This window comes from Serratia sp. CY74737, from assembly GCF_052166775.1.
Lineage (GTDB): Bacteria > Pseudomonadota > Gammaproteobacteria > Enterobacterales > Enterobacteriaceae > Serratia > Serratia ureilytica.
Window position 1 is genome coordinate 1 of record NZ_JBJNOF010000005.1, and the last position, 57,270, is coordinate 57,270.

Sequence of the window (57,270 nt, forward strand, 5' to 3'; positions counted from 1 at the left end):
AAAGCCATCCGCAACCGTGCCGCCCCGGCGTTAACGCCGGGGCGGCCGTTGTGAGCGAACCAGGCGGCCGCTGGCTTTTCACCGATACGCGGAGGAGCGCTGAGCGCCGCGTTCAAGCGCGTATTTTCGAAGCACTTCAACCCCCTATCGCATCTGGGGTTGAGGCAAATCTGCATGAAGAGACGGCGGAGTGGTGAGGGAAAGCCCGGCCAGCAAGGCGGCGATAATGACAAACAGGTGCCCTTCGGACGAGTCCAGCAGGAATGAATTGAACAGATGGCAGGCCATGTAGCTGCTGAGCACCGCAACGAACAGATTTCGGCGCGCCGGCGGCAAGCGCCAGGCGACGCGGTAGCAACTCCACATCCAGGTGAGGAACACCATCAATCCCAGCAAACCGCTCTGCACCGTTTCCAACAGGTATTCATTGTGCGGATTATGCACGCCATAGCCGGTGGATGGATTGCCGTACCAAAAGCTGCCGGCGCCGTTGCCCAGCAGCGGGGATTGCTTTATCAGTCGCAGGGCTTCGCGGGCGAAGGCGGTGCGTTGCCCCATGGAGTTGTCGCAGGCCGCATAAGCCGTTTGGGCCGGGGCGAAAACGCACCCCTGAATTTGCTGGACGCCCAGCGTCAGGCGCTCCATGGCGCGATTGGGGGTCATGACCAGCATCACGACAGCCAGTATGCCGCAGGCGAGCACGGCCACTTGCTGCTTGCGCCGGAGGGTAAGCAATAACCAGATACCCATGCCAACGGCCAATGCCACATACCCGGTACGCCCCTGCACCATCAGCAGAACATTAACCGTCGCCAGCAACACCAGTCCCGCATACCCCCAGCGCCGTTTTCCGCTACAGGCAAAAGCACGCGACAACCAGACCAGCGCCGCCAGCGCCATAAACACGTTTTGGGTGATTTGCAGCTTAAACACCGTAGGGTTGTCGGGGTTCAGCCCGCCCAATGTGACATGGCCAAGCCCGCTCATGAAGCTGATGGCCAATATCGCGGCATTGGCCCACAAAAAGCCGCGGACAAATTGCGTCATCAGCCGCGAGTCGGCCAGAAAGAACAGCGCCAGCGGCAGGACATACAGCAATTTTGGGTATTTGCCGACCATTTTGGGGCCGTAGGCGTGAGCATGCGTCAGCAATGACAACGCCAGCAGCGCAAACATCAGCGCTGGCAACCAGACCAGGGGATGACAAGCCAGTGCAGCCCACTGCCGGATATCGCGCAGCCAGAGCAGACAGACGACAACCAGCCCCAGTGAGATATTCATCAGGGGATTGGAGGTCGGGAGGGAGGCTCCCAGCAAAAAGGCGGTAAACGCAAACAACCGTTGCTGAAGGGGCGTCTGTATCGACGAGGAAACTGCTGAGTTGAATAGCATCGTGGCGTACTCATTGATAAGAGAAAAAACACGGTGGAAGGCCGCGCAGGGTTAACGCTGCGCAGACCCGACGAGGGATGCCAGTTGCCTGTTAACCGCCTGTATCACATCGCCGGCCGGGATGGCCGCGAGGTAACGCTCGCGGGTATTGGTGTCAACGGCGTCCGGGGCGGGCAGCGGACGATAGTCTCCGGCCCACAGCAACGTGTGGGGCGCCTGCCACGGGGACCATCGCGCGAGGTCGCTGGGCCCGAACAGCACCACCGAGGGCGTATTCAGCGCGGCGGCCATGTGCATCGGCACCGAATCGACCCCGATAAACAGCCGCGCCCGGTCAATCAACACCGCGAGCTCCGGCAGCTCCAGACGCCCGGCCAGATTAATTACCCGCCGCGGTAACAGGCAGCGGGCCATAATGGCGCTTATCATGGCGGCTTCATCTTGCGTGCGTCCGCCGGTGAGCACCACCGTTCTGCCCTGGGCGGTCAGGTGGTTAATCACGGCGCTGAATCCGTCCACCGTCCAGGTCTTGAAAGCCCAGCGTGCGGTCGGCTGTATCAGCACAAAATCGGTCAGGTGATGGCGTCGACTGAGCCGGTCAACGTCATCCACATCAGATTGCCGCCAGGCCTGCGTCACCTGCGTGATTGTCGTGGGCAAGGCCAGTGGCGCCAGAATGCTGAGATTATTCAGCACGGTGTGCTGCGCCGGGCCGGCAACGTCGACCAGTAGCGAATGGCAGGCCCGCCAGAGTCGATTGTCGCGTTTGGGGTAGCGAAACCCCAGACTGAAGGTCGGTTTGAGAAAACGGCAATACAACGCCGCCCGCCACTGATCGGAGAGGTTGATCACCAGATCGTAATGGCCGGTCCGCAGGCTGTTCCATAACGCATATTCGCCGCGGTATTGCGCTTTCAGCCCTTGGCGCTTGAGCTCTCGATCCACGGTAAAGGCCAGATAAACATCCTGATTGCCGGCCAGCATCGCCTCGGTGCCGTCATAGACCAGCACATCGATCAGCGCATTGGGGTAGTTGACGCGCAATGTGCTGAGCACCGGCGTCATCAGCAGGACGTCGCCAAAGTGGCGCAGCTTGATGACGAGAATGCGTTGCACGCTATCCCGGTGCAAAAGCGCATTGGGCACCCGGCGATCGGGGAGTGTGGCCAGCGGGGATGCGGGGCGTTTGCCGGTGGTGCGATGGGCATTCATGGTTCGTCGCCTCAGAAAAATACAAAAGGCCGCTGCAGGGCCGAAAGAGTCCGTGAGGATAAAAATAGCGCTGCGCCACGGTTCGAAAACCCGAGAAGGCTGCAGGGAGAAAACGCCGTTCTCTCTGCCGTGCTCCCTGAACCGTCAATCTCGTTATCGCGGGAAAGCGGGCGATTAGCAGACGTTCTCGTCATGGCTGAGTACGGGGGTTTTATCCTGATAAATTGTCGAGCGCTACGTGGTATTCACCGGATGAATAAAGAGTTACCGCCGAATAATATCCTGCCCGATCTTAACGGCGACCGTGTAGCAAAGATAATTGGTTGTGCAGATCAATAAGATCTTACCGATCGTTGAAAACGATCAATCCTTTACAAATTGCAGGGTTACCGAGAAAATTCCTAACCTATTGAGGTTATTAATGTCTTTTATTGCTGCACCGTGCGGCGCGCGCTGAACTCACTCCCCGACCGGAGAGCCCGGTGCGGGAAGTGAACCATCGTTAGCGAATAAACGTGGGAGGGAGAAATAGGAGTTTTCACCGGAGGAACAGCGGCGCCGCGGCCGGATACCTAATCACTCGCCAAGCGCAGAAATTGCACGACCGTCGAAAAGCTGAGCTTTGGAGAATAGACCGGCTGGGTGAGCATAGAAATGGTACAGCGATACGCTCACCTTACACCGAACCATCTCACTGAGCATGCGAGGCAAATTGATGCGATTTTCGGAGGTTTAGTCCCAAATCTGTCCCATGATGAAATTGGAAAGACGGGATGAAAGGCATAACTCATTGATACTTAATGGCACGCCCTATAGGATTCGAACCTATGACCTACGGCTTAGAAGGCCGTTGCTCTATCCAACTGAGCTAAGGGCGCATTGAGATGCGGCAACCTGTGGTTGCGGGTTGCGATTATACGGTCAGAGGTTAGCGAGTCAATGCCTTTTCATGACGTTACGGCGGCGACGGTGCTTTATGGCGTTTTTTCCGCCAGCGCCCGTGCGGCGGCCCGCGCTATGCTGCGTTGCGCCAGGCCGACAGCGGTATCGCCTGGCGTGCGTTCGGCCCCTTGCCGCCCATCGCCCCGCCGCAGGCAAAGGCGCGCGGACTGAACGACCGCCGTAATGTCGCCCCAATCGGCATGCTCAACCACCTGCATGTTGCAGGTCGCCTCCCCTCTTTTCCCCAGAGCGGAGTCAGGGCGTGCGCTGTTTAAAGAAGCCTGGCTCCACGGCGCCCAAGCCAGCAATAGCGCGCACCCTACCCATGCGCAGCCGTTCATGCGCGCAGCTTCCGCCACAGGGCGCTCAGGCGCGCCCGCCACGACGGCGTCGCCTGGTGCTGACAAAGCTGATGCAGCGCGGTGAGTTGCTCACTGTCCGCCGGATGCAGCGAAGAATCGAACACCGTCTCGCCAACGTGCTTAGGCTGCGCCGGTTGCCGATCAGGCTGATGATGCAACGGATAAAGCCGGGTTATCGCTCTCATGATCCTGCCCTCTTTCGCCCTGTGTATGGCCCCAGCGTATGCAAATGCCGGTAAAAATGGCGTAGAGGTTCCTGAAGCCGGCATAAAAAAAGCGTAAATCGGCCTCGCCGACGGCGGCGAGGGTGATTCTGCGCCTGACAGCGCGCTCAGCTTCTGACAGAATAGCGGCATCCCCGCTTTTCTTAATTGATGGATTTCCACACTGATGTCAGCAAAGATTATTGATGGTAAAACGATTGCGCAGCAGGTTAGAAACGAAGTGGCTGAGCAAGTGAAACAACGTCTGGCGGCCGGTAAGCGCGCGCCAGGGCTGGCGGTTGTGCTGGTCGGCGAGAATCCGGCTTCGCAAATTTACGTCGCCAGCAAGCGCCGCGCCTGCGATGAAGTCGGCTTCCTCTCCCGCTCCTACGACCTGCCCGCTGCCACCAGTGAAGCCGAGCTGCTGGCGTTGATCGACCAGCTGAACGCCGATGAGGAAATCGACGGCATTCTGGTGCAGCTGCCGTTGCCGGCCGGCATCGATAACGTCAAAGTGCTGGAACGCATCCATCCGGACAAAGACGTCGACGGCTTCCACCCGTACAACGTCGGCCGCCTGTGCCAGCGCGCGCCCAAGCTGCGCCCATGCACGCCGCGCGGCATCGTCACCCTGCTGGAGCGTTATAACATCGATACCTACGGCCTGAACGCCGTGGTGGTCGGCGCGTCCAACATCGTCGGCCGCCCGATGAGCATGGAGCTGCTGCTGGCCGGCTGCACCACCACCGTCACCCACCGCTTCACCAAGAATCTGCGTCATCACGTCGAGAACGCCGATCTGCTGGTGGTGGCGGTCGGCAAACCGGGCTTCATTCCGGGCGACTGGATCAAACCGGGCGCCATCGTAGTGGACGTCGGCATCAACCGCCTGGAAAGCGGTAAAGTGGTGGGCGATGTCGATTTCGACGCCGCCAGCGAGCGCGCCGCCTACATCACCCCGGTGCCGGGTGGCGTTGGCCCGATGACCGTGGCTACACTGATCCAAAATACCTTGCAGGCCTGCGAGGAATATCACGACGTTCAACCTAAATAAGTAAGGCAGTATGGAAATTTTCAATCTGGACAATCATCCCCATGTCGAACTGTGCGATCTGCTGAAGTTCCAGGGCTGGTGTGAAAGCGGCGGCGCCGCCAAAGAAGTCATCGCCGAAGGGCAGGTGAAAGTCGACGGTAAGGTCGAAACCCGCAAGCGCTGCAAGATCGTCGCCGATCAGGTGGTGGAGTTCGGCGGCGGCAAGGTCATGGTTAAACCCTAACCCGCAGCCATAGAAAAAGGCGCTGAATTCAGCGCCTTTTTTGTTTCCTTCTGCCGGATTACTTACGGCGCCAGGTGGTGCCCTGCGGGCCGTCTTCCAGCACGATGTTCATCTCGTTCAAGCGATCACGCGCGGCATCCGCCAGCGCCCAGTCCTTGGCGGCGCGCGCTTCGTTACGCTGTTTGATCAGCGCTTCGATCTCCGCCACTTCGCCGTCGTCAACCTGTGCGCCCCCTTGCAGAAACTGCTCCGGCTCCTGCTGCAGCAGGCCAAGCACGTTCGCCAGCTTGCGCAGTTCCGCCGCCATGCCGCTGGCCGCCGCCATGTCTTCCCCCTTCAGGCGGTTAACCTCGCGCGCCAGATCGAACAGCGCCGAGTAGGCTTCCGGGGTGTTGAAGTCGTCGTCCATCGCTTCGCGGAAGCGGGCTTCGAACGCCTCGCCGCCGGCCGGCGCGGCATTGGCGTCGGTGCCGCGCAGCGCGGTATAGAGGCGCTCCAGCGCGGTGCGCGCCTGCTTGAGATTCTCTTCACTGTAGTTCAGTTGGCTGCGATAGTGGCCGGACATCAGGAAGTAACGCACCGTCTCCGCATCGTAATGGCCGAGCACGTCGCGAATGGTGAAGAAGTTATCCAGCGATTTGGACATCTTCTCTTTGTCGATCATCACCATGCCGGAGTGCATCCAATAATTGACGTACGGGCCGTCGTGGGCGCAGCTCGACTGCGCGATCTCGTTCTCGTGGTGCGGGAACATCAGATCGGAACCGCCGCCGTGGATGTCGAAGTGGGTACCCAGCTGTTTGCAGTTCATGGCGGAGCATTCGATGTGCCAGCCCGGACGGCCCGGCCCCCACGGCGACTGCCAGCTCGGCTCGCCCGGCTTGGACATTTTCCACAGCACGAAGTCCATCGGGTTGCGCTTAACGTCGTCGATCTCTACGCGCGCGCCGGCCTGCAGCTGCTCCAGATCCTGGCGCGACAGCAGGCCGTATTGCGGATCGCTGTCGATGGAGAACATCACGTCGCCGTTGCTGGCCACATAGGCGTGATCGCGATCGATCAGGCGCTGGGTGATCTCGATGATCTCGGCGATGTGTTGGGTCGCGCGCGGTTCGCTGTCCGGGCGATCGATCAGCAACGCGTCGAAGTCGGCATGCATTTCCGCCAGCATGCGTTCGGTCAGCTGGTCGCAGGTCTCATTATTTTCCGCCGCGCGGCGGATGATTTTGTCGTCCACGTCGGTGACGTTGCGCACGTAGTTCAGCGAATAGCCGAGATAGCGCAGGTAACGCGCCACCACGTCGAAAGCGACAAAGGTACGACCGTGGCCGATGTGACACAGGTCATAGATGGTTACCCCGCACACGTACATGCCCACTTTCCCGGCATGAATGGGTTTGAATTCCTCTTTTTGACGACTCAGGGTATTAAAAATCTTTAGCATCGGGAGATTCCGTGGTGTGCGTGATAACAAAAAAGATAACCGGGCTTCAGGTTTAACGCCCGGTAGCGTATTGAAACCTGAAGCCTGATCTATTGCAAGGTTAAGGCCATGCTTTGCTGACTTCACGCGAAGAAAAAGCGCAAAATTCGCCGGCCGGCGCAATTGTTATAATATAACACAAATGCAATTACCACAGACAGTCCGCGGTTGACCCGCTGCTGACTCGCTGGGGCGGATATGTTATAAGGGCGGTCTGAATGTTCACTCGCTTTACGTGACGTCTCACTTCACCTTGTTAGGATTAAAACTATGGTTACTTTCCACACCAATCACGGCGATATCGTTATCAAGACCTTTGCTGACAAAGCGCCGGTTACCGTTGAAAACTTCCTGAACTACTGCCGCGCCGGTTTCTACGACAACACCATCTTCCACCGTGTGATCAACGGCTTCATGATCCAGGGCGGCGGTTTCGAGCCGGGCATGAACCAGAAAGCGACCAACGCGGCCATCAAGAACGAAGCCAACAACGGTTTGAAAAACACCATCGGCACCCTGGCAATGGCGCGCACCAACGATCCGCACTCCGCCACCGCACAGTTCTTCATCAACGTGGCTGACAACGACTTCCTGAACTTCCGCGGCGAAAACGTGCAGGGCTGGGGCTACTGCGTGTTTGCTGAAGTGGTTGAAGGCATGGACGTGGTCAACAAGATCAAAGGCGTGAAAACCGGCCGCAGCGGCATGCACCAGGACGTACCGGTAGAAGACGTGGTGATCAACAGCGTGACCGTCAGCGAGTAATCGCGGCTGCATGAGTACGCTGTTCATCGCAGATCTGCACTTGTGCGCACAGGAACCGGCAATCACTGCCGGTTTTCTGCGTTTTTTACGGCGCGAAGCGGTGCACGCCGACGCGCTGTACATCCTCGGCGACCTGTTTGAAGCCTGGATCGGCGACGACGATCCCGAGCCGCTGCACGCGGAGATCGCCGCGGCGCTGAAAGCGCTGCAACAGGCCGGCGTGCCCTGCTATTTCATCCACGGCAACCGCGATTTTCTGCTCGGCAAGCGCTTCGCCCGCGCCAGCGGCATGCAGCTGCTGCCGGAAGAAAAAGTGCTGGAGCTGTACGGCCGCAGGATCCTGATCCTGCACGGCGACACCCTGTGCACCGACGATCAAGCCTATCAGCAATTCCGCCGTAAAGTGCACAACCCGCTGATTCAAAAACTGTTCCTCGCGCTGCCGCTGCGCTGGCGACTGAAGATCGCCGCCAAGATGCGCGCCCGCAGCCAGCAATCCAACCAGTACAAGTCGGAAGCCATCATGGACGTCAACCCGCAGGCGGTCGAGCAAACGATGCTGCGCCACGACGTGCACTGGATGATCCACGGCCATACCCATCGCCCGGCGGTGCATCGGCTGGCGTTGAGCAACGGCGAAGCCCATCGCGCGGTGCTGGGTGCCTGGCACGTCGAAGGATCGATGATCAAAGTCAGCGCCGACGCCGTCGAGCTGATCCAATTCCCGTTCTGAGTTCCGCACTGGCGCGCGGGTGAAAATTCGCGCTTTCGCCGGTGAAAACCGGCGACGCAACCGTTTTCCTCGCCGTGCGCTCATGGTATGCTCTACGCCCTCATTCGGCCCTCAGCCGACGCCAGACAAATCACAGGAGCCTTACACCCATGGGAGCCAACGCCGCTTCAGCCGCCAATGCCGGGGCTAAAATCGCAATTGTAATGGGATCGAAAAGTGACTGGGCCACCATGCAGTTCGCCGCCGAAGTCCTGACCCAGCTCGATGTCCCCTTCCATGTCGAAGTCGTTTCCGCTCACCGCACGCCGGACAAGCTATTCAGCTTCGCCGAGCAGGCTGCCGCCAACGGCTTTGACGTGATCATCGCCGGCGCCGGCGGTGCCGCGCATCTGCCGGGCATGCTGGCGGCGAAAACGCTGGTGCCGGTGCTGGGTGTTCCGGTGCAAAGCGCCGCGCTGAGCGGCGTGGACAGCCTCTACTCCATCGTGCAGATGCCGCGCGGCATTCCGGTGGGGACGCTGGCGATCGGCAAAGCCGGCGCCGCCAACGCCGGGCTGCTGGCGATGCAGATCCTGGCACTGCACGACGCCGCCCTGGCGCAGCGTTTGGCGGACTGGCGTCAGGCGCAGACTGAAGACGTTTTGAACCACCCCGATCCACGGGAGGACGCATGAAGCCGGTTTGCGTATTGGGCAACGGTCAGCTGGGGCGCATGCTGCGCCAGGCCGGCGAACCGCTGGGCATCGCCGTCTACCCTGTCGGCATCGATGCCGAACCCGAGGCGGTGCCGTATCAGAACAGCGTCATTACCGCCGAGATTGAACGCTGGCCGGAAACCGCGCTGACGCGCGAACTGGCGACTCACAGCGCCTTCGTCAACCGCGACATTTTCCCGCGTCTGGCCGATCGCCTGACGCAAAAGCAGCTGCTCGATCAGCTCGGCCTGGCGACCGCGCCGTGGCAGCTGCTGGCGAGCGCCGCCGAATGGCCGCAGGTGTTCGCTGCGCTGGGCGAGCTGGCGATCGTCAAACGCCGGGTCGGCGGCTATGACGGCCGCGGCCAGTGGCGCCTGCGTCCGGGGCAGGAAGCCGAACTGCCGGCCGATGCCTATGGCGAGTGCATCGTCGAGCAAGGCATCAATTTCTCCGGCGAAGTGTCGCTGGTGGGCGCGCGCGGCCACGACGGCCGTTCGGTCTTCTACCCGCTGACCCACAACCTGCATGAAGACGGCATCCTGCGCGCCAGCGTGGCGCTGCCGCAGCCCAATCCGGCCCTGCAGCAACAGGCCGAGCAGATGCTGGCGGCGATCCTGAACGAGCTGAACTACGTCGGCGTGATGGCGATGGAGTGCTTTATCGTCGGCGATCGACTGTTGATCAACGAACTGGCGCCGCGCGTGCACAACAGCGGCCACTGGACGCAAAACGGTGCATCCATCAGCCAGTTCGAGCTGCACCTGCGCGCCATCCTCGGCCTGCCGCTGCCGCAGCCGGTGGTGAGCACGCCGTCGGTGATGGTCAACCTGATCGGCACCGCCGTCAACGAACAGTGGCTGTCGCTGCCGCTGGTGCATCTGCACTGGTATGAGAAAGAGGTGCGCCCGGGCCGCAAGGTCGGCCACCTCAATCTGAACGACCCGAGCGCCGCCGATCTGCGTCAAGCGCTGCAGGCGCTGGCGCCGCTGCTGCCGGGCGAATACCAAAGCGGGCTGGCCTGGGCACAGCAGAAGCTGGCTTAACGGTTTACACCGCCGAAAAGAAGAAGGTTCAGCCCAGGCTGAACCTTTTTTATTGCCGAAAAGATCAACGCGAGCCGATATTACGCAACGGTTTGCCGGCCATCAGATTGCGCTCAATGTGTTCCAGTGAAATATTTTTGGTTTCCGGGATCAGCGCCAGCGTGATGAAAACAAACAGCACGTTAAGCCCCGCGTAAACCCAAAAGGTGTGAGCGCTGCCCAACGAATTCAGCATGGTCAGGAACGTCGCCCCCACGATCATATTGGCTATCCAGTTAGTGGCGGTGGAACAGGTGATGCCGAAATCGCGGCCTTTCAATGGCTGGATCTCTGAGCACAGCACCCAAATCAGCGGGCCGGCGCTCATGGCAAAGCCGACGATAAACATCAGCAGCATGACGATGGCGAAATATTGCTCCGCCGCCGAGTTCATGCCGATGTTCATCATGGTGCCCAGCGCCCCCATGCCGACGGCCATCACGATAAACCCAAGGATCAAAGTGGGCTTGCGGCCCCAGCGGTCAACCAGCCCAATAGCGATAAAGGTGGCCAGCACGTTGACCAGACCGACGATCACCGTGCCCCACATCTGCTGTTCCGTACTGGCGAAGCCCGCCAGACCGAAAATCTTCGGCGCGTAATACATGGTGACGTTCATCCCGGTGAACTGCTGCATCACCTGGAGAAGAATGCCAAGGAAAACCGCGCGGCGGAAATTTTTATTGCCTTTGAACAACGCCCAACCGCTTTGCTTCAGTTTGAGGCTTTCACGAATTTCATTCAGCTCATACTGCGCCTGGGCACTGCTGTCGCGCAGCTTCTCCAACACCTGACGCGCTTGCTCATGGCGATTACGCGAGGCCAACCACCGCGGGCTGTCAGGCAAAAAGAACACGCCGACCAACAACAGCCCGGCCGGGATGGTGATGACGCCCAACATCCAGCGCCAGGCGCCGGTATAGCTGAATGCCGTATCAGACAGGTAAGCGGCCAGAATGCCGATGGTGATCATCAATTGATACATCGAGATCATGCTGCCGCGGATTTTCTCCGGCGCGATTTCAGAAAGATAAATCGGCGCGGTATAAGAAGCGATCCCCACCGCCAATCCCAGCAGAATACGTGAAACGATCAACACCTCCACGTTGGGAGCGAACGCAGAACACAGCGATCCCGCCACGAAGAGGATTGCGCCGATCATCAAACTGTATTTGCGCCCCAGCCGGAAGTTCATCCAGCCGCTGCCGATGGCGCCGACGGCGGCGCCAAACATCATTGAGCTGACCACCCACTCCTGCTGAGAGCTGGTGATCTGAAAAGTGTCGGTAATAAACGGCAGGGCGCCGGCGATCACGCCGATATCAAGACCGAACAGCAGGCCGGCCAAGGCGGCTAAAAAACAGACGAAAAAAGTCATGCCGACATGAGTCTGGCTTTTCTCCGCCGGTGTCACTTTGACGGTATCGCTCATACAGCCTCCAGGAGAAAACGGTCATCAGTGTGCGACATGATAGGAGGCAATGCGACGGAGATAAGTGAGTGCGATCACATTAGTGAAAACGGTTACATTCCATTTAATCTTTTTAGGCCGTTTTTTATGACGGATGAATTAACTTAATCCATGCGTAACCCTCTAAATCAATGAGTAAAATAGGCGAAGTCGGCCAACTATCCGCTACACCGATGACCAATGGCAAACGTATCGATATGACATAAATGTAATCGATTTCACAATGAATGGGCATGAAGAGGAATTGCGCCAGTGACGCGCGAAAGAAAATCGGCAGGCCCGGCCACGCTTGGCGGCAACGGGCCTGCGATCGCCAGATCAGCCATCATAACTGCGGAACAGCGCCCGGCCGCGCAGCAAGCGCACGCCCAGCCAGCCGCCGCACAGCGACAGCAACAGCGCGCTGGCCAGCGGCAGCGCCCACCACAGCACCGGCGTCGGCGTCCACGGGAAGTCGAACACCCGGCTTTGCAGCAGCCACAGCGCCGCCTCGGCCCCCACCGCCGCCGCGATGCCCGCCACCAGCCCCAGCAGGGCAAACTCGCACCACAGCGTGCGGCGCAGCAGCCGTTTACCGGCGCCCAGCGTGCGATAGACCACCAGCTCCTGCCGCCGCTGACGCATGCCGACCTGCACCTGCGCCAGCAGCAGCAGGCCACCGCACAGCACCACCAGCACCACCATCACCTCCAGCGCGCGGCTGACCTGCTGCAGCACGCCACCGACCTGTTTCAGGATCGCGCCGATGTCCAGCAGGCTGAGCGTCGGAAACTGACGGTTGAGCTGGGTCAGCATCTGGCCGTCGCCGTCGTAGCGGAAGCTGGTGAGCCAGGTCTGCGGCTGGCCGTCCAGCGCGCCCGGCGGGAAGATAAAGTAAAAGTTCGGCTTCAGGCTTTCCCAATCCACCTGGCGCAGGCTGGTGACTTTGGCGCTGAACGCCTGGGTATCGCCGCTGAAGGTCAGCGTGTCGCCCAGCTTGATCTTCAGTCGCCCGGCGATGCCTTCATCCATCGAGACTTCGCCGCTTTTCGGCGGCCAATTACCCGCCACCAGCGGATTGTGATCCGGCAGTTCGGCCAGCCAGGTCAGGTTCAGCTCACGGTTCACCGCCTCGCCGCCCGGATCGTCTTCATGCACCCGTTCGGTCGCCACCTGCTGGTTTATCTCGGTCAGGCGCACCCGGACGATCGGGTAATAGGTTTCCGGTTTGATCTGGTGCTGCTGCAGGAAAGTTTTCACCTGCGGCACCTGCGCCTCGGTCATGTTGAGCAGGAAATAGTTCGGGCTGTCCGGCGGCAGCTGTTGCTGCCAGCGTTCGAGCAGATCGCCGCGCAGCACCAACAGCAGCGCCAGCAGCATGAACGACAGCGAGAACGCCGCCAACTGGCTGATGGTCACCCACGGTTGATGCAGCAGGCGGTTGACCGCCAGCCGCAGCGCCAGGCTCTTGAGCGTGATGCGGCGTAGCAGCAGCAGGCTGCCCCACCCTATACCGCCCAGCAGCAGCGCCAGCACCGCCATGCCCGCCAGGATCGCCCACAGCAACGTGCTGGCTCCCATCAGCAACACCAACAACGCGACCACGATCGCCGCCGTCACCGGCAGGAAGTAGCGCAGCGGCCAGACGTTGGCCGCCACATCACGACGCAGCACCCGCAGCGGCTGGGTGGCCAGCAGCTGGCGATACGGCCGCAACCCGACCAGCAGCGAAATCAGCACCAGCGCACCGAGCGCCCACAGCCACGGCCAGACGCCGGCGGCGGGCAACGCGGCCGGCAACACCGGCTTCAGCAGGCGAATCAACAGCGCCTCGAACGCCAGCCCGATCGCCCCGCCGCACACCGCCGCCAGCGCCATCACCGCCAGCCACTGGCCGACGATCAATTTGCGCAGCGCGCCGCGCCCGGCGCCAAGGGTTTTCAGCACCGCGATCAGATCGTAGCGGCTGCGGCAATAGTGGCTCATCGCCACCGCCACGGCGGCGATCGACAACAGCAGCGTCAGCAGGGCCGACAACAGCAGGAACTGTTGGGAGCGCTGCAGCGACTTGCCCAGCGCGCTGCCAGATTCCTGCAGCCCGAACCAGCGCTGATCCGGCGTCAACTGCGGCGTCAGCCGTTCTTCGTAACGCTGAATATCCGGCTCGGCGCCGGCGAACATGTAACGATAGGTCAGGCGGCTGCCCGGCTGCACTGCACCGGTCTTATCGACGTCCGCCAGGTTGATCATGATGCGCGGCGCGGTCTGGAATGGATTGAAACCGGCGTCCGGCTCCTGAATGATTTCACCGGCGATGCGCAGCGTGGTGTCGCCCACCTCCAGCGAATCCCCCACTTTCACGTTCAGCAGCGCCAGCAAACGCGGCGCCACCAGCACGCTGCCCGGTTCGGGCTGGATGTTGACCGGGCGCGTTTCCAGCTTGCCGTACAGCGGATAGGCCAAATCGGTGGCTTTCACGTCCGCCAGCTGCGGCCGATCGCCGGCATAGGTCATGGTGGTGAACGACAGCTGACGGCTCACCTTCAGCCCTTGTTGCTGCGCGTCCAGCAGCCAGCCTTCCGGCACCGGATGCGCGCTGCGCAGCACCCGATCGCCGGCGATAAAATCGCGGCTCTGCTGGCTGAGCCCTTTGTCCATGCGATCGCTGATGCTGCCCAGCGCCAGCACGCAGGCGACGGAGAGCGTCAGCGCCAGCCACACGATCAGCAGCGACGGCGAGCGCCATTCGCGCCAAAACCAGCGCCAGATCATGCTTCCTCCCACAGCTTGCCTTCGCGCAGCCGCAGCCGCCGCTGGCAGCGCGCCGCCAGGGTTTCGTCATGGGTCACCAGGATCAGGGTGGTGTCAAAATCGCGGTTGAGGGAAAACAGCAGATCGGCGATGCGATCGCCGGTCTGACGATCGAGGTTGCCGGTCGGTTCATCGGCGAACAGCACCCGCGGCCGGCCGCTGAAGGCGCGCGCCAGCGCCACGCGCTGCTGCTCGCCGCCGGACAGCTGCGCCGGCAGGTGATCGAGCCGTTTCCCCAGCCCCAACTGCTCGAGCAGCTGCACCGCCTGCTCGCGGCTCTGTCTGTCGCTCTCGCCGCGCAACAGCGCCGGCAGCTGCACGTTCTCCAGCGCGTTCAGCGTCGGCACCAACATGAACGACTGAAACACGAAGCCGACATTCCTGGCGCGCAGCGCGGCGCGCCCCTCTTCGTCCAGCGCGGTCAGCGACTCGCCGAGCAAGCGCACCTCGCCTTCGCTGCCGTCATCCAGCCCGGCCAAAATGCCCAGCAAGGTCGATTTCCCCGATCCGGATTCGCCGATCAGGGCGATCGTCTGCGCGGGTTTGACAAGCAGCTCGACTCCGGTAAGGATGGTGAGCTGATGCTCACCCTGACCAACGTGTTTACTAAGATGATGAACTTCAAGAACGTTTTCCGCTGGCATCTTCCCTTCCTTTTGCTGTTGGGATTATTCAGTTTACGCGCTGCCGCCGCCGATACCTTGTTGATTTTAGGCGACAGTTTAAGCGCCGGTTACCGCCTGCCGATCGAGCGGGCGTGGCCGACGCTGTTGGCCGAACAGTGGCAGAAAAAACCGGGTGCGCCGCAGCTGGTCAACGCCAGCATCAGCGGCGACACCGCCGCGCAAGGGCTGGCGCGTCTGCCTGCGCTGCTGAAACAGCATCAGCCGCGCTGGGTGCTGATCGAGCTGGGCGCCAACGACGGCCTGCGCGGCTTCCCGGCGCAGGACGTACAGCGCGATCTCGGCCAAATCATCACGTTGGTGCAGCAGGCTGGCGCGCAGCCGCTGCTGATGCAGATCCGCATCCCGCCGAACTACGGCCGCCGCTATACTGAAGCGTTCGGCGCCGTCTACCCGGCGCTGGCCAAGCAGTTCAACATTCCGCTGCTGCCGTTCTATATGGAACAGGTGGTGGTGAAGCCGGAATGGATGCAGGATGACGGATTGCACCCCAATGGGGACGCCCAGCCGTTTATCGCCACCTGGATGGCGGAGCGCCTGGAGCCTCTAGTAAAGCATGAGTCTCACTAAATTAGGGTCGTACACTAGGTAAAGTTATGCAAAAAGCGGTATTGATAACCGGCTGTTCCAGCGGGATTGGCTTGATTGCGGCGCAGGATCTGCGCAACCGCGGCTACCGGGTGCTGGCCGCCTGCCGCAAGCCGCAGGACGTGGAAAACATGCGCCAGCTCGGGCTGGAAGGCATCGAGCTGGATCTGGACGACAGCGCCAGCGTCGAGCGCGCCGCCGCCGAGGTGATCGCGCTGACCGACGGCCGACTGTACGGTCTGTTCAATAACGGCGGTTTCGGCGTTTACGGCCCGCTCAGCCGCATTTCGCGCAGCCAGCTGGAGCGGCAATTCGCCACCAACCTGTTCGGCACCCACCAACTGACCCAGCTGTTGTTGCCGGCGATGCTGCCGCACGGCGAAGGGCGCATTATTCAGACCAGTTCGGTGATGGGCCTGGTCTCCAGCGCCGGGCGCGGCGCCTACGCCGCCAGCAAGTTCGCGCTGGAAGCCTGGTCGGACGCGCTGCGCATGGAGCTGCACGGCAGCGGCATTCAGGTCAGCCTGATCGAACCGGGGCCGATCTCCACCCACTTTAGCCAGAACGTCAACCAGGCGCAGAGCGACAAACCGGTGCACAATCCCGGCATCGCCAAGCGCCTGACGCTGCCGCCGGAGGCCATTCTGCCCAAACTGCGCCACGCGCTGGAAAGCCCGCGCGCCAAACTGCGCTATCCGGTCACCCTGCTGGCGCACGCGATGAGCGTGCTGCGCCGCATTTTGCCGGGCCGCTGTCTGGATTGGCTGCTGCGCAGCAACGCTTAATTCGCCCGACGGGGTTGAAGAATGGCGGCGCGCCCCCATCTACACCCCATGGCTCCGCACGATCAGAGAGAAAAAAGATGCTAGCTCAAGCTGTTGTTGATATTAACGAAACTAACCTGCACCAGACGCTGGAACAATCGATGTCCACACCGGTGCTGTTCTACTTCTGGTCCGAGCGCAGCCAACACTGCCTGCAGCTCACGCCGGTGCTGGACAAGCTGGCGGCGGAATACGCCGGTCAGTTCATTCTGGCCAAGGTGGACTGCGACGCCGAACAGATGATCGCCTCGCAATTCGGGCTGCGTTCCATTCCGACGGTCTACCTGTTCAAAGACGGTCAGCCGGTCGACGGCTTCCAGGGCCCGCAGCCGGAAGAAGCGATCCGCGATTTGCTGCAGCGCTTCCTGCCGAAGGAAGAAGATCTGAAACTGGCACAGGCGCAGGAGCTGCTGGCCGCCGGCAACGCCGCCGAAGCGCTGCCGCTGCTGAAAGACGCCTGGCAGAGCAGCCAACAGCGCAGCGACATCGGCCTGACGCTGGCCGAAACTCAGATCGCGCTCAGCCGCAGCGAAGACGCTGAAGCGGTGCTGGCGACCATCCCGCTGCAGGATCGCGATACCCGCTATCAAGGTCTGGTGGCGCAGATTGAATTGTTGAAGCAGGCGGCGGACACGCCGGAAATCCAACAGCTGCAACAGCAGGTGCAGCAGCAGCCGGACAACGTCGAACTGGCGGTGCAGCTGGCGCTGCAACTGCATCAGGTCGGGCGTAACGAAGAAGCGCTGGAACTGCTGATGGGGCATCTGAAGAAAGATCTGGCCGCCGCCAACGGCAGCGCGCGCAAAACCCTGATGGACATTCTGGCCGCGCTCGGCACCGGCGACGCGCTGGCCGCTAAATATCGCCGCCAGCTGTACTCCCTGCTGTACTGATATACCCTTCGTCTTTCCAGCCGCATCGTTGTTGGCTGCACGTTCGAACCCCAGTCACTTAGTTATCTAAGCTCCTGGGGTTTCTCACGTTTGCCGCCTAGACGCAACTGGAAATCCAATGGGTATATGTGTTGTCCCAAAGTAAATATTGAAGGGTATCCCCTAAATAGTTCGAGTTGCATCAAGGCGGCAAGTTTGTAAGTCCCCGGGAACTTACTCAAGTAAGCGACCGGGGCGCGCAAACGCAGCCAACACAGATGCAGCTTGAAATATAACGGGGATATCAGCGATAGACCCGCACCCCGCCCTCCACGCCCGCCGGGCTGAACAACACCTGCCACAGCTGAATGTTGCGCGAACGGAACGCGCCGGCGCAGGCGTTCAGGTAATAGGTGAACATGCGTTCGAAGCGCTCGGAATAACCGCCCATCAGATCCGGCCACGCCCGTTTGAAATTCTCCAGCCAGGCCATCAGCGTGCGATCGTAATCGGCGCCAAAGTTGTGCCAATCCTCCATCACGAAACGCCCTTCGCTGGCCTCGGCGATATGCCGCACCGAAGGCAGGCAGCCGTTGGGGAAGATGTATTTGTCTATCCAGGCATCGACGTTGAGATCGGTCTGATTGGAACCGATAGTGTGCAGCAGGAACAGCCCGTCGGGCTTCAGGTTGCGCGCCGCGACGCTGAAGTAGGTCTCATAGTTTTTCGGCCCGACGTGCTCGAACATGCCGACCGACACGATGCGATCGAACTGACGATCCAGATCGCGGTAATCCTGCAGCAAGATCTCGACGTCCAGCCCGGCGCAGCGTTCCTGCGCCAGCTTCTGCTGCTCGGCCGAAATGGTCACGCCGTGCACCGAGACGCCGTAGTTTTGCGCCGCAAACTGCGCCAATCCGCCCCAGCCGCAGCCGATATCCAGCAGCGTCATGCCCGGTTTCAACTGCAGTTTTTCGCAGATCATCCTGAGCTTGGCCTGCTGCGCCTGCTCCAGCGTCTGCGCCTCTTTCCAGTAGCCGCAGGAGTATTGCATATAAGGATCGAGCATCGCCCGGAACAGGTCGTTGCCGATGTCGTAGTGTTCTTTGCCCACCTGCCAGGCGCGCTTGCGCGATTGGCGATTGAACAGCCGGGCATAGGCGATGCGCGCGATGTCGCTCAGGCTTTTCGGCAGCCGTTCATCGACGCCGGCCTGCAGAATGCGGGTGAACAGCATGTCCAACCGTTCGCACTCCCACCAGCCGTCCATATAGCTTTCGCCGAAGCCGAGCGAGCCTTCCTGCAAAATGCGTTTGAACAGCGCCGGGTTATGCACCCGGATATCCCAGGCGCGCGGGCCGTTGATGGCGACGCCGGCTTCCGCCAACATCTCCTCCACTATGCGATACCAGCGATCGTTCTTCTGGGCGAGTTCATCAACACTGAGCGAATCCATAACAATCCTTGGCCGAAATGTCATTTCAAAAAGCATAGTCGCAAATGAAAATGACAAATTTTTGACGGTAAACACGGGGGTGTTTTTACTCTAGCCAAGGCGAGCAACATCATGAAATGAATAAAAATTATTGAAATCATGCCATTTAGGCATACTTATTTTTCAGCTGTGCCACACTTGTCGTGACAACACTCTGTTCCAGACGCGGGATCCACCGCTCGCGGGTTGCGTCAGCGCCCTGGATTAAGTCGCGGTATCAGTAGGCATTTTTCCGGCGCTGACGTAATATCTGTTTACATATGTCTGACAGGAGGTTTGCATGCTTACTTTTATTCCCATCGTGATCGTCGTCGCGCTGATTGTGGTGTTCGCCGGCGTCAAAATTGTGCCGCAGGGGTTCCAATGGACGGTAGAACGCTTCGGCCGCTATACCAAGACGCTGATGCCGGGCCTGAACCTGGTGGTGCCGTTCATGGACCGCATCGGCCGCAAAATCAACATGATGGAGCAGGTGCTGGACATCCCTTCCCAAGAGGTGATTTCCCGCGATAACGCCAACGTCGCCATCGACGCGGTGTGCTTTATCCAGGTGGTCGATCCGGCGCGCGCCGCCTACGAGGTCAGCAACCTCGAACAGGCGATCGTCAACCTGACCATGACCAACTTCCGCACCGTGCTCGGCTCGATGGAGCTGGACGAAATGTTGTCGCAGCGCGACAGCATCAACAGTCGCCTGCTGCACATCGTCGATGAAGCGACCAATCCGTGGGGGGTGAAAATCACCCGTATCGAGATCCGCGACGTGCGGCCACCGGCGGAACTGATCGCCTCGATGAACGCCCAGATGAAGGCCGAGCGCACCAAGCGCGCCGACATCCTCGAGGCGGAAGGGGTGCGTCAGGCGGCCATTCTGCGCGCCGAGGGGGAGAAACAATCGCAGATCCTGAAGGCCGAGGGCGAACGTCAGTCGGCGTTCCTGCAGGCGGAAGCGCGTGAACGCGCCGCCGAGGCCGAGGCGCGCGCCACCCAGCTGGTGTCCGACGCCATCGCCAGCGGCAACATTCAGGCGGTGAACTACTTCGTGGCGCAGAAATACACCGATGCGCTGCAGAAGATCGGTTCCTCCAACAACAGCAAGGTGGTGATGATGCCGCTGGACGCCAGCAGCCTGCTCGGCTCGATCGGCGGCATTACCGAACTGCTGAAAGAAAGCAAAGGCAAATAATCATGCTCGAACTGATCGCGGCGAATCCGCTGTGGTTCTGGCTCTCTCTCGGGGGCGTGTTGCTGGCGGCGGAAATGCTCGGCGCCGGCGGCTACCTGCTGTGGAGCGGCGTGGCGGCGCTGTTGGTCGGCGCCTTGATCTGGCTGCTGCCACCGCTTTCCTGGGAATGGCAAGGCGTGATCTTCGCCGTCCTGACCGTCGTCGTCGCCTATCTGTGGTGGTACTGGCTGCGTCGCCGCCCGGCGGCCGCATCCGGCGGTTCGCCGGTGCTCAACCAGCGCAACCGTCAGCTGATCGGCACCCGCGCCACGCTGACGGAGCCGATGCACAACGGCATGGGGCGCATCAATATCGGCGACAGCAGCTGGCGCGCGCAGGCGGCGGAAGATCTGCCCGCCGGCACCGAAGTGGAAGTGGTGGCGGTGGAAGGGGTCACGCTGGTGATCCGTGCCATCAGCCGTTAATTAGAACGACAACACCCCGCCAGGTTATTGATGATGGGGCACTCCGCCCCCTCGTCGCCCGGGCATTGTTCCGCCAGCGTCAACAGGCGCTGGCGCATGTTCCCCAGCTCGCTGATGTGCTTTTCGATCTCCGCCACCTTCTGCAGCGTGCGCGCCTTCACGTCGGCGCTGTGGCGGGCCGGATCGTTGAACAACGCTACCAGTTCGCGGCACTCGTCCAGGTTGAAGCCCACCTGCCGCGCCTGGCGCAGCAGCGTCAGCTCTTCGACATGCTTGGCGGAATAGTGGCGGTAACCGTTGTCGCTGCGAATCGGGGCGGTAATCAACGCTTTCTCTTCGTAAAAACGAATCGTCTTGCTGGTTAAACCGGTTTTTTTAGCGACGTCGCTAATATTCATTTTCCCTCCTTGACCTTACCCTTGCTGGAAGGTTTAAGCTCCATTCTTAGTGAAAACAGGTCAGGCGGTCAACCTTTAAACACCGCCTCTACGCAAGGAGTTCAATCATGTCACACACCACTATGCTGGCATTGCAGGGGTTGTCCTGCATGAACTGCGCGCAGCGGGTGAAAAAAGCCCTGGAAAGCCGCAGCGATGTCGAACAGGCGGAGGTTAACGTCCATTACGCCAAAGTGACCGGCGAAGCGCCGGACAGCGCATTGATCGACAGCGTGATCGCCGCCGGCTATCAGGCAGAAGTCGCGCCGCGCGCCGACACCGAATTACAGCTGAGCGGCCTGAGCTGCATGCACTGCGTCGGCAGCACCCGCAAGGCGCTGGAAGCGGTGCCGGGCGTGTTCGCCGCCAACGTCGAGATCGACAACGCGAAAGTGTACGGCGATGCCGATCCGCAGGCGCTGATCGCCGCGGTGGAACATGCCGGTTATCACGCCAGCGTGGCGGGCGCCGTCGTCCCAAAAACTGAGCCGTTGACTGACGCAACACCTTCGTTGCCGGACGTTCAGCCAGCGGCGCAGCCTTCTCTTCCGGCAACCGACAGCGCGGACGACAGCGTACAGCTGCTGCTCAGCGGCATGACCTGCGCCAGCTGCGTCAATAAGGTGCAGCAGGCGCTGCAAAGCGTTCCCGGCGTGGAGCACGCGCGCGTCAACCTGGCGGAGCGCAGCGCGCTGGTGACCGGCGCCGCCGATGCGCAGGCGCTGGTGGCGGCGGTGGAAAAAGCCGGCTACGGCGCCGAGATGATTCAGGACGAAACCGAACGCCGCGAACGTCAGCAACAGACCGCACGCGCCAACATGAAGCGCTTTAGCTGGCAGGCGGCGCTGGGGCTGGCGTTGGGTATCCCACTGATGGCCTGGGGGCTGTTCGGCGGCAGCATGACGCTGACGCCGGAAACCCAGCGCCCCTGGCTGCTGGTCGGCGTCATTACCCTGGCGGTGATGGTGTTCGCCGGCGGGCACTTCTACCGCAACGCCTGGCGCGCATTGATGAACGGCAGCGCCACCATGGATACCCTGGTGGCGCTCGGCACCGGCGCCGCCTGGCTCTATTCGATCGCCGTCAACATTTGGCCCGATTTCTTCCCGATGGAGGCGCGTCACCTCTATTACGAGGCCAGCGCGATGATCATCGGTTTGATCAACCTCGGCCATGCGCTGGAACAGCGCGCCCGCCAGCGTTCTTCGCAGGCGCTGGAGCGGCTGCTCGATCTGACGCCGCCCACCGCGCGGCTGGTGACTGACGACGGCGAGCGCGATATTCCGCTGGCGGAGGTGCAGCTCGGCATGACGCTGCGGCTGACCACCGGCGATCGCGTACCGGTCGACGGTGAAATCGTGCAGGGCGAAGTCTGGCTCGATGAAGCGATGCTGACCGGCGAAGCGGTGCCGCAGCAAAAAGGCCCCGGCGACACAGTGCATGCCGGGACGGTAGTCGACGACGGCAGCGTGCTGTTCCGCGCCGCCGCCATCGGCAGCCAAACCACGCTGGCGCGCATCATCAAACTGGTGCGTCAGGCGCAGAGCAGTAAACCGGCGATTGGCCAACTGGCCGACCGCGTCTCGGCGGTGTTCGTGCCGGCGGTGGTGGCGATCGCCCTGTTCAGCGCAGCGGTGTGGTACTTCTTTGGTCCGCAGCCGCAACTGGTCTATACGCTGGTGATCGCCACCACGGTGCTGATCATCGCCTGTCCATGTGCGTTGGGATTGGCGACGCCGATGTCGATCATCTCCGGCGTGGGCCGCGCGGCGGAATTCGGCGTGCTGGTGCGCGACGCCGACGCCCTGCAGCAGGCCAGCCAGTTGGATACCCTGGTGTTCGATAAAACCGGCACCCTGACGGAAGGGAAACCGCAGGTGGTGGAGATCCTGACCTTCAATCAGGTCAGCGAACAGCAGGCGCTCGGCTGGGCCGCCGCGCTGGAACAAGGCTCCAATCACCCGCTGGCGCGCGCCATCATGGAACGCGCCGCCGGGCAAACGCTGCCGCAGGTGGCGCAGTTCCGCACCCTGCGCGGCGCCGGCGTCAGCGGGGAGATCGACGGCGTGCAGGTGCTGCTGGGCAACGCCGCGCTGCTGAAACAACATCAGGTCGCGGCCGACGAACTGGAGGCGCCGATGCGCGCCCAGGCCGAACGCGGCGTGACGCCGGTGCTGCTGGCCGTTGACGGTAAACCGGCCGCGCTGTTCGCCATTCGCGATCCGCTGCGCGAGGACAGCGTAGCGGCGCTGCAGCGCCTGCACCAGCAGGGATATCAGCTGGTGATGCTGACCGGCGACAACCCGGTGACCGCCAATGCCATCGCCAAAGAGGCCGGTATCGATCGGGTGATTGCCGGCGTGCTGCCGGACGGCAAAGCGGCGGCGATCAAACAGCTGCAGGCGCAGGGCCAACGCGTGGCGATGATCGGCGACGGCATCAACGACGCCCCGGCGCTGGCGCAGGCCGACGTGGGCATTGCTATGGGCGGCGGCAGCGACATCGCCATCGAGACCGCCGCCATCACCCTGATGCGTCACAGCCTGCACGGGGTGGCGGATGCGGTGGAACTGTCGAAGGCCACGCTGCGCAACATGAAGCAGAACCTGTTCGGCGCCTTTATCTACAATACGCTGGGCATTCCGATCGCCGCCGGCGTGCTCTACCCGCTGACCGGCACGCTGCTCAGCCCGGTGGTGGCGGGCGCGGCGATGGCGCTGTCGTCCATTACCGTGGTCAGCAACGCCAACCGGCTGCTGCGTTTTAAACCCAGGAAGTAAGCTCCGGGGCGCCGTCAAGGCGCCCCGCTGTTTTCCGGGCTTCCCTGCGCGGCGGATAGCGTTTAGCATGAATGACGATTTTCCCTCGCCTTGCACGCAAAAACGCGCACCCGTTATTCAGGAGCCACGCCGTATGGGTCAACTGTTACGCCGCCTCGCCGCCTTTCTCGGCCTGATCTCGCCCAAAAGTTACGCTTATCCGGCGCTGGACATCACTCTGCCGGGCGAGCGTCGGCTCCATCTGGTGGGCAGCATCCATATGGGCACCGTCGATATGTCGCCGCTGCCGCCCCGGCTGGCCGCCCGGCTGCAACAGGCCGACGCGCTGATCGTCGAAGCCGATATCACCGGCGCCGCCTCCCCTTTCGACCACGCAGAGCAACAGCCCGAGCTGGAACAGCGCCTGTCCGCCGAAGAATATCAACAGCTGCTGGCGCTGTGCCACGAACTGGGCGCCGATCCGCACGCCTTCGCCACCCTGCCCGGCTGGCAGGTGGCGCTGATGATGCAGGCGCGGCAGGCTCAGCGTCTCGGGCTGCGCGCAGAGTACGGCGTAGATTATCAGCTGCTGCAGGCCGCCAGAGCGCAGGACAAACCGGTGATCGAACTCGAGGGGGCGCAGCAGCAGTTGGCGCTGCTGGAACAGCTGCCGGAAGGCGGCATCGCGCTGCTGCGCGATACGCTGGAGCATTGGCATACCAACGCGCGGCTGCTGCAAACCATGGTGAGCTGGTGGCTGGACGCCAAACCGCGCGGTACGCTGGACACGCTGCCGGCCACCTTCAGCGCCGGGCTTTACGACGTGCTGATGCATCAGCGCAATCGCGACTGGCGGCGTCAGCTGGAGGCGCTGCCGGCCGGAGACTATGTGGTGGCGGTTGGCGCATTGCACCTGTATGGCGAGGATAACCTGCCAGCGATGCTGCAGCCGCAGGGGTAAAAAAGTGGCCAATATCGCTATTGGCCAGTCAAAGAGGAATTTCTTGTATTCTAGTTATACGCATAGCAACCGTGTTAACGGTTACAGTAAACAGGGTAGCAACCCGGTGAATATCTTGGCAACCCGCTTTATGTAACAGCCGCTCAGGTTGTCGGGCTGGTTGGATTTTTGTATTTTTAAGGCTGGTTATCACCCTTTCCCCGCTGGGGACATTTTGGACAACACATCATGACGCCCGCAGTCGTTCTGCTTGAGAAACAAAAGGTCGCCTTCACCCTCCATCCTTATCACCACGACAGCGACGAAACCAACTTCGGCGATGAGGCGGTGAGAAAGCTGGGGCTGGATGCCGATCGGGTTTACAAAACCTTGCTGGTGGCGCTGAACGGCGACGCCAAACACCTGGCAGTGGCGGTCACGCCGGTCGCAACCCAGTTGGATCTGAAAAAGGTTGCCCGCGCCCTCGGCGCCAAAAAGGCCGAGATGGCCGATCCGCAGCTGGCGCAGCGCGTCACCGGGTATCTGGTGGGCGGCATCAGCCCGCTGGGGCAGAAAAAACGGCTGCCGACGGTGATCGACAGCCCGGCGCAAGCGTTCGCTACCATTTACGTTTCCGGCGGCAAACGCGGGCTGGATATTGAGCTGGCCGCCGCCGATCTGTGCCGCCTGCTGGCCGGCAGCTTCGCCGACATTGCCAAACGCGACTGACGCCGCGTACTCAGCGGCACACCACCGTAGCGTCACAGGCCGCCAGCGTTTCCACCAGGCGGTCCTCCAGCGCCTTCACCTGCGCGCCGGGCACCAGATAGTTATTGCTGATGATGGCGAACGCCAGCGGCCGCCCGGTCGCCGAATCAACATAGCCGCTGAGCGACGATACGCCGGTCATGGAACCGCTCTTGGCGTGAGCGCGCCCCGCCGCCGCGCTTTTCACCATGCGGTTACGCAGCGTGCCGCCCACCAGCAACCCCGGCTCGCCCGCAACGGGCAAGGCGCGATACCAGTCGGCGAACCACGGCTGTTTTCTGGCCGCCAGCAGCAGTGTCGTCAGCTGTTGCGGCGTGATCTGGTTCATGCGCGACAGCCCTGAACCGTCCACCTGGCGATACGCGTCGGCCGCGATACCCTGGCTTTGCACAAATCCGTTTATCGCCTGAAGGCCAGCGGCCCAATCCCCTTTGCCCTGCGTCTTGCGGCCCATCGCCTTGGTCAATATCTCGCCGTAGCCGTTATTGGACACTTTCAGGAAGGTGACGACCAGGCGGGAGAGCGGCGGCGAGGTTTTTTGCGCCAGCAGCTGTGCGCCGGCCGGTGTCACGCCCTCTTCAGCGTTGCCGCGCAGGGTGATGCCGTGCGCGCGCAGAGCATGTTGCAATAAAGCGCCGACGACGAGGGCCGGTTGATCGACGGTAATCAATCGCGAGCTGGCCTCCGCCTGTGCGGCGATGGTGCCGCTGACCACGATCCAGTTGCTGCCCGGCCGGCGCTCGTACGTCAGCGCGGTGTCACTGCCGGTGGTGGTGCGATTGACCAGCGTCACCGCGTCATTGGCGGGATAGAAGCTCGCCCGTCCCGGCGCGCCGGCGCGAGCGCCCGGCCGCACATCCACCTGCACCACGTTGATATCGCCGCCGGGGGTAAAAGCGTAGTTCAGCGCCGAGATCGGCGCAGCGAAGGCGAAGGGTTCATCGTCCCAGCTCCAGCCGGCACCGAATGGCGTTTGATCGAAGGCGCCGACGTCCAGCAACAACCGCCCCTGTATATGACGGATGCCGCGCTGCGCCAGCGCCGCGGCGAAGGTGTCGAGATCGTCCGGATGCAGCGTCGGATCGCCGCTGCCCTGCAGATAGAGATCTCCCCGCAACGTGTCGCCGCTCTGCTCGCCGGCGGTCAGCAGCCGGGTTTCAAACCGGTAATCAGCCCCCAGCACGCCGAACGCCGCCAAAGAAGTGAAGATCTTCATGTTGGAAGCCGGCGCCAAACGCTGCTCCGCGTGCGCCTGATACAGCACCTTGCCGCTGTCGGCATCGCGCACCATCACGCCGTTCGATGCCCCGGCCAACGCCTTGTCCTGGCCGAGGGCCGCCAGCGCCTGGCTGAGGGTTTGTCCATGACGTTCGCCGGATGACGAACACCCCGCCAGCGCCACGATGGCGGGCAGCAGCCAGCCTGCGGTTTTCAACATGTCATCTTCCTGTTTGCGTTATCAAAACCAAATTGTCGCTCAGGCTATCATTGGAAGGCGGCGACGTCCTGTTTTCCATTCACTAAACAACGATTTTTGCCTATTGATATTATAAAACAAGCAATAATAAGAATTGCTAAACAATCCAGGCAATAAAGTTTGAATATGAACTATATTATGTGAAATAACCTTTAATATAATGTTAATGTTTTTAATGTGTCGTGTTGACAATAAACAAAGCCAAAGCTATCGTTACTCCCCATTAAAACTCACAACCTATTATTAATAACAATTTACTTATATGAATTTTAAAATGTGATCTCACTCACTGACTTCCATAGGGAATAACACGCCATGTCTGAAAACACAGGGCCCGATGGTCATCAAGTTATTTTTGATGGCGCGGGCATCGGTGACTTTTGTCCTGAAACGTCGCTGCTTGAAAACTTTGAAAGATTAAATATCGACATTCCCAACCTATGCCGAAAGGGGAGGTGCGGCTGTTGCAAATTACTTCTAATCAGCGGAAATATACGCCATGAAAAACAGAGTGCCTTATGCGAAGAGGAGTTAGAAGATAATATTATTCTGGCCTGCTGCGCCTATTCACAATCGGATATTGAAATAGAACTCTATTAATAAGGATTAACCGATGAGCCTCATTGAAACCACGTTGAAAAAATGGGATCGCGCCGCGATTGTCCGCTCCCGCCCGCGTCGCCTTCTCAACGAACAGGACAGCCAATCAACCCTTTTCTTCCCCCTCGAACGTCTGCCTCTGTGCCTCCATCCGCGCGTTGCCGCGCTCGGTGAACAAGCCTTGCGCTATATTCAGGTACAAACCCTCTACCATTACCTGAATGGCATCGCCAACATCGAGTTGGATATCATCAATGATTCCAGTTACAAGCTCTACAAAAACGCGGTCGGCGTAGACTTTCCGCTTGAAATGCGCTTAGACGCGCTGACCGTGGTCGTGGATGAGTCCTATCACGCCCTGGTGGCGCTGGATCTGATCAATCAGGTAGAGCAGATGACATCCATTGCGCCGCTGCCGATGCCAAAAGATACCGAGGCCTCCTATGCCCTGGCGCAATCGTTGGCAATGGGCGACGAACGACTGCGCGAACTGCTGCGACTGGTTTGCGTGTCCCTGTCGGAGCAGGCGCTGACGACCGATCTGATCGATGTGATCAACAACGAAGATATCTTCCCGACCTTCTATCTGGTGATGAAAGATCACGTTGCGGATGAAGGCCGCCATGCCCGCTTCTCACAGCAGGTGCTGAGCCATATCTGGCGCCACAGCGACGCGGCGACCAAGCAAGCGTTGCAACAACCGATTTTGGCTTTCCTGGAAGGCTACGCAACCGACGCTATCGCCAAAGATTTCAGCGCCTGCATGTTGCGCCAACTCGGACTGACAGAAGCGGAAATTATCGACATCATCGCAGACACTTATCCAGCAACGCATGTTAAACCGTGGGAAACCAATAATATCGTCACGGAGCAAATGTTGGTGGCGCTGAATAAATCGGGCATTCTGGCTGATTTGCCTATCGCCGATGCGCTGCATGCAAAAATCTAATTAACCGGTATAAAAATCCACCACCTTTGATATTCCGCAAGGGAAACCATTATTCTCAGGAAGCAAAAATGGAATTACTTCATATTGGCTATTTCGGTGACAGCGCCTGCGGTAAATTATTAACCGACGAAATCCAGGAATACGGCCATCAGGTTAGCCTTATCAGTCTCGAACACCGCCCAACCGAAAAGCTCGACCTTATTATCACCACTGAAAATAACGCTGAAACAATACGACGACTGCAACAGCAGGGAAAAAACCTGCTGACGCTCGCAACCAATAAAAAAAATATTAACGACATTGATACCCTGCAAAACCAAGAACACTTTTCTCTGTACTTTAGCTCCGCTGGCCAGGCCGCTTATCTGTGCGATGCGCTGTCGGATATGGCCGCTGACGCCCAACTTCCCCTGCTGCAGGAAAGGCTTGTCGACATTGTGGTCGAGCTGTCGCGTGGTGGTATACCGCCGGTACAAGAACTTCCCTACCGCTTGGCGCGTAAATACTATGCTGAATCACCGACGCGCATGCGCGAATTGACCGCATTGCTGATGGAACGTCTTGGCGATCAGATGCAGGGACGTTGCGGCAGCGATCTCTGCCATCTCACCTGGCAACCCGGCGCCGACTTCCATACGGTGCCGGTAGCGGACATCACGTCCCCCGCACAGCTGCAACATTTCTTCTTTAATGAAACCGGCGCGCTCAAACAGGGACGCTATGCCCAGCCACGAGTGATGGTCGACGTAGCGGCTTGCGGTGACGGCACTCAGCTTACCCTGTATGGCGACGACATGCGTTTCAACGCGTTCACCGACTATCTTGACGCGCTATTGGCAGATCCGGTCGATCCCATCGCCGCGCCCATTGTTACTCAACCTCACACGTTACATCGCCTGAGCCAATTCAACGCAACCGACGATGCCGAGCTCCTGGCGCACGACGTCATCGCTTTGTTCCGCCACGCCGCCGCCGCTCATCCGCAACAGGCCGCGCTGCATGCCGATGGCCAGACATACAGCTATGGCGAAATCGATCGCGCCTCGGATCAGTTTGCCTGTTGGCTGCTTGAACACAGCGGCGCCGCCAGTTCGGTCGTCGCCGTCTCGATGGACAAGTCAGCGACGCTGCTGATCGTGCTGTTGGGGATACTGAAAAGCAATAAAACCTATGTACTGCTCGACCCGCAGGCGCCAGCGGCACGCAATCAAAGCATTCTTGACGACGTACAGCCCGCGCTGATTTTGGCCGACTCGCCGTTGCACTCCGGCGACGCGCCATGCATTGCGCCATCAAGCATTGATTACCGTTCGCTGAACATCCATGCGGAGCAACTCCCTCAATCGCGAGACGCTCTGGCCTACGTCTGCTATACCTCCGGGACGACAGGCAAGCCCAAAGGCGTCATGATCGGGCGTGAAGGCCTGAGCAACGTGGCGCAAAACCACCGCGATTTCATTGGACTGGCGCAAGGCAGCCGCGTGCTGGCCATCGCCTCGCTGGGTTTCGACGCCTTCGGCTGGGACGTCTATGGCGCGTTAGTCAGCGGCGCGACGCTTTATCTTGCGCCCTCGGAGCTGCATACCGATGTCGGCGCGCTGCACGACTATCTGACTCAACACGATATCGGCCATATCACTATTACGCCGGCAATTCTGGAATTGTTGCCCCGCGAAATGTGGCCGGGACTGCGGACGATGATCGTCATGGGAGACGCCCCGCCTGCAGACGTCGTCGCCTGGTGGGCCGAGCGCACCCGATTGTGCAACGGTTACGGGCCGACCGAGGCTTCCATTGCCACTTCGCTGTGCGAGTATCGTCCCGGCGTTCCCTGGAACTGCATTGGCAAACCGCTGAAAAACTACCGTTGCCACATCCTTGATCTCCACCATAATCCACTGCCGGTCGGTTTTGAGGGCGAACTGTGCATCGCCGGCAGCGGCCTGGCGCACGGTTACCTGCATCAAGAGGCGCTGAGCGCAGAGAAGTTCATTATCTGTCGGCTGCCGTATATGGCGGCCGAAGAGCGTCTTTATCGAACCGGCGACATCGCCAAATGGGACGAACAGGGCAACATTATTTTCGTCGGCCGCCGTGATCACCAGGTGAAGATACGCGGAGTGCGCATCGAGATGGGAGAAGTGGAAAGCGCCGTCCGCAGTCATCCACTGGTTGAAAGCGCCTGCGTGGTCGCTCGCAGCCAGCCCTCGGGCAAAATTCTCGCCGCCTTCGTGCAACCCGCTTCGCCTGAGCTGACGATCGACGCGCTGCGCCACGCGTTAGTCACACTGCTCCACCCCGCCGCGATCCCCAGCGTCTTTATTTTCTTGCCGGCGCTGCCGCTGACCATCAATGGTAAGATCGCCCGCCAACAGTTGGAAAACTGGCCACTGGATGAGCGGAATGAGCGCCTGACGCCGCCGGAAACCGAAACGGAGGCCATTCTCGAGCGCATCGTGGCCAACGCGATCGGCTGTCCGCAAGCCGACGTCACCCAGGAGTTCATCAACCTGGGCGCGCACTCGCTGACCATGAGCAAAATCGTCGCGCTCGTCGCACGCGATCTTTGCTGCCACCTGAGCATCGCCGATCTGTTCCGCCACAATACGGTACGCAAACTGGCCGAATATATCGAGAATAAGGCCGTTGCCGCGGAGCGCGCCATCGCGATCTGCGACGAACGCCGCGCGCCGCTCAGCCCACAGCAGAACCTGCTTTGGTACCTAAGCGCATTGAATCCTGACGACTGCAGTTACAACCTGCCGCTGGCGATAGACATCCAGGGCCCGCTTGATCTGGGGCGCTTTGAGCAGGCGATCAATTTTATTTATGAAAAACATGAAAGCCTGCGCACTCGTTTCATCGAAACCGACGGTGTCGCCTATCAGTTGGCAGAACCACATACCCCGATTCGCCTTGCCGATCACTGGGTGGACGGCCAAACGCTGTCGGCAGAAAAGTGGGTGCGCCAACTGTGTGCCACGCCTTTCGACATCACCGCTCGCCCGCCGCTGGTGCTTCGGCTGGTCCAGTATCATCAGCAGCACCATGTTTTGATTTGGGTAAAACACAACATTATTACCGATGCCTGGAGCGAACAACTGATCCTTAACGATCTGTGGCAGCGCTATAACGAGCTCGACGATCACCACGGCTTAGACGCACCGCAACCGCAGATTCAAACTATCGATATCGTCAATAGCGGCATCGCGTCACCTGCGCCGGCGGATGTTGCTTATTGGCAACAGCAACTGCAAGACTGCCGCGAACTGGACTTCCCGCTGGATAAACCGCGCCCGCTAATGCCGACGCGCGCCGGAGAGCGCATCCATTATCAGCTGCAGCCTGACGTAGTCGGTCTGCTGGCGTCACGGGGCAAAGCGCTGGGCGCCACGCCTTTCGCCTTGCTCTGCGCGGCATTAAGTTTGCTGCTCAGCCGTTATACCCAGCAGCAGGATATCGTCATCGGCACCGCCATCGCAGCGCGGGATAACCTGGATCAGGCGCAGGTCAGCGGCTTCCACGTCAATACCGTACCGCTGCGTATCCGACTGAGCGAACAGGACACTCTGGCCGGACTGATCGGTAACATGATGGAAACCTGCATCGGCGCCTACCAGCATCAGCAGCTCTCCTTCGACCGGATCTTGCACCAGATCGAATACGAACGGATGTCGAATAAAAATCCGTTATTCCAGATCATGGCTATCCTGCAGAATGCCGGTGACGTATGCCAACAAAACCTGCGCGATTGCACGCTGCATCGCTTGCCGCTTTCGTCCGGCTTCTCGATGTTCGATATGACCTGGAACTTCAGTGTGGAACAGGACGCCGTCACCATCGAGCTCGATTACGCCAGCGAACTGTTTTATCCCGCCAGCATGCAAATGCTGTTGGACAACTATCAGCAAACGCTGCGGCAACTGCTCACCCTGCCGGCCAATACGGCGCAGCTTGCCCTCAACCCGCTATGCGAACGGGAACAACATTGGCTGCAACAGTTGGCCGTCAACGCCGACGCAGGTTCACGTGACTCGCTGCTGATGCACATTGGCCGGTTGGCGCATACTCAGCCTGACAGCCTCGCCGTCAGCTGCGAACGGCAACAGTACAGCTACCGTCAGCTGTGGGCGCAGTCTGAGCGCGTTGCGCATGCATTGCTGCGCATCGACAGCCGGCCTTTCTCGGTCGGCGTCATGATGGAGAAAAGTTGCCACGTCGCCGTGCTCCTGCTCGGCGTGCTGAGAGCCGGCAAACACTACGTGCCGATTGACGTACACTACCCGGCCGACCGCGTGAGCTACATGATCGAGAACGCGCAAGCCCGGTTGCTGGTGACCGATGGTGAGCCAGAGCAAGGTTGGGCCAGTCCCGCCGTCGGTTTCGACTCGCTGGTTTCTCATCCTGCAGCGGCCGACGCGTTGCCGATCCCAGCCGACGATACGCTGGCCTACATCATGTACACCTCAGGCTCAACCGGTAACCCCAAAGGGGTGATGATCACGCATGGCAACCTGAACAATTTCACCAACGACTTCGTCGGGCGGCTGGCGCTGAGCGCGCGCGATAAGGTGCTCAGCCTGACCAGCATCAGTTTCGATATTTTTGGGTTGGAACTGTTCTGCTCGCTGGCCGGCGGCGCGCACGTCACGCTATGTCCACGAGAAACCGCCATGGATCCGGTCAAGCTGTATCACTTTATCGAGCGACAGCAGCCCAGCGTGATTCAAGCAACACCTACCGTCTGGAGTACCATCGTCCACCACCTGCCGGCGGCGAGCCAACGCCCCCTGACCGTGCTATGCGGCGGCGAGAAAATGCCGGCGGCCCTGTTGACGCAATTGCGACGCATCGCGACACGGGTGCTACAGGTGTATGGCCCGACGGAAACCACCATCTGGTCGACCTGCGCCGATCTGACTCACGAAGGCGCAAGCGACTGTATCGGCACGCCGATCCAGGCGACTGAGGTTCTGGTCATGGATCAGGCCGGCAACCCGCTGCCAAGCGGCGCATTTGGTGAGCTGTGGCTGGGCGGCGCAGGGGTATCGCCGGGGTATTGGCGCAACCCGACGCTGAGCGATAAGGTCTTTCTACGGCGTCAGGCGTTCGGCGCCGAGCGCTATATGTACCGCACCGGCGACATTGTGCGTTTTAATCGACAGGGGCAGCTGGAGTATCTCGGCCGGAACGATCACCAGGTCAAAATTCGCGGACACCGTATTGAGTTGAGCGAAATCGATTTCAGTCTATCGTCCCTCGACAATATCGAGCGGTCACTCAGTTTAATTGTCGGTGAAGGCCAGCAGGCCCGCATCGTCAGCTACCTGCAGTTAACGCCAGGCGAAGAGCTGAATGAAAAAGCGGTACGCACGGCGCTGAAAGCCCGTTTGCCGAATATCATGATCCCGTCCGGTTTTGTGGTGCTGTCGGCCTTCCCGCTCACCAACAACAACAAAATCGACATCCGTCGGCTACCGGCACCGGAAACCCGCTACTCGGCTTCCGAAGCGGACTACACGCCCGCGGCCAACGAGGCGGAAAGCGCCATGCAGCATATCTGGCAACAAGTATTGTCACAGACGCAGATCAGCGTCTGCGACAGCTTCTTCAGCCTGGGTGGAAATTCACTGCAGATCCCGCAGCTGCTGCACGCCATTCGTCAACAGATGGGCGTCTCGCTGACTATCCGTGAATTCATCATGCACAGCCAGATCCGCGAACTTACCGCGCTGGCCTTGAGCAAAACTGCCGAGGTCGCCGATGAAACGCATTGAGGTGTACCACCAAGGGCGTTGTCATCACCTTGACCACCGAGAGCCGCTGCGGCTCTCGGCCAGGCTGGACTTCGCCGATAACCCAACCAACCTTTATGGTGTGGCCCCCGCCGACTCGGCGCCGCTGAGTTACGGCGATACCGTCGCCAGCGTGCGTCATGGCGGGGTCTGCAACGCCGAGCGCATCAGCCTGGTGCCGCACTGCCATGGTACGCACACCGAATGCATCGGCCATATTCTTCCTGAAACGCGCAACGTGGCTGACTTGCCGCTTGAACCGTTCATTGCCGCCACCCTGATTCGCGTCAGGCCGCAGCGAGCGGACGCGACCGCGGAGAGCTATAACGCCAGCGCTGCCTGTGAAGATTGGCTGATTACCCGGGCGGCGCTCGATGACGCGTTGGCGCCGTTGTCGGGCGACTACCTGCAGGCTTTGGTGATTGCGGTCGAGGCGCCGAGCGAATTCCGCGCCGCGTCCTGCGCGCCCTACTTCAGCCATCAAGCCTTGGCGCGCATCGTCGAACTCGGCGTCCAGCATCTGTTGGTGGACATTCCGTCGATCGACCGTCTATACGACGGCGGACGCATGGACAACCATCGCCGTTTTTGGGGGCTTGAGGCCCCCGAAAGGCCGCAAGAAGGGCGCAAATACGCCTCCGTGACCGAGCTGATTCAGGTTCCCGCGCAGGCCATGGCGGGACACTATTTTCTGACCATTCAACTGCCGGATCTGAGCGGGGATGCCCTTCCCAGCCGGCCCATCTTATTTTCGTTTTCTACAGGGAAAGTGACATCATGAATTACGCCAGCTATCTGCAGCTAAACCAGCTGCTGTCGCTGCAACAGCCAGCCTCGCCGTCTGCGGAACACCGCAATGAAAACTTGTTTATCATCACTCATCAAACCTACGAGCTCTGGTTCAAGCAGCTGATCGATGAACTTCATCTGGCGATCGCGCAGATCGAAGAAGGAGATATACCCGCGGCGATCGAAACGATGACGCGCGTCAATGCCATTACCCAAACCGTGGTGAATCAGATCGCCGTGATTTGCACGCTGAAGTTTCACGAATTCCAGCGTTTTCGCAGCTATCTCGGCACCGCCAGCGGTTTTCAATCCTACCAGTTCGCCGGCATAGAAGCGCTGCTCGGCAAGGAAAATCCGAAAAAACTACAGCAGTATCAGGGTGATGAAGAGGCACAGCGCCGATTGGCGGCTATCATCCAACCGGTTTCACTATGGCAGGCAATACGCGGCCATCTGATGCGTCTCAATGACCAGCCCAATCAGGCGGCGCAAGGCTTCGACGACATCATCAGGCAATCGCTGACGCGTTCGAGCTGCGAGTCGCTGCTGCTCAATCAACTGCTGGATTTGGATTCACTGCTGCAGGAGTGGCGTTACCGCCATGTGAAACTGGTGGAACGTACTATCGGGCAGCGGAAAGGTACCGGCGGTTCATCGGGTTCAGACTATCTGAAATCTACGCTGTTCACGCCGATCTTCGATGAATTGTGGAACGCCATCAACTGAATGCGTTTCTTAACGCCAAGGAAGCTCAGGCTTCCTTGGCCCCCTGAAAATACGGATTTCGCCATGCATTGCACCCACTTCCCCAACGCCCCACGCAGCTTGAAACCGCTGACGCCAGGGCGCCAGGGCAGCCTGCGGCTGATCGCTTTTCCTCATGCCGGCGCCGGCGCCACTGCCTTTCAGGGGTGGAGCCCCTCGTTGCATCAGGATATCGAACTCTATGCCGTGCAATACCCCGGTCGAGAGGAGCGGGCAAACGAAGCGCCGCTCTGTCACCCCCAATCACTCATCAATCAACTGATGCCGGCACTGCAGCCACTGCAGGACAAACCGCTGATCTTTTTCGGCCACAGTCTTGGCGGACGGGTTGCGCTGGCATTAGCGACGGCGCTGTCTCAGCCGCCGCTGCAGTTGATCATTTCCGCCAGTTCATCGCCCTTCCTGGCACGCCACAGTTCGTTGCTGAGAATGCCGCGTGCCGCTTTGTTGAACGCGCTATGTACCGGCGAGGGTCTGGATGCGTCGCTCATCGGCGACAGCACGCTGCTCGATTACTATCTGCCGCTGATCCGTGCCGATCTGATGCTGTCCAGCCAATTGCTTTTCCCTGAGCAACCGGGTTACCCCGCCCCGCTGGCGATGTTTTATGGTGAAAACGACGAGCTGATCGATCGACAGGATTTGCTCGACTGGCGCCGGATCGCGCAAGGCGATTTTCAGCAGCGCACTTTTGCCGGCGGGCATATGTATATCACCACGCAGCGCGATGCCGTGATAGCCGGCATTCACCAGTTGCTGGCAGGCCACCTGAGTGAACCGGCCAGCATATAGCCGTCAGGCGTTTTCACTCTCAGGCATCGCCAAACGACGCTCGTTGTGCACCACCCGCCACGCCAACAGCAGCACGCAGAGGCTGCAGAGCGACAGCACGGCGCCCAGGTGCTGCGACAGCCCCGCCAGCACCAAGCCACCGCCGAGCATCAGGTAATACATCAGGCCAAGGATGGCGCCGGCGGTGCCCATGCAGTCTTTATAATGGCGCAGCGCGCGCGCCAGAATATTGGGAATGGCGATGCCGTACGCCATCACCACCAGCATCATCGGCAGAACGAACCACAAGCTCCCTTCCAGCAGCAGTACCAGCAGGCCGCCGGTCAGCGATAATCCGCAGGCCAGCATCAACAGCGCGGGGAACAGCCAGTGCTTGCCGATCAAAAACTTGTTGATCGCCGCGCCGATACCCACCCCGGCCGCCAACACCAAACCGGTATAACCGAACCACTGTGCCGGCAGCGCCAACGCCGAGAAGTGGAATGGCGCCAGCTGGTAATAGCTGAACATGCAAATATTGAACAACGCCACCAACAGCGCGCTGAGCCAAATATCCCCGTCCTTGACCATCCGTCCCAGCGTGCCGAAAAATGAATTCTTCACCACCTGCTGCGGACGCGTCTCCGGCAGTTGCCAACCGGCATAGCCCAGCAACAGCGCCGCCAACAGCGCCAAACCGCCGAACACCCCCTGATAGCCCCAATAGTGAGTCAGCACTGCGCCGCTCAACACGCCAACCGCCGGGCTGATCGCCATGGCGATCCCCATCACCGAGAACACCCGTGCCAATTCATAACCGTCGAAGCGATCGCGAATCGCCGTTTGCGTCCCGACTGAACCGACCGCCGCGCCAAAGGCAGCCAGTACACGCGCCGCCAGCAGCACGCTGAAGCTGCCGCTGAACAGCGCGATGATAGAAGCCAGCAGATAGAGCGTCAGCCCGGCCAAAATGGTGGGACGGCGTCCGATAACGTCGCACATCCGTCCCCATACCACCACGCCGAGCGCAAAGGCGAAAAAGTAACAAGAGAGCGTTTGCGCCGCCATTTCCGCACTGACACGGAAACCGTGCGCAATATGCGTCAATGCAGGGCTGTAGATGGTCTCCACCACCTGGGGAAACATCATCATCGACGTCGCCAACGTCAGCGTCAGTTTACGTTGCATAACAGATCCTGTAGCCAAGAATAGGCTGCACAAGGTAGCATCTGGTCTCAGCGCCGATTACAATATAAAAGACAATAAATTTACAAAATCGGACAGACTATGGCGTGGCTTCAGGCGCAGGACAGTTTTAATCCGGATACGCTCGACAACGGGGTGCTCGGGATCGCCGCCGAACTGGCGCAGCACGACTCGGGCACGCATTGGCATGACAGGGGGCAGTTGCTGTTCTGTCAGCAAGGCAGCATGCGCATCACGCTCAACCAAAGCATCTGCATGCTGCCGCCGGGCAGAGTCGCCTGGATCCCGCCGCAGGTAGCTCACCGCGTTCAGGTCAACGGCGTCGTCGGTTACCGTTCGCTTTATCTCGACGCCGATCGCTATGCCTGTCTGCCTGCGCAGCTTGCCGTACTGACAGCCTCGCCGCTGCTGCGCGAGGTGTTGGAACGCATCGCGTTCGCCGCCTTCGACACCGACTGGCAGCATGGGCCTTACGCCAATATTCTGGCGGTCTGCCTGGACGAGATCGCCGCCGCGCCGCGCGAACTGACGCTGCTGCCGCTGCCCAGCGACCGCCGCCTGCGCCATCTGGCCAATCTGGACATGCTTCCGCCGCTGCACGAGCTATCGCGCTATAGCGGCGCTTCCGAGAAAACCATTAGCCGGATTTTCCGCCGTGAAACCGGGCTCGGTTATCAACAATGGCGTCAGCAATGGCGCCTGATCAAAGCGATAGAGATGCTGGCCGCAGGGATGAGCCAATCCGACGTCGCCGGTCGGCTGGCGTTTTCCAGCGACAGCGCCTTCGCCACTTTTTTCAAGAATATGGCGGGCTGCCCGCCGAGGGCGTATATGGAGAGAAGAAAGTAAGACGCCGTTTAAAACGGCAACGCTGACAAAAGGCGTTGATGCAGAGGAGAAAAGCGAGGGGGGAACGGCGCCCCCGCGACAAGCGAGAGCGCCGTTCCGCGACGCCCCTAGCGATAGACGATTTCGCCCTTCGGCTCGTAGGCCGCCGCATCCAGCGGCGAGTGTTTCTCGATGTACTGCTTCAGCACTTCGGCATCGATAAAGCCGGTGTTGACGTAGCTCGGCAGCCCGTCCAGCTTCGGATAGCCGTCGCCGCCCAGCGCGTTGAAGTTCAGCGTCGCCATGCGGTATGTTTTATCCGCCTGCAGCGGCTGGCCGTTGATCTTCACCTCGCTGACGCCCTTGCCGTCCGCCACCAGGCTGACGTTGGCGAACTGGGCATAGGCGCCGGAATCCGGCTTCATGTTGGCCACCACCGCCAGATACTGTTCAACCTCGCGGCCTTTCATATCGACATGCACCAGCGTGTTGCCGAACGGCTGCACCTTGAGCACGTTCTTGTAGGTGATATCGCCGCTTTCAATCGAATCGCGCACCCCGCCGCCGCTCATCACGGCGAAGTCGGCGTCGGCGCGCTCCCTCTGCGCCGCCAGCATCACCCGCGCCAGGTTGGTCTGCACGAAGCGCACCTTGCTGCGATCGCCTTCAAGCTTGCCGTTGACGCTGCCGATCTTCACGCCCAGCTGCGCCTTGCCCTTATCCTGGAACGGCGTCAGCAGCTTCATCATGGTCGGATCTTCCGCAATCTGCTGGGTGTAGTACACGCGCTCGCTGGTGCCGTCGGCTTTCTCCACCTTCTTCTTCAGGTTCACCGGGATCAGCTGATAATGCACCAGCTTCAGCTCGCCGTTGCGGAATTCGAAATCGGCGCGCCCGACGTATTTGCCCCACTCGTGCGCCTGCACGATCCAGGTGCCGTTCTGACGATCCGGCGAGCATGGCGTGCCCGGTACGTAATCCGCCTGTTTGCGGTTGTCGCCGGCCATGCACACCGGATCCTGCGAGTGGCCGCCGACGATCATGTCGAGATATCCTGCCGGCAGGCTGCGCGCCATCTCCACGTCGCCCGGCGCGTTAGAGCCATGCTCGCCGTTGTCGTAGTGCCCCATATGGGTGGCGGCGATGATCACGTCCGGCTTCTCGTCCTTGCGCAGTTGCTCCACCACCTGCTTCGCTTCCTGCGCCGGCACGCGGAACTCCATGTCGGTGAAGTACTCCGGATTGCCTATCTTGGCGGTGTCGTCGGTCGTCAGGCCGATCACGGCAATCTTGATACCCTGTTTGTCGAACAAGGCGTAAGGCTTGAACAGGCGCTGGCCTGTGCTTTTCTGGTAGATGTTGGCAGACAAGAGCGGGAAGGTCGCCCACTTCTCCTGCTGGCGCAGCACGCTCAGCGGGTTGTCGAATTCGTGGTTGCCGATCGCCATCGCGTCGTAACCCACCAGGTTCATGCCGCGGAAGTCCGGCTCGGCGTCCTGCAGATCCGATTCCGGCACGCCGGTGTTGATATCGCCGCCAGACAGCAACAGCAGGCTGCCGCCCTGCGCCGCCACTTCGCGGCGAATGCCGTCCACCAGGGTTTTCTGCGCGCCCAGACCGTATTCGCCGTGATCGTTCTGCCAGAAGTGACCGTGATGATCGTTGGTGTGCAGAATGGTGATGGCGTAGGTCTTATCCTTTTCCCAGGCACTGGCGACCCCCGACAGCAACGTCAGGGAAACGGCCAGCGCGCATGCGGTGGTTTTGAGCGAAAAACGCATGGCGGATCTCCGTGTATTCAATAGCTTTTATGATGAGGGCGGAATTGTAGCGCGAATTAATGACAGCTGATTTCAAATTTTTGCGATGTGAGTCTGATTATTTCAGATATGGTAAAAATTGGGCGCCCTGCCTAAGATGTCATCTCTGTGCTCAACAACTTCTCAGGCTAATAATAATATGACCGACAGTAGCCAAAGCGCGATGCCGCCCGCCAAGGGCAGTGCGGTGAAAGGCACCGCCTTCTCCATCCTCGGCGCCATCAGCGTGTCTCACCTGCTCAACGATATGATCCAGTCGCTGATCCTGGCGATTTACCCGATCCTGCAAGCCGATTTCCACCTCAGCTTCGTGCAGATCGGTATGATCACCCTGACCTATCAGCTAACGGCTTCCCTGCTGCAACCGCTGATCGGCTATTACACCGATAAACACCCGCAGCCTTACTCGCTGCCTATCGGCATGGGCTTTACCCTGTCCGGTCTGCTGCTGCTGTCGGTGGCGAACACCTTCCCGCTGGTGCTGCTGGCGGCGGCGCTGGTGGGCACCGGCTCATCGGTGTTCCACCCGGAATCCTCGCGCGTGGCGCGCATGGCCTCCGGCGGGCGGCACGGCCTGGCGCAGTCGCTGTTCCAGGTCGGCGGCAACTTCGGCAGCTCGCTCGGCCCACTGCTGGCCGCGCTGATCATCGCGCCTTACGGCAAGGGCAACGTCGCCTGGTTCACGCTGGCGGCGCTGCTGGCGATCGTGGTATTGCTGCAGGTCAGCAAGTGGTACCAACATCAGCATCGGGCGGCGAAAGGGCAGCCGAAAAGCCCCGCAATGCTGAAACCGCTGCCAAAACGTACCGTGGCCTACTCGCTGGGCATTCTGCTGGTGCTGATTTTCTCTAAATACTTCTATCTGGCCAGCATCAGCAGCTATTACACCTTTTATCTGATACATAAGTTCGGCGTTTCGGTGCAGAATGCGCAAATTCACCTGTTCGCCTTCCTGTTCGCGGTGGCCGCTGGAACCATCATCGGCGGGCCTCTTGGCGACAAGATAGGGAGAAAATACGTTATTTGGGGCTCAATCCTTGGTGCAGCGCCATTTACGCTTATTTTACCCCATGCATCCCTGTACTGGACCGGCATTTTGACGGTGATCATCGGGGTTATTCTCGCCTCGGCGTTCTCCGCCATCCTGGTCTACGCACAGGAGCTGATCCCCGGAAAAGTCGGCATGGTTTCCGGTTTATTCTTCGGTTTTGCTTTCGGTATGGGCGGGTTAGGCGCGGCAGTTCTTGGCTATGTCGCGGATTTGACCAGTATCGAGCTGGTCTACCAAATCTGTGCTTTCCTGCCGCTGATCGGCATTATCACCGCGCTACTGCCCAATATGGAGCATAAAGCGCAATAACCCCGCTGAATGCCCGGATGAAATTATTTATTCATCCGGGTTATCCCACGGATAAACCAATGTTATTTGGCTTATCTGACACAAAATCGCCTCATTGCCTCGCCTTAAGTGAAATCCTCTGCTTTTTTACAAAAAAGGCCAAATTAGCCAAGCAAGCCGCGAACAAATGCAATAAACTAAATGTATCTTTTCGTAACTTTGTTGCGTTTCTCCCGTGCCGCGATGCATAGCCAGAAGGAGTATGGATGCATAATTCAACACCGCTCATTACCACCATCGTCGGAGGGTTAGTACTCGCCTTCCTCCTCGGTATGCTGGCGAACCGCCTGCGCATCTCCCCTCTGGTGGGGTATCTGGCCGCAGGGGTGCTCGCCGGCCCGTTCACCCCCGGTTTCGTCGCCGATACCTCACTGGCGCCGGAACTGGCGGAAATCGGCGTTATCCTGTTGATGTTCGGTGTTGGCCTGCACTTCTCTTTGAAAGACCTCCTCGCAGTAAAATCTATCGCCATACCCGGCGCCGTAGCGCAGATAGCCGTCGCTACCCTGCTCGGCATGGGGCTGTCCAAGCTGCTCGGCTGGGATCTGATCTCCGGCCTGGTGTTCGGCCTCTGTCTCTCCACCGCCAGCACCGTGGTGCTGCTGCGCGCGCTGGAGGAACGGCAACTGATCGACAGCCAGCGCGGGCAAATCGCCATCGGCTGGCTGATCGTCGAAGATTTGGCGATGGTGCTGACGCTGGTATTACTGCCCGCCTTCGGCAATATGCTGGGCAACGACAACGCCAGCAGCAGCCAGCTGCTGATGGAGCTGGCGCTGACCATCGGTAAGGTCATCGCCTTCATTGCGTTGATGATCGTGGTCGGCCGCCGCCTGGTGCCGTGGATCCTGTCGAAAACCGCCAGCACCGGCTCGCGCGAGCTGTTCACCCTGGCGGTATTGGCGCTGGCGCTCGGCATCGCCTACGGCGCGGTGAAGCTGTTCGACGTCTCCTTCGCGCTGGGCGCCTTCTTCGCCGGCATGGTGCTGAACGAGTCCGAGCTGAGCCACCGCGCGGCGCACGACACCCTGCCGCTGCGCGACGCGTTCGCCGTGCTGTTCTTCGTCTCGGTTGGCATGCTGTTCGATCCGATGATCGTGATTAACGAACCGCTGGCGGTGCTGGCGACGCTGGCGATCATCGTGTTCGGCAAATCCGCCGCCGCGTTCCTGCTGGTGAAAATGTTCGGCCACTCCAAGCGCACCGCGCTGACCATCTCCGCCAGCCTGGCGCAGATCGGCGAGTTCGCCTTTATTCTGGCGGGCCTCGGCATCGCGCTGGGCATGATGTCGGAACACGGGCGCAATCTGGTGCTGGCCGGCGCCATTCTGTCCATCATGCTCAACCCGCTGCTGTTCACCCTGCTGGAGCGCTATCTGGCCAAAACCGAAACCATCGAAGAGCAAATTCTCGAAGAGGCGGTGGAAGAAGAGAAGCAGATCCCGGTGGACATGTGCAACCATGCGCTGGTGGTCGGCTACGGCCGCGTCGGCAGCCTGCTGGGCGGCAAACTGGCCGAGGCGGGCATTCCGCTGGTGGTGATCGAGAACTCCCGCCCGCGGGTGGAAGCGCTGCGCGAGCAGGGTATCAAGACGGTGCTGGGCAACGCCGCCAATCCGGAAGTGATGGATCTGGCGCGGCTCGACTGCGCGCGCTGGCTGCTGCTGACCATCCCGAACGGCTATGAGGCCGGCGAGATCGTCGCCTCGGCGCGCGCTAAGCGGCCGAACATCGAGATCATCGCCCGCGCCCACTACGACGACGAGGTGGCCTACATCACCGATCGCGGCGCCAATCAGGTGGTGATGGGCGAACGGGAGATCGCCAACAGCATGCTGAACATCCTGCAGTTGGATACCCTGAGCGAAGAAGAAAAAATGGGGGGCTGCCCGATCTGAGGCACCGCGCACAAAAAAAGGTCCGGCATGCCGGACCTTTTCTTTTTCAGCGGGTTAACGCTCCCAATAGGACTCTTCCAGGCTGTCTTCGCGCTCCGGCAGGCCACGAGTGAGACGCGGCGAATGCTGGTTCAACACCTGGTAGCTGACGCGGTTGGCGTATTTGCACACCTGCGCCAACGAAGAGTATGTCAGGTAACTGCGCACGTGCTTGCTCGAGTTTGGCACGTTGTGGCGGTGATAACCGTTGGCGGCGATATCGTGCAGCAACGCCGACAGCGCGCCGTCGCCGGCGCCGTTGGTGTTCATGATCTTCTCCGGCCCGCCCATATACGGCGCGATGTGCGAGTAAACGCGCAGCGGATGCTCACAGTGTTCGCGGCGCATGGCGCGGCTGAACTCGTAGCGGTTGAACTCGGCGATATGCCCCGGCAACAGCGGGTGCTGGGTCTGACGCTTGTTGGCCTCTTCGGTGTAGCCCGCCATATACAGGCCGTTCGGCCCGGCGGTGCACAGCACCAGATCCACCCACTCCAGCGCCATGTCCGAGGCGGTCAGCGGATCGCTCAGCCCGGTCAGCTCCAGCGCTTCGTCTTCGTTCATCGCCAGAATGGTCACATTTTCCTTCAGGAAGTCGCGCCACCACTGCGGGTTGTCGGCGATCACGTACTTGGTGCCCAGGGTCAGCACCACCGGCACATCGTGCTTTTTGGCGTATTCGATCGCCTGCAGGGTAGCCTCCTTTATCGGCTCCCCTTCCTTGCAGCGCACCAGATAAGAGCTCAGCACCAGCGCCGACGCGCCGGCGATCACCTCTTCAGGGATGCTTTCCGGGCGCAGCTGGTTCATCTGGCCGGGGTTGATGGCGAAGGTGCGCTCGCCGCTTTCGCCGATCAGCGTGAAACAGCGGCCGATGGCGCCGTCAACGCCCTGCAGATAGTTAAGATCGGTGCGGCTGGAGGTATTGCACAGATAACGGTAGGCGTAGCTGCCGATTTTCACGTTGCTGCACATCACGCCGAGCAGCACCGAGCGGTCATCCGCCAGCACCGAATAGTTGTGCATGGTGTTGCCGATGGTGCCGCCGGCGAACTGATGGGTGACCAGGTTGTTTTCATTCAATTCCTGATACAGCGCCTCGGCGACGTCATCTTCGATCACCAGAGAGTGGCCCAGGCTCAGGCCGTAGCGCTGGACAAAAGCGTCGTCCACTTTCGCCTCGATATCCACCAGCGTCTGGTCGATGCCGACGATATACGAGGTGCTGATTTCACTTTCGGGCTGGGCCTGCTGCAGAAGCGGATCGCGGGCGCTCACCGGGAAATAGTGTTTGGACTTGCGTTTACCAGGAAATTTCATGTGATTGGTGGTGGTGGCGGTTTAACAAGCGGAGAATGTTAACACATCCCCGCCCGATCACGATGCATCTAATAGACAGATTATGGATGATTACAGACGCTGCGCCACCAGTTGCTGCATCATGTCAATATGCGCCGGCTCGTCGTTCAACGCAGAGATGTATTCAAACTTCTCGCCGCCGGCCTTAAGGAAGATCTCGCGGTTCTGCTCTTTAATTTCTTCCAGCGTTTCCAGGCAGTCCGCCGAGAAACCAGGGCAGATCAGCTGAATGTGCTTCACGCCCTGCGCCGGCAGCCCCTTCAGGGTCTCATCGGTATACGGCGTCAGCCAAGGCTCGCGGCCGAAGCGCGATTGGTACGTCATCATCACCCGCTCCGGCGCCAGCGGCAGCGTGGCGCTCAGCGCACGCAGCGTATCCTCGCAGCGCTGCGGGTAGTCATCGCCCAGCCGCGCATAACGTTTGGGGATGCCGTGGAACGACAGCACCAGCCGATCCGGCTGGCCGTGTTCGGCGAACGAACGCTCCACGCTTTGTTGCAGCGCGGCGATATAGGCCGGGTGTTCGGCGTAATCGCGAATGAAGGCCACAGAAGGCAAGCGGCGATAGCCTTTCAGCACCCGGGCTACGCCGTCCCATACCGCCGCGCTGGTGGAACAGGAATATTGCGGATAGAGCGGCAGCACCACCAGGTTGGTCACGCCCTGCGCCAGCAGCTTGTCGATGGCTTCCGCCAGGCTCGGCGAACCGTAGCTCATGCCCAGCTCCACCGGCGTATTCGGCATGCGCGCCGCCAGCGCCCGCTGTTGGCGACGGCTGTACACCAGCAGCGGCGACCCCTCTTCCATCCACACCGACTGATAGAGTTTAGCCACGCGCGGCGAACGGATCGGCAAGATCGCGCCGTTGAGGATCGGCCACCAGATCAGAGGCGCCGTGTCGACCACGCGATCGTCACTGAGGAATTCCTTCAGATAGCGTTTGACCGCCGACGAGGTCGGCGCATCTGGCGTGCCCAGGTTCACCAGCAATACGCCGTGTTTCTCTTGCTTCATCTCAGTTCCCCTCATTTCCTTTCCGGCCGGCATTCCGTTCTGGGTCGGGATGTCAGCAGCCATTAATGCCGGCTATTGTAACGGAAAAGTCCTGCATCGAAACCGATAACAGCAACAGGCTATGCCTGTGGGCTTCTTCCCTGCGCCAGCTGCCATACCGCCGCCACGTTGCGCGCCGTCACCTGCAGATTGCGATCGGCGTCCGTCAGCGCTTCTTCCAGCGTCACAATGCGATCGAGCACCGAAAACGCCGCATCGATGCCGTGCTGATGCACCACCGAATAATCCGGCGTCAGGCTGCCGGCGATGGCGATCACCGGCACGCCGTGGCGCTTGGCCACCCGCGCCACGCCGATCGGCGTTTTGCCGTGAATCGACTGGCTGTCCAGCCGCCCTTCGCCGGTGATCACCAGATCGGCATCGCGCACCGCCTCATCCAGACGCAGAGTTTCAGTGACGATTTCGATGCCCGGCCGCAAGCGCGCGTTGAGCATGCCGAGCAGCGCCGCCCCCATGCCACCCGCCGCCCCCGCGCCCGGCTGGGTGAGCACGGCGCGGCCGGTTTCCCGTTCCAGCAGATCGCCGTAGTGGTGCAGCGCCGCATCGAGCTGCGCCACCATCTCCGGCGTCGCCCCCTTCTGCGGCCCGAACACCGCCGAGGCGCCCTTTTCGCCGCACAGCGGGTTATCGACGTCGCAGGCGGCGGTCACGCTCACCCGTTGCCAGCGCGCGTCCAGCCCGGCGAGATCGAGGTGCGCCAGCTGCGCCAGCGCCGCGCCGCCCACCGGCAGCGGGCGACGATCCTTATCCAGCAACTTCACGCCCAGCGCCTGCATCATCCCGGCGCCGCCGTCGTTGGTGGCGCTGCCGCCGATGCCGAGAATGATCGCCTTCACGCCGCGTTCCAGCGCCGCCAACATCAGTTCGCCGGTGCCGTAACTGGTGGTGATGCGCGGATCGCGCCGATTAGGCGGCGCCAGATGCAGCCCGGAGGCGGCGGCCATTTCAATCACCGCGGTTTCACCGTCGCCCAGCAGGCCATAAAATCCCTGCACCGGCTCCCCCAGCGGGCCGGTGACCGTCACCTGAACGATTTCACCGCCGGTGGCCGCCACCATCGACTCCACCGTGCCTTCACCACCGTCCGCCATCGGCAGCTTCACGTAGTGCGCCTGCGGGTAAATCTGACGGAATCCCCGCTCAATGGCGTCGGCGACGCCGAGCGCGCTCAGGCTCTCTTTGAAAGAATCCGGGGCAATAACCACTTTTTTCAGCGTTTTCATCACTGTTCCTTATCCCGCCAGGTTAAATACGCCAAACATCAGCGCCGAGATTGCCGCGATGGTGAACCCCACCAGCGTTTCATACGGCAACAGCTTGAGCCGCTCGTGCACCGCCATATTGACGCTGCCGCCGGTGGCGTGGAAGAAGCTGCCGTGCGGCAGGTGATCCAGCACCGTGGCGCCCGCATGGATCATCGCCGCGCCGGCCAATCCGCTCACCCCCAGCTCAAGCAGCGTGGAGCTGAACACCCCGGAAGCCACGGCGGTGCCGGCGGTGGTCGAGGCGGTCGCCATCGACATCAGCGCGCCGGACAGCGGCGCCAGCAGCCAGGCCGGCAGCCCGGTGTGCGTCAAACCGGTAATCAAGACATCCTTCAGCGCCGAGTTGGCGATAATGCCCGCCAGCGTGCCGGTGCCGAGCAGCATGATCGCCACCGGCGCCATGCGCGACAGGCCGGAGACCATAAACTGATTGCACTGACGAATGCGCCCCATCAGCAGCGCGCCCGCCAAACCGCCGGCCGGCAGCGCGATCAGCGGATCAACGGCGATACCGGCGATCGGCCGCAGCGACAGCAGCAGGATCGCCACCAGCGGCGCGCTGATCGCCGCAGCGAAGCCCGGCCGCGCCCCTTCGGCATGCTGAGTCAGCTCTTCAGCCATCACCCTGCCGCCTTTATCGCTCAGGCGACGCGCCAGCAGATAGGCCACCACCAGGCCGCACAGCCCCGGCACGATGCCGGCCATCATCACCGAGGTGAGCGGCACGTGGAAGTTGTCCGCCGCCGCGATGGTGTTCGGGTTGGGCGACATCACGTTGCCGGCCTTGCCGCCGCCGATCATCGCCAGCAGGATCGCCGCACGAGAAATGCCGGCCTTTTGGGCGATCGACAGCGCGATCGGCGCGACGGTGATCACCGCCACGTCGATAAACACCCCCACCGCCGTCAGGATCAGTGTAGCCACCGCCAGCGCCAGCAGCGCGCGGGTTTCCCCCACCTTGCGTACGATAGTTTCGGCGATGGTGTGCGCCGCGCCGGATTCGATCAGCACCCCGGCCAATACCCCCGCCGCCAGAATGCGCATCACGGCGTTGGTGATGCCCTGCGCCCCGCCGATCATCAGCGTCACGGTCTGCACCAGATCGGCGCCGCCGCACAGCCCACCCGCCAGCGCGCCGGCAATCATGCCGTAAGCCGGTGGAACCTTGCGTAGAATCAGGACGATGGCGACGGCTAACGCCACCAGCGCCCCCAGAGTGGATACGGTTGTCATTGTTGTTTTCTCCGTGGTTGATGTGCAGGCCAACATATCCCGCGCGCCCGGCGTTGGCCTGAGGGGAAACAACAAAAAATCGCCGAAGGAACGGCGCGGAATTTGTGGGTTGGCACAACTCAGTCGTGCATCAGCATGCCGATATACAACCGCAGAGAGTCAGTTAATTGATTGATTTTCATACCGGTTATGGCTTCGATGCGCTGCAGGCGATAGCGCAGGGTATTGACGTGAATATGCAGCTGCGCGGCGGCCTGCGTCTGATCACAATTCTGCGAAAAATAGTGGCGCAGCGTGGCGCGCAGCACGCCTTTTTCATCCTGTTCCTCCAGCGTCCGCCAGGGGCGCCCCAGCTCTTGCGCTCGCCAGTCCTCCCCGAGATCGCACAGCAGCGACGGCAGCGGATAGTCGTGGTAGAACAGCGTGGCGTGACGCAATTTCAGGCGCTGCGCCATCGCCTGGGTGGCGCGCGCGGTCAGGCTGGAGCGGTAGGCGCTTTGCGGATCGTCGTAGAAACCGCCGACGATCAGCCGCACCCGAAAGCGGTGCTTGAGCTGGTTTTGCAGACGCTGCGCCTGTTGGCGCTCCAGCTTCAGGCTCCACTCGCCTTGCGCCATGCTGGCCGGGCGCAGCAGGGTCATTTCATTGAAGCAGGTAATGGCGATCAACGCATCGCGCTGGGTGGCCTCAAGCTCAGCCAGCAGTTCGCGCAGCAGGTGCGGCTGCGCCTCTTGCAGCTCGACGATCCAGACGATGCGCGCCTGGCGCAGATCCAATCCCAGATACGCCGCCATCGCTTCCAGCGACGCCGTGTTCGGCTGCGGCTGCAACAGCTGGTTCGCCAGCTCTTCCCGGTAGCGTTTTTCCCACTGGTGCTGATCCAGCAGCGCCGCCTGCTCCACCATCATCTCCGCCGCCATTTTGACCAACTCGGCGTAGGCGCGCACCTCGGCCGGCTCGCCGGAAATGCCGATCACTCCCACCCGCTGATTGCGAAAGCTGAACGGCAGGTTGATGCCGGGCCGCACGCCCTTCAAGTGTTCGGCGGTGGCGCGGTCGATTTCCACCACCCGATTCTCCGCCAGCGCCAGCACCGCGCCTTCATGACGCTGGAACAGGCGCTGTGGGTTGCCGGAAGCGATGATCACGCCGTTGCTGTCCATCACGTTGACGGAATGGCTGATGATGCCCATCGCCCGCTGGACGATCTGGCGCGCGGTGGCTTCCGCCAGAAGTTTGGTCTGTCTGAGCATGCCGGCTCCCTGCTGAGGATGAAAATGCAGGCTTGTTATACGTCATTTGGCGCGGGCGATTAACGGTCACGGCCGCAACAAGCCGCCGCGATCACAATTTAACGGGAAAACGGCAAAAAAAACGCCGGGCCACAGGCCCGGCGTCATGCACAGCCAGCTTGCTATCAACCGAGGATAGTCGCCAGCTCTGCGCTCACTTCGGCCACCTTGCGGGTGCCGTCGATTTTGCGGTATTGGGTGTTGCCCGCTGCCGCTTCTTTGCTGTAGTAAGAGATCAGCGGCGCGGTCATCTGATGGTATTCCACCAGGCGCTTGCGCACGGTCTCTTCCTGATCGTCCTTGCGCGTGGTCAGCTCTTCGCCGGTCACGTCGTCTTTGCCTTCCACCTGCGGCGGATTGAACTTCACGTGGTATACGCGGCCGGACGGCGCGTGCACGCGGCGGCCAACGATGCGGTCAACGATCAGCTCGTCCGGCACGTCGAACTCCAGCACGAAGTCCACGTTGATGCCGGCTTCTTTCATCGCGTCAGCCTGCGGAATGGTGCGCGGGAAGCCGTCCAACAGGAAGCCCTTGCGGCAATCTTCCTGAGCGATGCGCTCTTTGACCAGCGCGATCACCAGCTCATCGGTCACCAGCTTGCCGGCGTCCATGATCTCTTTCGCCTGCTTGCCCAGTTCACTGCCGGCCTTCACGGCTGCGCGCAACATATCACCGGTGGAGATTTGCGGAATGCCGTATTTCTCCATGATGAATTGAGCCTGAGTACCTTTACCAGCGCCCGGAGCGCCCAGCAGAATGATACGCATTGCGTAAATCCCCTTGCTATGTAGTTTTTATAAAATTGCGAAAACGCTCAACGATACCATTTCAGGGGGGGCAGGCTCAAGGCGCGCGAAGGAAATCGATTGCGGAACATGCAAAAATTCAAGCGAACAAAAGAGGGGAAAATGCGGGGAAAAACCGGAAATGCGCCCCTAACGGTGCCGTTAAGGGCGCATATAATCAACTTCAGGCGGACAGCAACTTGTTCATGCGGCGGATGAACAGGTTCGGATCCTCCAGCGTGCCGCGTTCAGCCAACAGCGCCTGATCCAAAAGCAGGTCGATCCACTCGGCGAAATGTTCGTTATCGCCCACGTCGGATGCGCGTTTGACCAACGCATGCTCAGGATTAAGCTCGAAAATGTACTTCACTTCCGGCGCCTGCTGGCCCGCAGCGGCGAACAGCTTGGCCATCTGGGTGCTCATTTCGTCGGCGTCGGTTACCACGATCGCCGGCGTATCGGTCAGGCGGTGCGTCAGACGCACATCCTTCACGCGGTCGCCCAGCAGGGTTTTCACGCGTTCGATGAACGGTTCCAACTGCTTCTCGGCCGCCTTCTGCTCTTCGGTTTCATCCGCCAGTTTATCCAGCGTTTCATCCGCCTTGCTGACCGACTGGAACGGCTTGCCGTCGAACTCGGTCAGGTAGCTCATCATCCACTCGTCGATGCGATCGGACAACAGCAGCACTTCGATACCTTTCTTGCGGAACAGCTCCAGATGCGGGCTGCTCTTGGCGGCGGCGTAGCTGTCGGCGGTGATGTAGTAAATCTTTTCCTGCCCTTCCGCCATGCGGCCGACATACTCTTCCAGCGACACGGTCTGCGCCGAGCTGTCGCCGTGGGTGGTGGCGAAGCGCAGCAGTTTGGCGATCGCTTCCTGGTTGCCGTTATCTTCCGCCGGGCCTTCTTTCAGCACCAGACCGAACTGCTGCCAGAATTTCTGGTAGCCTTCGGCGTCGTCTTTGGCCAGCTTATCCAGCATCTGCAGCACGCGCTTGGTCAGCGCGCCGCGCAGGTTCTGCGTCACGCGGCTATCTTGCAGGATCTCGCGCGATACGTTCAGCGGCAGATCGTTGGAATCGATCAGGCCGCGCACGAAGCGCAGATAGTTCGGCATGAACTGCTCGGCGTCGTCCATGATGAACACGCGCTGCACGTACAGCTTCAGGCCGTGCTTGTGATCGCGGTTCCACATGTCCCACGGCGCCTGCGCCGGGATATACAGCAGGCTGGTATATTCCTGCTTGCCTTCCACCCGATTGTGGCTCCAGCTCAGCGGATCGGTGAAATCGTGGGCGATGTGCTTGTAAAACTCTTTGTACTCTTCGTCGGTCACGTCAGCCTTGCTGCGGGTCCACAGGGCCTGCGCCTTGTTGATCTTCTCCCAGGTGACGGTGCCGTCTTCTTCATTCTTGCTTTCGATCTCCACCGGCAAGGCGATGTGATCGGAATATTTGCCGATCACCGAACGCAGGCGCCAGGCATCGAGGTACTCATCTTCGCCTTCGCGCAGATGCAGGGTGATTTCGGTGCCGCGGGTTTCTTTGGTGATGTCGGCGATGGTGTAGTCGCCTTCACCGGCGGACTCCCAGAACACGCCCTCGTCATCGGCGGCGCCGGCCGCGCGGGTACGCACGGTCACTTTGTCCGCCACGATGAACGCCGAGTAGAAACCAACGCCGAACTGGCCGATCAGTTGGCTGTCTTTCGCCTGGTCGGAACCGATGGATTCCAGGAACGCTTTGGTGCCCGATTTGGCGATGGTGCCGAGGTTTTCGATCACTTCTTCGCGGCGCATACCGATGCCGTTGTCGGCAATAGTCAGGGTGCGCTGCTCTTTATCGAAGGACAAACGCACGCGCAGCTCACCGTCGCCGGCATACAGCTCCGGCGCGGACAGAGCGCGGAAGCGCAGCTTGTCGGCGGCGTCAGAGGCGTTGGAGATCAGCTCGCGCAGAAAAATTTCTTTGTTGGAGTACAGCGAATGGATCATCAAATGAAGCAGCTGTTTTACTTCAGACTGGAACCCGCGGGTTTCTTGACCTTTCATACTCATTGATTACCTCAAAGACAATGGCTACCAAAATCGAACAATGAGGATCAGATGAGGGTCAGGGTCTTGTTTTTCAAGCGGACGGCGGGAAATTTTTGGCAAAAAACAATGGGGCCGGGCGGCCCCATCCGGGAAAACATCAGAACTTGATGGCGTGGCGCCCCGCCAGCGAATGCGACAGCGTGGTGCCGTCGACCATCTCCAGCTCGCCGCCCACCGGCACGCCGTGGGCGATGCGGCTGGCGAGCACGCCATACTGGCCACACATCTCGGCGATATAGTTGGCGGTCGCCTCCCCTTCCACCGTCGGGTTGGTGGCGAGGATCACTTCGGTGATGCTTTCCTTTTCCAGCCGTTGCTCCAGGCGATCCAGACCGATATCGCCCGGCCCGATGCCGTCCAGCGGCGACAGATGCCCCATCAGCACAAAGTAGCGCCCGGCGAACTGGCCGGTCTGCTCGATGGCGTGGATATCCGCCGGGCTTTCCACCACGCAAATCTGGCCGTTTTGCTGGCGGCGCGGATTGGCGCAAATGGTGCAGACGTCCTGCTCGGTGAAGGTGCGGCAATCGGCGCAGTGGCCGATCTCCGACATCGCGCGCGTCAACGCCTGCGCCAGGCGCATGCCGCCGCTGCGATCGCGCTGCAGCAGCTGAAACGCCATGCGCTGCGCCGATTTCGGGCCGACGCCCGGCAGGCAGCGCAGCGCCTCCATCAGGGATTCAAGGAGCGGGCTGGTTTGCATCAGAACGGCATCTTGAAGCCAGGCGGCAACTGCATGCCGCTGGAGACGGAGGCCATTTTCTCTTTCTGGGTCTCTTCGATGCGGCGCGCGGCGTCGTTAAACGCAGCGGCGATCAGATCTTCCAGCATCTCTTTGTCGTCTTCCATCAGGCTTGGATCGATTTCCACGCGGCGGCAGTTGTGCGCGCCATTGATGGTGACTTTCACCAGGCCGGCGCCAGATTCGCCGGTCACTTCCAATTTGGCGACTTCTTCCTGCATCTGCTGCATTTTTTCTTGCATTTGCTGGGCTTGCTTCATCAGGTTGCCCAGACCGCCTTTACCAAACATAGTCGTCTCTCGTCGCTAGGGCCGCGCACATCGCGCAGCGTTTAAAGGGGGCGAATACTCTCTTCATCCAGATCCGCGTCGAAGAATCGGCGCAGCGTCTGAATGTTGGTATCCGCTTCGATGGACTGGCGCGCCTGCGCCAGCTTTTCCTCATAGATGGCTTGTCGCCATTCCAGCGGGGTGCGCTCCGCCGGATTATCGTCCTCCACCACGGTCAGCTCGATCGGACCGCCGTACAGCTCACCGAGCGCGTCGGCCAGCGTCTTCTGCGCCGAAGGCGAATTCAGATGGCGCTGCGAAGACCGCAGATGGAGGCTAATCTTGCCCGGCTCCGGCTGCTGCTTGAAGGCGTTCAACGCCAGCTGCTGCACCAGTTTCGGGATCTTAAGCTTATCGATTTCCGCCGCCCAGGCATCGCGCTCCAGCGACTCCACCACCAGCTTGGCGGCCAGCTCCGGCGTTTTCTCGTGCTCCAACGCCGTGCGCAGCGCTTTCGGCGTCGCCAGCGGTTCCGGCGCCGCCTCGGGCTCGGTCTGCGCGCGCCAACGATAGGCTTCCGGTTTCGCCGGTTTTTCCGGCACCTTCTTCTCCGCCAGGCGCTGCTGGCTGCGCTCGGTCACGGAAGCCAAACGCCCCAGCGCCGAGTTTGCCGGCCGCGCTATTCCTGGCGCCGCCGGCTCATTCTTTTTTGGTGTGGATGCTCCCTGCTGCCGTTGCAGCTGGGACCGCGCTTTCAACAGCTGGGCGGTGGCATCCGGTAAAGGAGTCGATGATTGTCGCTGCGGCGCGGCCGGCTGCCCTAGCGGCGGCGGCGCGTCCTGAAACTGCGGCGGCTGTGGCGATGCGGCCTGCTGCGGCTGCGCCATCGGCGCCGGCGCGGTCTGCACCAACGCCACCGGCTCCGGGATCACCGCTTTCGGGTGAAACGCCAGCGCGCGCAGTAGGGTCATCTCAACCCCCATGCGGCGATCCGGCGCATAGGCCAGCTCTTTGCGGCCCACCAACAGCGTCTGGTAGTAAAGTTGCACATCGGCCGGCGGCAGAGTGCGCGCCAGCTCGCGCAGCCGTTGCTCCACGGCGGCGTATTGGTTGTCGAGTATCGAAGGCAACAGCTGCACCATCGCAATGCGATGCAGCAGCGCCAGCGTCTCCACCAGCAAGTTTTCCCAGTCCACACCGCGCGAAGCGGCCTGCGCGACCTGCGCCATCACCTTTTCACCGTCGGCGCTGACCAGCGCTTCGAGGATCGCCAGCGGCTGCTCGTCATCGAGCGTGCCGAGCATCTGGCTGACAGTGGCGGCGGTCACCTGCCCCTGCCCCATAGCGATCGCCTGATCGGTCAGGCTCAGCGCGTCGCGCATGCTGCCATCGGCGGCGCGCGCCAGCAGCTGCAGCGCGCGGGCGTCGCTGGTGATCTGCTCCGCCGTCAGCACCGTTTCCAGCTGCTGACGGATCTGATCGACGTCCAGCGCTTTGAGGTGAAACTGCAGGCAGCGGGAAAGAATGGTCACCGGCAATTTTTGCGGATCGGTGGTGGCCAACAGGAATTTGACGTGCGGCGGCGGCTCTTCCAGCGTCTTCAGCAACGCGTTGAAGCTGTGGCGCGAGAGCATGTGCACTTCATCGATCAGGTAGACCTTGAAGCGGCCGCGCGCCGGCGCGTACTGAACGTTGTCCAGCAAATCGCGGGTATCTTCCACCTTGGTTCGGGAAGCGGCGTCGATCTCGATCAGATCGACGAAGCGCCCCTGCTCGATCTCGCGGCAGTTGTCGCATTGGCCGCACGGCGTGGCGGTAATGCCGGTTTCACAGTTCAGGCCTTTGGCCAGCAAGCGGGCGATGGTGGTTTTCCCCACGCCGCGCGTGCCCGAGAACAGATAGGCGTGATGGATCCGCCCCAGCGAGAGGCCGTTGGCCAGCGCGGTCAGGACATGTTCCTGGCCGACCACGTCTGCGAACGTTTGAGGGCGCCACTTACGGGCGAGAACCTGATAGCTCATTAATACCGGAGAAGTCGAGGAATCTGGAGGGTCATGCTAACACAGCCCCGCGGCAATCCGCGAGGCCGTTGTGCCCAAGGGGCGATGCCGCATCAATGACCGGCGAAGTCCACCAGGCAGTAGCAGTCGATGCCCAGCTTGTTCAGTCGCGCTTCTCCGCCCAGATCCGGCAGGTTGATGATGAACGCGGCGTCTTTCACTTCACCGCCCAGACGGCGGATCAGTTTGGTGGTCGCTTCAATGGTGCCGCCGGTCGCCAGCAGATCGTCCACCACCAGCACTTTGTCGCCCGCGGTGATGGCGTCGGTGTGGATCTCCAGCTTGTCGGTGCCGTACTCCAGCTCATAGCTTTCGCTGAGCGTGGCGCGCGGCAGTTTGCCCGGTTTGCGCACCGGCACGAAACCGACGCCCAACGCCAGAGCGACGGGCGCGCCGAACAGGAAACCACGCGCTTCGGTACCCACCACCTTGGTCACGCCCGCTTCGCGATAGCGCTCAACCAGCAGCTCGATGCTGGCGGCGTAGGCCAACGGGTTTTCCAGCAGGCTGGTCACGTCGCGGAACAGGATGCCCGGCTTCGGATAATCCGGGATGGTTTTGATACTGTCTTTAATAAACTGAAGCTGCTGCGCAGTAGCGGTCATAATTGTTGCCTGATAAAGCTGCCTGAAAACCGGCGCGCCGCTCACCCGCCGCCCCTGGGTGAAACACACCGGAGAAAAAATGGCAGGCGATCCGCGCACGAAAACGCCCAAATCTATGCAAACTGGCGGACAAATGCAACTCTCCCCTGCATCTTTCAACCCGCAGCGTTGTTGACCGCACGCATTACTTACCTAAGTAAGCTCCCGGGGATGCCTGCGTTTGTCGCCTGGCTGCGGCTTGAAAGCTATTGGGGAGTTTAAGGTACAATCAGCGCTGTTTTTGTTGCGGCAGATCAATAACCGGCAGGCGCAGCATAAAGGTCAGCAAAATGGCCAACATCAGCAGCAACAGCCCGCGCACCCACCAGATTTTCACCAGCCACAGCGAACAGGCGAAGGTCAGCACGATCACCAGCACCGCTTTCCACTTCGCCCCCGGCGGCAGCGCGCGATGCTGCTGCCAATGGCGCAGATAAGGGCCAAACCAGGAACGGTACAGCAGCCAGTGATGAAAGCGCGGCGAAGAGCGGGCGAAGCACCAGGCGGCCAACAGCAGGAACGGCGTGGTCGGCAACAGCGGCAACACCACGCCCAACGTCGCCAGCACCACCGCCAACCAGCCCAAAATGATCAATAACCCACGCGTCATGCGGTTCTTCGCTCCTCAATCGGTTGCGGCTTACTGTAGCATCGGCGCCGCGCCGGCGGAATATGCATGCGGCGCTTGTT

The 57,270-nt window shown here is 60.7% G+C and carries 48 protein-coding genes, 1 tRNA gene, 1 pseudogene and 1 other annotated feature; of the genes and pseudogenes, 24 read left to right on the top strand and 26 right to left on the bottom strand.

Annotated features, from left to right (window positions below; translation table 11 throughout):
• Nucleotides 1-144 precede the first annotated feature (144 nt).
• Both ACJ8PE_RS08450 and rfaQ read right to left on the bottom strand, forming a co-directional pair.
• Nucleotides 145-1,392: an O-antigen ligase family protein gene (locus ACJ8PE_RS08450; RefSeq protein ID WP_197793658.1), complete on the bottom strand. Its 1,248-nt coding sequence runs from the start codon at nt 1,390-1,392 to the stop codon at nt 145-147.
• Nucleotides 1,393-1,443: 51 nt separating this feature from the next.
• Nucleotides 1,444-2,604 (bottom strand): putative lipopolysaccharide heptosyltransferase III, encoded by a 1,161-nt coding sequence (rfaQ, locus tag ACJ8PE_RS08455; protein ID WP_197761833.1) that lies wholly within the window; start codon nt 2,602-2,604, stop codon nt 1,444-1,446.
• Between the two features lie 636 nt (nt 2,605-3,240).
• On the opposite strand from rfaQ, the pseudogene ACJ8PE_RS08460 reads away from it, so the two are divergent.
• Nucleotides 3,241-3,381 (top strand): annotated as a pseudogene (locus ACJ8PE_RS08460) (integrase); the annotation flags it as partial.
• Between the two features lie 24 nt (nt 3,382-3,405).
• On the opposite strand, the gene ACJ8PE_RS08465 reads toward ACJ8PE_RS08460, so the two are convergent.
• From ACJ8PE_RS08465 to ACJ8PE_RS08475, 3 genes are all read right to left on the bottom strand, one after another.
• Nucleotides 3,406-3,482, bottom strand: a tRNA-Arg gene (locus ACJ8PE_RS08465).
• Nucleotides 3,483-3,578: 96 nt separating this feature from the next.
• A complete protein-coding gene (locus ACJ8PE_RS08470; RefSeq protein ID WP_232096302.1) occupies nt 3,579-3,764 on the bottom strand; it encodes a hypothetical protein in 186 nt (61 codons plus the stop codon).
• 119 nt (nt 3,765-3,883) lie between these two features.
• A complete protein-coding gene (locus tag ACJ8PE_RS08475) occupies nt 3,884-4,093 on the bottom strand; it encodes a hypothetical protein (RefSeq protein ID WP_193159780.1) in 210 nt (69 codons plus the stop codon).
• Nucleotides 4,094-4,298: 205 nt separating this feature from the next.
• Here ACJ8PE_RS08475 and folD point away from each other — a divergent pair, with 205 nt between their 5' ends.
• Nucleotides 4,299-5,165: a bifunctional methylenetetrahydrofolate dehydrogenase/methenyltetrahydrofolate cyclohydrolase FolD gene (folD, locus tag ACJ8PE_RS08480; protein ID WP_004940177.1), complete on the top strand. Its 867-nt coding sequence runs from the start codon at nt 4,299-4,301 to the stop codon at nt 5,163-5,165.
• 10 nt (nt 5,166-5,175) lie between these two features.
• On the top strand, nt 5,176-5,388 hold the full coding sequence (ybcJ, locus tag ACJ8PE_RS08485) for a ribosome-associated protein YbcJ (protein ID WP_033642141.1): 213 nt from the start codon (nt 5,176-5,178) through the stop codon (nt 5,386-5,388).
• Between the two features lie 58 nt (nt 5,389-5,446).
• On the opposite strand, the gene cysS is transcribed toward ybcJ, so the two are convergent.
• Nucleotides 5,447-6,832: a cysteine--tRNA ligase gene (gene cysS, locus ACJ8PE_RS08490; RefSeq protein WP_197761831.1), complete on the bottom strand. Its 1,386-nt coding sequence runs from the start codon at nt 6,830-6,832 to the stop codon at nt 5,447-5,449.
• Nucleotides 6,833-7,141: 309 nt separating this feature from the next.
• On the opposite strand from cysS, the gene ppiB reads away from it, so the two are divergent.
• The 4 genes from ppiB (at nt 7,142) to purK (ending at nt 10,107) form a co-directional block, all read left to right on the top strand.
• A complete protein-coding gene (ppiB, locus tag ACJ8PE_RS08495) occupies nt 7,142-7,636 on the top strand; it encodes a peptidylprolyl isomerase B (RefSeq protein ID WP_016928800.1) in 495 nt (164 codons plus the stop codon).
• A gap of 10 nt (nt 7,637-7,646) precedes the next feature.
• Entirely contained in the window at nt 7,647-8,369 is a 723-nt protein-coding gene (locus ACJ8PE_RS08500) for a UDP-2,3-diacylglucosamine diphosphatase (protein WP_004940186.1), read from the top strand.
• Nucleotides 8,370-8,518: 149 nt separating this feature from the next.
• Nucleotides 8,519-9,043, top strand: coding sequence for a 5-(carboxyamino)imidazole ribonucleotide mutase (gene purE / locus ACJ8PE_RS08505; RefSeq protein WP_004940188.1), 525 nt, complete (start codon nt 8,519-8,521; stop codon nt 9,041-9,043).
• Nucleotides 9,040-10,107, top strand: coding sequence for a 5-(carboxyamino)imidazole ribonucleotide synthase (purK, locus tag ACJ8PE_RS08510; protein ID WP_016928803.1), 1,068 nt, complete (start codon nt 9,040-9,042; stop codon nt 10,105-10,107). Before purE ends, purK begins: the two co-directional genes overlap by 4 nt.
• A gap of 64 nt (nt 10,108-10,171) precedes the next feature.
• On the opposite strand, the gene ACJ8PE_RS08515 is transcribed toward purK, so the two are convergent.
• The 3 genes from ACJ8PE_RS08515 to ybbA all read right to left on the bottom strand — a co-directional run bounded on the left by ACJ8PE_RS08515 (nt 10,172) and on the right by ybbA (nt 15,051).
• Nucleotides 10,172-11,578: a sugar porter family MFS transporter gene (locus ACJ8PE_RS08515; RefSeq protein WP_197761830.1), complete on the bottom strand. Its 1,407-nt coding sequence runs from the start codon at nt 11,576-11,578 to the stop codon at nt 10,172-10,174.
• Nucleotides 11,579-11,935: 357 nt separating this feature from the next.
• A complete protein-coding gene (gene ybbP / locus ACJ8PE_RS08520; protein ID WP_197761829.1) occupies nt 11,936-14,368 on the bottom strand; it encodes a putative ABC transporter permease subunit YbbP in 2,433 nt (810 codons plus the stop codon).
• Entirely contained in the window at nt 14,365-15,051 is a 687-nt protein-coding gene (gene ybbA / locus ACJ8PE_RS08525) for a putative ABC transporter ATP-binding protein YbbA (RefSeq protein ID WP_004940192.1), read from the bottom strand. Before ybbA ends, ybbP begins: the two co-directional genes overlap by 4 nt.
• Here ybbA and tesA point away from each other — a divergent pair.
• From tesA to ACJ8PE_RS08540, 3 genes are all read left to right on the top strand, one after another.
• Nucleotides 15,022-15,660, top strand: a complete 639-nt coding sequence (tesA, locus tag ACJ8PE_RS08530; RefSeq protein ID WP_162472522.1) for a multifunctional acyl-CoA thioesterase I/protease I/lysophospholipase L1 — start codon at nt 15,022-15,024, stop codon at nt 15,658-15,660. The genes ybbA and tesA overlap by 30 nt on opposite strands.
• Nucleotides 15,661-15,686: 26 nt before the next feature.
• The gene (locus tag ACJ8PE_RS08535; protein ID WP_004940195.1) at nt 15,687-16,463 is read left to right on the top strand and encodes an SDR family oxidoreductase; all 777 of its coding nucleotides are present in this window, start codon (nt 15,687-15,689) and stop codon (nt 16,461-16,463) included.
• A 77-nt stretch (nt 16,464-16,540) separates the two neighbouring features.
• The gene (locus ACJ8PE_RS08540) at nt 16,541-17,395 is read left to right on the top strand and encodes a co-chaperone YbbN (RefSeq protein WP_033642135.1); all 855 of its coding nucleotides are present in this window, start codon (nt 16,541-16,543) and stop codon (nt 17,393-17,395) included.
• A 283-nt stretch (nt 17,396-17,678) separates the two neighbouring features.
• Here the strand turns inward: ACJ8PE_RS08540 and cfa are convergent, their stop codons facing one another.
• Nucleotides 17,679-18,830 (bottom strand): cyclopropane fatty acyl phospholipid synthase, encoded by a 1,152-nt coding sequence (gene cfa / locus ACJ8PE_RS08545; protein WP_033642134.1) that lies wholly within the window; start codon nt 18,828-18,830, stop codon nt 17,679-17,681.
• Nucleotides 18,831-19,149: 319 nt separating this feature from the next.
• On the opposite strand from cfa, the gene ACJ8PE_RS08550 reads away from it, so the two are divergent.
• Nucleotides 19,150-20,055: an SPFH domain-containing protein gene (locus ACJ8PE_RS08550; RefSeq protein ID WP_004940203.1), complete on the top strand. Its 906-nt coding sequence runs from the start codon at nt 19,150-19,152 to the stop codon at nt 20,053-20,055.
• 2 nt (nt 20,056-20,057) lie between these two features.
• Nucleotides 20,058-20,519 carry an NfeD family protein gene (locus ACJ8PE_RS08555; protein WP_033642133.1) on the top strand — a complete coding sequence of 154 codons (462 nt, stop codon included), beginning with the start codon at nt 20,058-20,060 and terminating at the stop codon, nt 20,517-20,519.
• Here ACJ8PE_RS08555 and cueR read toward each other — a convergent pair.
• Nucleotides 20,516-20,917 carry a Cu(I)-responsive transcriptional regulator gene (gene cueR, locus ACJ8PE_RS08560; protein WP_025301807.1) on the bottom strand — a complete coding sequence of 134 codons (402 nt, stop codon included), beginning with the start codon at nt 20,915-20,917 and terminating at the stop codon, nt 20,516-20,518. The genes ACJ8PE_RS08555 and cueR overlap by 4 nt on opposite strands.
• A gap of 107 nt (nt 20,918-21,024) precedes the next feature.
• Here cueR and copA point away from each other — a divergent pair, with 107 nt between their 5' ends.
• The 3 genes from copA to ybaK all read left to right on the top strand — a co-directional run bounded on the left by copA (nt 21,025) and on the right by ybaK (nt 25,384).
• Nucleotides 21,025-23,736 carry a copper-exporting P-type ATPase CopA gene (copA, locus tag ACJ8PE_RS08565; protein WP_197761827.1) on the top strand — a complete coding sequence of 904 codons (2,712 nt, stop codon included), beginning with the start codon at nt 21,025-21,027 and terminating at the stop codon, nt 23,734-23,736.
• 133 nt (nt 23,737-23,869) lie between these two features.
• On the top strand, nt 23,870-24,676 hold the full coding sequence (locus ACJ8PE_RS08570) for a TraB/GumN family protein (protein WP_033641125.1): 807 nt from the start codon (nt 23,870-23,872) through the stop codon (nt 24,674-24,676).
• A gap of 228 nt (nt 24,677-24,904) precedes the next feature.
• Nucleotides 24,905-25,384: a Cys-tRNA(Pro)/Cys-tRNA(Cys) deacylase YbaK gene (gene ybaK, locus ACJ8PE_RS08575; protein ID WP_004940240.1), complete on the top strand. Its 480-nt coding sequence runs from the start codon at nt 24,905-24,907 to the stop codon at nt 25,382-25,384.
• Nucleotides 25,385-25,394: 10 nt separating this feature from the next.
• On the opposite strand, the gene dacB is transcribed toward ybaK, so the two are convergent.
• A complete protein-coding gene (gene dacB / locus ACJ8PE_RS08580) occupies nt 25,395-26,861 on the bottom strand; it encodes a D-alanyl-D-alanine carboxypeptidase/D-alanyl-D-alanine endopeptidase (protein WP_197761825.1) in 1,467 nt (488 codons plus the stop codon).
• A 354-nt stretch (nt 26,862-27,215) separates the two neighbouring features.
• Between dacB and ACJ8PE_RS08585 the strand changes: the two genes are divergently transcribed.
• The 6 genes from ACJ8PE_RS08585 to ACJ8PE_RS08610 all read left to right on the top strand — a co-directional run bounded on the left by ACJ8PE_RS08585 (nt 27,216) and on the right by ACJ8PE_RS08610 (nt 36,590).
• Nucleotides 27,216-27,500: a 2Fe-2S iron-sulfur cluster-binding protein gene (locus tag ACJ8PE_RS08585; protein WP_197761819.1), complete on the top strand. Its 285-nt coding sequence runs from the start codon at nt 27,216-27,218 to the stop codon at nt 27,498-27,500.
• 13 nt (nt 27,501-27,513) lie between these two features.
• Nucleotides 27,514-28,449 carry a diiron oxygenase gene (locus tag ACJ8PE_RS08590; protein ID WP_033651120.1) on the top strand — a complete coding sequence of 312 codons (936 nt, stop codon included), beginning with the start codon at nt 27,514-27,516 and terminating at the stop codon, nt 28,447-28,449.
• Between the two features lie 68 nt (nt 28,450-28,517).
• Nucleotides 28,518-34,226 carry an amino acid adenylation domain-containing protein gene (locus ACJ8PE_RS08595; protein ID WP_442536743.1) on the top strand — a complete coding sequence of 1,903 codons (5,709 nt, stop codon included), beginning with the start codon at nt 28,518-28,520 and terminating at the stop codon, nt 34,224-34,226.
• A 1-nt stretch (nt 34,227) separates the two neighbouring features.
• Nucleotides 34,228-35,025 (top strand): cyclase family protein, encoded by a 798-nt coding sequence (locus tag ACJ8PE_RS08600; protein WP_442536744.1) that lies wholly within the window; start codon nt 34,228-34,230, stop codon nt 35,023-35,025.
• Entirely contained in the window at nt 35,022-35,759 is a 738-nt protein-coding gene (locus ACJ8PE_RS08605; protein WP_042783814.1) for a tryptophan 2,3-dioxygenase family protein, read from the top strand. Before ACJ8PE_RS08600 ends, ACJ8PE_RS08605 begins: the two co-directional genes overlap by 4 nt.
• 63 nt (nt 35,760-35,822) lie before the next feature.
• Entirely contained in the window at nt 35,823-36,590 is a 768-nt protein-coding gene (locus tag ACJ8PE_RS08610; protein ID WP_197793448.1) for a thioesterase II family protein, read from the top strand.
• Nucleotides 36,591-36,593: 3 nt separating this feature from the next.
• Here the strand turns inward: ACJ8PE_RS08610 and ACJ8PE_RS08615 are convergent, their stop codons facing one another.
• Nucleotides 36,594-37,757 (bottom strand): multidrug effflux MFS transporter, encoded by a 1,164-nt coding sequence (locus ACJ8PE_RS08615; protein ID WP_197761811.1) that lies wholly within the window; start codon nt 37,755-37,757, stop codon nt 36,594-36,596.
• A 99-nt stretch (nt 37,758-37,856) separates the two neighbouring features.
• On the opposite strand from ACJ8PE_RS08615, the gene ACJ8PE_RS08620 reads away from it, so the two are divergent.
• Complete coding sequence (locus tag ACJ8PE_RS08620) at nt 37,857-38,624, top strand: AraC family transcriptional regulator (protein ID WP_033642122.1); 768 nt, start codon at nt 37,857-37,859, stop codon at nt 38,622-38,624.
• Between the two features lie 107 nt (nt 38,625-38,731).
• On the opposite strand, the gene ushA is transcribed toward ACJ8PE_RS08620, so the two are convergent.
• The gene (gene ushA / locus ACJ8PE_RS08625; RefSeq protein WP_197793447.1) at nt 38,732-40,384 is read right to left on the bottom strand and encodes a bifunctional UDP-sugar hydrolase/5'-nucleotidase UshA; all 1,653 of its coding nucleotides are present in this window, start codon (nt 40,382-40,384) and stop codon (nt 38,732-38,734) included.
• A 178-nt stretch (nt 40,385-40,562) separates the two neighbouring features.
• Between ushA and ACJ8PE_RS08630 the strand changes: the two genes are divergently transcribed.
• Together ACJ8PE_RS08630 and ybaL are read left to right on the top strand one after the other, a co-directional pair.
• Nucleotides 40,563-41,783 (top strand): MFS transporter, encoded by a 1,221-nt coding sequence (locus tag ACJ8PE_RS08630; RefSeq protein ID WP_197761807.1) that lies wholly within the window; start codon nt 40,563-40,565, stop codon nt 41,781-41,783.
• Between the two features lie 245 nt (nt 41,784-42,028).
• Nucleotides 42,029-43,720 (top strand): YbaL family putative K(+) efflux transporter, encoded by a 1,692-nt coding sequence (ybaL, locus tag ACJ8PE_RS08635; protein WP_004940247.1) that lies wholly within the window; start codon nt 42,029-42,031, stop codon nt 43,718-43,720.
• 54 nt (nt 43,721-43,774) lie between these two features.
• Here ybaL and ACJ8PE_RS08640 read toward each other — a convergent pair whose 3' ends face one another.
• The 12 genes from ACJ8PE_RS08640 to ACJ8PE_RS08695 form a co-directional block, all read right to left on the bottom strand.
• On the bottom strand, nt 43,775-45,079 hold the full coding sequence (locus tag ACJ8PE_RS08640; protein WP_033651114.1) for an inosine/guanosine kinase: 1,305 nt from the start codon (nt 45,077-45,079) through the stop codon (nt 43,775-43,777).
• A gap of 90 nt (nt 45,080-45,169) precedes the next feature.
• On the bottom strand, nt 45,170-46,132 hold the full coding sequence (gene hemH, locus ACJ8PE_RS08645; RefSeq protein WP_004940253.1) for a ferrochelatase: 963 nt from the start codon (nt 46,130-46,132) through the stop codon (nt 45,170-45,172).
• 119 nt (nt 46,133-46,251) lie between these two features.
• Nucleotides 46,252-47,415, bottom strand: a complete 1,164-nt coding sequence (locus tag ACJ8PE_RS08650; protein ID WP_197793446.1) for a glycerate kinase — start codon at nt 47,413-47,415, stop codon at nt 46,252-46,254.
• Between the two features lie 9 nt (nt 47,416-47,424).
• Nucleotides 47,425-48,690: a GntP family permease gene (locus ACJ8PE_RS08655; RefSeq protein WP_033651112.1), complete on the bottom strand. Its 1,266-nt coding sequence runs from the start codon at nt 48,688-48,690 to the stop codon at nt 47,425-47,427.
• 119 nt (nt 48,691-48,809) lie between these two features.
• A complete protein-coding gene (locus ACJ8PE_RS08660) occupies nt 48,810-49,943 on the bottom strand; it encodes a sugar diacid recognition domain-containing protein (RefSeq protein WP_197793444.1) in 1,134 nt (377 codons plus the stop codon).
• A 164-nt stretch (nt 49,944-50,107) separates the two neighbouring features.
• Nucleotides 50,108-50,752, bottom strand: coding sequence for an adenylate kinase (gene adk / locus ACJ8PE_RS08665; protein WP_004940261.1), 645 nt, complete (start codon nt 50,750-50,752; stop codon nt 50,108-50,110).
• A 202-nt stretch (nt 50,753-50,954) separates the two neighbouring features.
• On the bottom strand, nt 50,955-52,820 hold the full coding sequence (gene htpG, locus ACJ8PE_RS08670) for a molecular chaperone HtpG (protein ID WP_033651110.1): 1,866 nt from the start codon (nt 52,818-52,820) through the stop codon (nt 50,955-50,957).
• 142 nt (nt 52,821-52,962) lie between these two features.
• Entirely contained in the window at nt 52,963-53,568 is a 606-nt protein-coding gene (gene recR / locus ACJ8PE_RS08675; protein ID WP_004940263.1) for a recombination mediator RecR, read from the bottom strand.
• Nucleotides 53,568-53,897 (bottom strand): YbaB/EbfC family nucleoid-associated protein, encoded by a 330-nt coding sequence (locus ACJ8PE_RS08680; RefSeq protein ID WP_004940264.1) that lies wholly within the window; start codon nt 53,895-53,897, stop codon nt 53,568-53,570. Before ACJ8PE_RS08680 ends, recR begins: the two co-directional genes overlap by 1 nt.
• A gap of 41 nt (nt 53,898-53,938) precedes the next feature.
• Complete coding sequence (gene dnaX / locus ACJ8PE_RS08685) at nt 53,939-55,897, bottom strand: DNA polymerase III subunit gamma/tau (protein ID WP_197761801.1); 1,959 nt, start codon at nt 55,895-55,897, stop codon at nt 53,939-53,941.
• Nucleotides 54,542-54,606: a sequence feature (DnaX frameshifting element), on the bottom strand. Its footprint overlaps the gene before it by 65 nt.
• A gap of 92 nt (nt 55,898-55,989) precedes the next feature.
• Complete coding sequence (apt, locus tag ACJ8PE_RS08690; protein WP_019454166.1) at nt 55,990-56,541, bottom strand: adenine phosphoribosyltransferase; 552 nt, start codon at nt 56,539-56,541, stop codon at nt 55,990-55,992.
• 268 nt (nt 56,542-56,809) lie between these two features.
• Entirely contained in the window at nt 56,810-57,190 is a 381-nt protein-coding gene (locus ACJ8PE_RS08695) for a DUF454 family protein (RefSeq protein ID WP_016928835.1), read from the bottom strand.
• Nucleotides 57,191-57,270: the final 80 nt, after the last annotated feature.

Bases quoted from the DNA above. Each gene is read 5' to 3' on its own strand.
- purK (WP_016928803.1), top strand. From the start codon at position 9,040: ATGAAGCCGGTTTGCGTATTGGGCAACGGTCAGCTGGGGCGCATGCTG.
- ybcJ (WP_033642141.1), top strand. From the start codon at position 5,176: ATGGAAATTTTCAATCTGGACAATCATCCCCATGTCGAACTGTGCGAT.
- purE (WP_004940188.1), top strand. From the start codon at position 8,519: ATGGGAGCCAACGCCGCTTCAGCCGCCAATGCCGGGGCTAAAATCGCA.
- apt (WP_019454166.1), bottom strand. From the start codon at position 56,541: ATGACCGCTACTGCGCAGCAGCTTCAGTTTATTAAAGACAGTATCAAA.
- ACJ8PE_RS08610 (WP_197793448.1), top strand. From the start codon at position 35,823: ATGCATTGCACCCACTTCCCCAACGCCCCACGCAGCTTGAAACCGCTG.
- ACJ8PE_RS08515 (WP_197761830.1), bottom strand. From the start codon at position 11,578: ATGAGCGATACCGTCAAAGTGACACCGGCGGAGAAAAGCCAGACTCAT.
- ACJ8PE_RS08640 (WP_033651114.1), bottom strand. From the start codon at position 45,079: ATGAAATTTCCTGGTAAACGCAAGTCCAAACACTATTTCCCGGTGAGC.
- ACJ8PE_RS08650 (WP_197793446.1), bottom strand. From the start codon at position 47,415: ATGAAAACGCTGAAAAAAGTGGTTATTGCCCCGGATTCTTTCAAAGAG.
- ppiB (WP_016928800.1), top strand. From the start codon at position 7,142: ATGGTTACTTTCCACACCAATCACGGCGATATCGTTATCAAGACCTTT.
- rfaQ (WP_197761833.1), bottom strand. From the start codon at position 2,604: ATGAATGCCCATCGCACCACCGGCAAACGCCCCGCATCCCCGCTGGCC.
- ybbP (WP_197761829.1), bottom strand. From the start codon at position 14,368: ATGATCTGGCGCTGGTTTTGGCGCGAATGGCGCTCGCCGTCGCTGCTG.
- ACJ8PE_RS08470 (WP_232096302.1), bottom strand. From the start codon at position 3,764: ATGCAGGTGGTTGAGCATGCCGATTGGGGCGACATTACGGCGGTCGTT.
- cysS (WP_197761831.1), bottom strand. From the start codon at position 6,832: ATGCTAAAGATTTTTAATACCCTGAGTCGTCAAAAAGAGGAATTCAAA.
- htpG (WP_033651110.1), bottom strand. From the start codon at position 52,820: ATGAAAGGTCAAGAAACCCGCGGGTTCCAGTCTGAAGTAAAACAGCTG.
- ACJ8PE_RS08660 (WP_197793444.1), bottom strand. From the start codon at position 49,943: ATGCTCAGACAGACCAAACTTCTGGCGGAAGCCACCGCGCGCCAGATC.
- ybaL (WP_004940247.1), top strand. From the start codon at position 42,029: ATGCATAATTCAACACCGCTCATTACCACCATCGTCGGAGGGTTAGTA.
- ybbA (WP_004940192.1), bottom strand. From the start codon at position 15,051: ATGCCAGCGGAAAACGTTCTTGAAGTTCATCATCTTAGTAAACACGTT.
- ushA (WP_197793447.1), bottom strand. From the start codon at position 40,384: ATGCGTTTTTCGCTCAAAACCACCGCATGCGCGCTGGCCGTTTCCCTG.
- ACJ8PE_RS08500 (WP_004940186.1), top strand. From the start codon at position 7,647: ATGAGTACGCTGTTCATCGCAGATCTGCACTTGTGCGCACAGGAACCG.
- ACJ8PE_RS08655 (WP_033651112.1), bottom strand. From the start codon at position 48,690: ATGACAACCGTATCCACTCTGGGGGCGCTGGTGGCGTTAGCCGTCGCC.
- ACJ8PE_RS08695 (WP_016928835.1), bottom strand. From the start codon at position 57,190: ATGACGCGTGGGTTATTGATCATTTTGGGCTGGTTGGCGGTGGTGCTG.
- hemH (WP_004940253.1), bottom strand. From the start codon at position 46,132: ATGAAGCAAGAGAAACACGGCGTATTGCTGGTGAACCTGGGCACGCCA.
- ACJ8PE_RS08475 (WP_193159780.1), bottom strand. From the start codon at position 4,093: ATGAGAGCGATAACCCGGCTTTATCCGTTGCATCATCAGCCTGATCGG.
- recR (WP_004940263.1), bottom strand. From the start codon at position 53,568: ATGCAAACCAGCCCGCTCCTTGAATCCCTGATGGAGGCGCTGCGCTGC.
- ACJ8PE_RS08570 (WP_033641125.1), top strand. From the start codon at position 23,870: ATGGGTCAACTGTTACGCCGCCTCGCCGCCTTTCTCGGCCTGATCTCG.
- ACJ8PE_RS08620 (WP_033642122.1), top strand. From the start codon at position 37,857: ATGGCGTGGCTTCAGGCGCAGGACAGTTTTAATCCGGATACGCTCGAC.
- adk (WP_004940261.1), bottom strand. From the start codon at position 50,752: ATGCGTATCATTCTGCTGGGCGCTCCGGGCGCTGGTAAAGGTACTCAG.
- cueR (WP_025301807.1), bottom strand. From the start codon at position 20,917: ATGAATATTAGCGACGTCGCTAAAAAAACCGGTTTAACCAGCAAGACG.
- ACJ8PE_RS08595 (WP_442536743.1), top strand. From the start codon at position 28,518: ATGGAATTACTTCATATTGGCTATTTCGGTGACAGCGCCTGCGGTAAA.
- ACJ8PE_RS08550 (WP_004940203.1), top strand. From the start codon at position 19,150: ATGCTTACTTTTATTCCCATCGTGATCGTCGTCGCGCTGATTGTGGTG.
- ACJ8PE_RS08630 (WP_197761807.1), top strand. From the start codon at position 40,563: ATGACCGACAGTAGCCAAAGCGCGATGCCGCCCGCCAAGGGCAGTGCG.
- ACJ8PE_RS08555 (WP_033642133.1), top strand. From the start codon at position 20,058: ATGCTCGAACTGATCGCGGCGAATCCGCTGTGGTTCTGGCTCTCTCTC.
- folD (WP_004940177.1), top strand. From the start codon at position 4,299: ATGTCAGCAAAGATTATTGATGGTAAAACGATTGCGCAGCAGGTTAGA.
- ACJ8PE_RS08535 (WP_004940195.1), top strand. From the start codon at position 15,687: ATGCAAAAAGCGGTATTGATAACCGGCTGTTCCAGCGGGATTGGCTTG.
- ACJ8PE_RS08615 (WP_197761811.1), bottom strand. From the start codon at position 37,757: ATGCAACGTAAACTGACGCTGACGTTGGCGACGTCGATGATGATGTTT.
- ACJ8PE_RS08590 (WP_033651120.1), top strand. From the start codon at position 27,514: ATGAGCCTCATTGAAACCACGTTGAAAAAATGGGATCGCGCCGCGATT.
- cfa (WP_033642134.1), bottom strand. From the start codon at position 18,830: ATGGATTCGCTCAGTGTTGATGAACTCGCCCAGAAGAACGATCGCTGG.
- copA (WP_197761827.1), top strand. From the start codon at position 21,025: ATGTCACACACCACTATGCTGGCATTGCAGGGGTTGTCCTGCATGAAC.
- ACJ8PE_RS08680 (WP_004940264.1), bottom strand. From the start codon at position 53,897: ATGTTTGGTAAAGGCGGTCTGGGCAACCTGATGAAGCAAGCCCAGCAA.
- ybaK (WP_004940240.1), top strand. From the start codon at position 24,905: ATGACGCCCGCAGTCGTTCTGCTTGAGAAACAAAAGGTCGCCTTCACC.
- ACJ8PE_RS08585 (WP_197761819.1), top strand. From the start codon at position 27,216: ATGTCTGAAAACACAGGGCCCGATGGTCATCAAGTTATTTTTGATGGC.
- dnaX (WP_197761801.1), bottom strand. From the start codon at position 55,897: ATGAGCTATCAGGTTCTCGCCCGTAAGTGGCGCCCTCAAACGTTCGCA.
- ACJ8PE_RS08540 (WP_033642135.1), top strand. From the start codon at position 16,541: ATGCTAGCTCAAGCTGTTGTTGATATTAACGAAACTAACCTGCACCAG.
- dacB (WP_197761825.1), bottom strand. From the start codon at position 26,861: ATGTTGAAAACCGCAGGCTGGCTGCTGCCCGCCATCGTGGCGCTGGCG.
- tesA (WP_162472522.1), top strand. From the start codon at position 15,022: ATGAACTTCAAGAACGTTTTCCGCTGGCATCTTCCCTTCCTTTTGCTG.
- ACJ8PE_RS08450 (WP_197793658.1), bottom strand. From the start codon at position 1,392: ATGCTATTCAACTCAGCAGTTTCCTCGTCGATACAGACGCCCCTTCAG.
- ACJ8PE_RS08605 (WP_042783814.1), top strand. From the start codon at position 35,022: ATGAATTACGCCAGCTATCTGCAGCTAAACCAGCTGCTGTCGCTGCAA.